The sequence below is a fragment of the Hominimerdicola alba genome, assembly GCF_900109655.1.
Lineage (GTDB): Bacteria > Bacillota > Clostridia > Oscillospirales > Ruminococcaceae > Hominimerdicola > Hominimerdicola alba_B.
This window is the reverse complement of sequence record NZ_FOAT01000002.1, coordinates 26,299-83,969: the sequence shown is the minus strand read 5'-3', so window position 1 is coordinate 83,969 and position 57,671 is coordinate 26,299. Positions and strand designations below refer to the sequence as shown.

Here is a 57,671-nt window from a genome sequence, read left to right as displayed (position 1 = left end):
TCAGAATTCTATATGCTCTGCCCTGAGCTCTGGGCATGATCCTCTTCATGATAGGTCCGGGGCAAACGTAGCACTCAGAAACATAGAGATTGTTCTTATCCATGTTGTGATTGTTCTCTGCGTTTGCAGCTGCGGACTTGAGGAGCTTCTCCAGATATTCACTTGCAGCCTTTGGTGTGTTCTTAACAGTTGCCATTGCGACTTCGTAATCCTTACCTCTGATAAGATCAAGGACGATCTGTACCTTACGAGGAGCAATGCGAGCTGTTCTCAGTATAGCCTTTGCTTCCATGTCTGATCCTCCTTAATTACTTCTTACCGTTGTTCGAGGTCTTGGAGCCTGCGTGGCCCTTGTAGGTCCTTGTGGGAGCGAACTCACCAAGCTTGTGACCTACCATATCCTCGGTAACATATACAGGCACGTGCTTTCTGCCGTCGTGTACTGCGAATGTATGACCTACGAAGTCAGGGAAGATGGTGGAAGCTCTGCTCCATGTCTTGAGGACTTTCTTCTCGCCTGCTTCGTTCATAGCAACTACTCTCTTATAAAGAGCCTCCTGAACGTAAGGACCCTTCTTAACACTTCTGCCCATTTATCATCGTCCTCCTTTCAGGTTACTTGCCGTTTCTGCGCTTTACGATAAACTTATCGGAACGAGCGTGCTTAGCTCTGGTCTTGTAACCCAGAGTAGGCTTACCCCAAGGAGTAACAGGTGAAGGACGACCAACAGGTGACTTACCTTCACCACCACCGTGAGGGTGATCGCAGGGGTTCATTACGGAACCTCTTACGGTAGGTCTCCAGCCCATGTGGCGCTTTCTACCTGCCTTACCGATGTTTACGTTAGAGTGGTCGATGTTACCTACCTGACCGATTGTAGCCATGCAGTTAACAGATATCTTTCTCATTTCGCCTGAAGGAAGTCTTACGAGAGCGTAAGCGCCTTCTCTGCCCATCAGCTGAGCCATGTTGCCGGCGGAACGAACGAGCTGAGCGCCCTTGCCGGGATACAGCTCAATGTTGTGGATGAAAGTACCAACAGGGATATCTGCCAGTGTCAGAGCGTTACCGGGCTTGATATCTGCGCCAGCGCCTGCTCTGATAACATCGCCAACAGCAAGACCGTTAGGTGCGATGATGTATCTCTTCTCACCGTCCTCGTACTGAACGAGTGCGATGAATGCAGATCTGTTAGGATCGTACTCGATAGTCAGAACAGTAGCGTTCATATCGAGCTTGTTTCTCTTAAAATCAATTACACGGTATTTTCTTCTAACTCCGCCGCCTCTGTGACGAACAGTGATTCTACCGTAGCTGTTTCTTCCCGAATTCTTCTTCAGAGGTTCGAGAAGGGACTTGCAAGGCTCAACCTTAGACAGACCGGAATAGTCGATGACAGTCATGCCTCTTCTACCGGGAGTCGTGGGCTTGTAAGTCTTTATTGCCATTATAATTCACTCCTTAATATGGTTTTGCGAAAAGGTCAAAGCTTTATAGCCAAGCACCCTTCCATACCTACGCTTTGCGGTGGTATCAAAAGCGGTCCTCGCCGCCTCGCAAAGCCTTTCCGCGTTATCCTCGGTGTTTACGGAGTCCCGCGGGAACTCTTGAATATGAGCTTTTCCGAAGTCTCCCGACAGGTTCTCACCTGCCGTTCGTTTCAGGGGAAATTAGTACATACCGTCGAAGAATTCGATGGTCTTTTCGCCCTCAAGAGTAACGATAGCCTTTTTCCAGTCAGGGCGGAAACCTGTGTATCTGCCCATTCTCTTCTCTTTGCCCTTAACGCTGATGGTGTTTACCTTAGCAACCTTAACATCAAAGATCTCTTCGATAGCCTTAGCGATCTCGATCTTGTTAGCGTCCTTAGCAACCTGGAAGGTGTACTTGTTATCAGCGAGTCTGTCCATAGAGTCCTCGGTGATGATAGGCTTTATGATAATATCGTGAGCATTTTTCATTAAGCGTATACCTCCTCGATCTTCTTTACAGCCTCCGAAGATACGATGAACTTATCGTAGTTCAGGATATCGTAAACGTTCAGTGTGTTTACGGTAGCTGTCTTGACACCGGGAATGTTTGCAGCGCTCTTAACTACCTTTGCATCAACATCAGCAGTTACGATGAGAGCCTTGCCCTCAGCGCCGATAGCCTTGAGCATATCGACCATAACCTTGGTCTTATACTCCTTGGTCTCGATCTCGTTAACAACGATGAGGTTGTTGTCGATGACCTTAGTGGAGAAAGCAGACTTCATAGCAAGTCTTCTCTCCTTTTTATTCAGCGAATAGCTGTAATCTCTGGGCTTAGGACCAAGAGCGATACCGCCGTGTACCCACTGAGGAGCTCTGATGGAGCCCTGTCTTGCGTGACCGGTACCCTTCTGTCTCCAAGGCTTTCTACCGCCGCCCTGTACCTCAGTTCTGGTGAGGGTGGACTGTGTGCCCTGTCTCTGGTTAGCCAGGTAATTCACTACCATTGCGTGCATAAGTGCCTTGTTAGGCTCGATGCCGAATATAGCATCCTTCAGCTCAGTGTCAGCTACCTTGTTGCCTGTCATATCAACTACTGCGATTTTTGACATATTAACTCCTCCTTCCACTAAGCCTTCTTCTTAACGCTGTCGCAGATGGTCACTGTTCCGTTCTTAGGACCGGGGATAGCGCCCTTGATAGCGATAAGATTATTTTCTGCGTCAACCTTGACAACTGTCAGATTCTGAACAGTTACCTTTACGTTACCGTACTGACCAGGCATCTTCTTGCCCTTGTAGATCCTTGAAGGATCGGAGCAAGCGCCGTAGGAACCTGCGTGTCTGTGTACAGGACCTGTACCGTGAGTTTCCTTAAGTCTGTGGCCGTTGTGACGCTTGATAGTGCCGCTGAAACCGTGACCCTTGCTGGTGCCGCTGACATCAACAACGTCACCCTCAGCGAAAACGTCTGCTTTTACGATGTCGCCAACGTTGATAGCTGAGATATCAGCCAGTCTGAACTCCTTAAGAGTTCTCTTCATTGCAACGTCAGCCTTCTTGAAGTGACCCTGGAGAGGCTTGTTTACTCTCTTGGCTCTGATCTCGCCATAACCCAGCTGTACAGCCTCGTAACCGTCATTCTCAACGGTCTTCTTCTGAACAACTACGCAGGGACCTGCTTCAACAACTGTTACAGGAACGATCTTTCCTGCTTCATCGAAGATCTGTGTCATACCGATCTTCTTACCGATGATTCCCTTCTGCATGATTTTTCCTCCTTATGGTTATTGGTCGGTATCTACCGACATGACCTGCTAAAACCTCGTTTTTTGAGACCCATATGGGTCGGTCTCATTTGGAGATTACTTGACCTCCATAACGATGTTTACGCCGGCGGGAAGCTCAAGGTTCTCAAGAGTAGATATCGTCTCCTTGGTGGGTCTGATAACATCTATGAGTCTCTTGTGAGTTCTCAGCTCGAACTGCTCACGGCTGTCCTTGTACTTATGAACAGCTCTCAGGATCGTTACTACCTCTTTGTTGGTAGGCAGCGGGATAGGTCCGGAAACCTGTGCGCCTGAACGCTTAACCGCCTCAACGATCTTTGCAGCTGCGCTGTCAACTACAGCGTGCTCATAGCCCTTGATCTTGATCCTCATCTTTTCATTGACTGCCACTTAAATCGCCTCCTTACAGCAATATAAAAATTGTTTTAGGGGCAAGTCTTTGACCAAGCCTCAGTCAATTGCACAAACGATCGACTTTTCATTTTGTCAAATGCTCAATCACTTGTGCAATTGACAGGCTTGTAAGACTATCCGTAGTACCTGTGAGATATTTTTCTCAATCTACACTCTACCGTGTGTTCCCTGCTTATCTTATAAAAAATCCCGAGACCTGCAAGCAGGCTCCCGGACCGAAAAACAGGCACAAGGTCATGCATTAAGCTAAAAGAGCGCAGGATATCCCACAGCTCCCTCGCAAGAAGCATAACACATACAGTGCTCGGTATTACAGCCGCCCGGTTTAAAATCGGACATACTCCACGGAAATTACCTGACCTACTGTCAGCAACCTTCCGTTTCATCGCATATCATTTGTGTATCCATTTTAGATACACTGTGCAGTCACGCAAGTATTATTATACACTACGTTTCCCTATTTTGCAAGGGTTTTGACGAAATTTATGCGCTTTTTGTGTGTAGAAATTTTGCTCCGCAAATCACAGTTTTTTATACATTTCTTACAATCATTCAAAACACCGTTTCTCTCACTAATCTGATGCACTATTATAATAGTATACTTCCTCGGAATGTATTTTTTTTACATCAAAAATGAATTTTATATTCACCCTTGACATATCCGCCACGATACTATATCATATACTTAGAAAAAAACTCTGTCAAACACTTTTGACGCCCGATTTTACGCGGTGTCAAGCGGTTTTGGTAGAAATTAGCACCTGCATCTGTTATGATAAGTACACACCAAAGGAAAGGAGGGCATCCGAATTGAACTCAGCAAAACTATAAAAAGACTGCGCACAGAAAAGGGCTGGTCACAGGAAACTCTCGCCGAGAAAGCCTATGTCAGCCGACAGACGATCTCGAATTGGGAGACCGAAAAGAATTACCCCGATGTTCACAGTCTGCTTATCCTCAGCGACCTCTTCGGCGTGTCCCTCGATGAACTTATAAAAGGAGATGTTGAAACTATGAAAAACACTATCCAGAACAAAGATGCCGCCACATACAAACGTGCCCAGTGGTGCGGCGTCATCGGTCTGATCCTGCTGATGGCTGTTGTTACTCCAATTTACGAAAACTTCGGTACTGTCGGCATGGTGTTTGGCAGCCTGCTGGCAGGAGCTCTTTCAGTGTTCACTTTTATGTCATTCCATAAAATGGAAGCTATCAAATCCGAACACGATATCCAGACCCAGCGTGAGATACTCGCATTCATAAACGGCGAAACTCTCGACGACATCGAAAAAGCAAAAGAGCTAGAGATACGCAAATCAAACCGCCGCGGAATGATAGTCGCACTCGTGATATCCTGCATCAGCATCATCGTGACCGCTATCCATCTTATCAAAATGCTCATCTGACAGGCTATGCATTGCTATAAACGATAATTTATCCTACGAACTGCGGAACTTATTGAGGAAGGCCCTTTTAAAAAAGGGTCCTCCTCAAACTCCTCCCCGAAAACTTTTAACTCTTTTTGGCAGGGGGCAGATATTTCTTGAAAGTGCAGTTAGTGACCGTACTAGGTGAACTTTTTAAAGATAGCTGCCCCCTGCCAAAAAGAAATAGAAGTCTTTGGAAAGGGGTCTGGGGAATAACCTTTCTTCAGAAAGGTTTTCCCCAGTAAAATCCGCAGTCCATATGGTAAATTATTATTTGCAGCAATACACAGCCCGATCTTGATACAGCAAAAACCGCCGCACCCAATACGGAGTGCGGCGGTAATTATTTACTTATGAAAATTACTTTTCATCAGCGGTGTTGTAGAGCTTAGCATATCTCATCAGATAGTCATATCTATCCTTAGCATTCTGCTCAGCCTTAGCGAACAGCTTCTCAGCTCTCTCAGGGTTCTGTCTAGCGAGTGCGTTGTAACGAACTTCGCCCATGATGAACTCTCTGTAATCAGCAGAAGGAGCCTTGGAATCCAAGATGAAAGGATTCTTGCCTTCAGCCTTCAGACGAGGATCATATCTGTACAGATGCCAGTAACCAGCCTGAACAGCCTTCTTCTCCTCGGTCTGAGCAATCTTCATGCCGCCCTTGATACCGTGGTTGATACAAGGAGCATAACCGATGATGATGGAAGGACCATGATAGCTCTCAGCCTCGTGGATAGCCTTCAGGCACTGGTTCATGTCAGCACCCATAGCGATGTGTGCAACATAAACGTAACCGTAAGACATAGCTATACCAGCCAGATCCTTCTTCTTAACTTCCTTACCAGCTGCAGCGAACTGTGCGATAGCACCGGTAGGAGTGGACTTGGAGGACTGTCCGCCTGTGTTGGAGTAAACCTCGGTATCGAATACGAAGATGTTTACGTCCTCACCGGAAGCCAGAACGTGGTCAACACCGGAGAAACCGATATCGTATGCCCAACCGTCGCCGCCGAAGATCCACAGGGACTTCTTAGCCAGGTAATCAGCATCCTTCAGGATCTCGTCAGCAGCCTTGGTCTTAGCCTTCTTCAGAGCAGCAACCAGGTTTGCAGTAGCAGCCTTGTTAGCAGCGCCGTCATCAACAGTGCTCAGGTAAGCCTCAGCAGCTTCCTTTACAGCAGCAGCCTTGGTTGTCTTTGAGAGCTCCAGAACCTTAGCGATAGTTCTGTTTCTGATGGTGGACTGAGCCAGGAACATACCGTAACCGTACTCAGCATTATCCTCGAACAGGGAGTTAGCCCAAGCAGGACCCTTGCCTTCCTTGTTGGTGGTGTAAGGAGTCGAAGGAGCGGAACCACCCCAGATGGAGGAGCATCCTGTTGCGTTAGCGATGTACATTCTGTCACCGAAGAGCTGTGTGATGAGCTTAGCGTAAGGAGTCTCACCGCAGCCTGCGCAAGCGCCGGAGAATTCAAGCAGAGGCTGCTTGAACTGTGAGCCCTTAACTGTGGTCTCCTTGAACTTCTCGAATACCTCGGGCTTATCAGCAAGTGTCAGAGCATAGTTGAATACTTCCTGCTCAGCCAGCTGGCTCTCCAGAGGCATCATGTTCAGAGCCTTGTTGCCCTTCTTGCCGGGACATACGTTTACGCAAGAACCGCAGCCTGTGCAGTCCAGAGCAGACATAGTCATTACGAAGTTGTATCCGGGCATACCTGTTACGGGAACAGCCTTATCCTGTGCCAGCTTAGGAGCCTTCTTCAGCTCGTCATCTGTCATGATGCAGGGTCTGATTACTGCATGAGGACATACATATGAGCAGAAGTTACACTGGATACAATTTGCACCATCCCAAGCGGGAACGTCAACAGCGATGCCTCTCTTCTCGAAGGCAGCAGAACCCTGAGGGAATACACCGTCAGCCATGTCAACGAATGTGGAAACAGGCAGCTTGTCGCCTTCCTGAGCGTTGCAGGGGATCTGGATGTTGTTTACGAAATCCTGGAGGGTCTTGTTAGCGCACTTAACAGCCTTAACGCCCATAGCGGTATCCTTAGCCTTCTTCCAAGCTGCAGGAACCTTGACCTCAACTACCTGCTGGCAGCCTGCGTCGATAGCGTCGTGGTTCATCTTAACGATAGCTTCACCCTTCTTGGAGTAAGAAGCGGTAGCAGCGTCCTTCATGTACTTGATAGCGTCTTCCATAGGAATGATGCCGGAAAGCTTGAAGAATGCAGACTGGAGTACAGTGTTGATCCTGTTGCCCAGACCGATCTCCTTACCGATCTTAACGCCGTTGATGATGTAGAACTTGATGTTGTTCTCAGCGATGTATCTCTTAACCTGACCGGGGAGGTGCTTGTCGAGATCCTTCTCGTCCCACTGGCAGTTCAGCAGGAATGTTCCGCCGGGCTTGATGTCCTGAACCATGTTGTACTTGGTGATGTAGGACTCATTGTGGCAAGCTACGAAATCAGCCTGGTTGATGAGGTAAGTAGACTTGATAGGAGTCTTACCGAATCTCAGGTGAGATACTGTAACACCGCCGGACTTCTTGGAGTCATATGCGAAGTAAGCCTGTGCGAACAGGTCAGTGTGGTCACCTATGATCTTGATGGAGTTCTTGTTAGCACCAACAGTACCGTCAGCGCCCAGACCCCAGAACTTACAAGCTGTTGTGCCTGCAGGAGCGGAATCCAGCTTGCCCTCGCTCTCGAGAGAGAGATTAGTAACGTCATCATTGATACCCAGTGTGAATCTAGGCTTGAATGTGTCTTTCCAGTGAGCGTTCCAGTAAACAGCCTTGATCTGGTCAGGAGTTGTATCCTTTGAACCCAGACCGTATCTGCCGCTTGCAACGGGTACAGAGTGGAACTGTGTGCCCTTCAGTGCAGCAACAACGTCCAGATACAGAGGCTCACCCAGAGAACCGGGCTCCTTGGTTCTGTCGAGAACAGAGATCTGCTCAACAGTAGAAGGCAGAGCAGCAACCAGTCTGTCAGCTGCGAAAGGTCTGTAAAGTCTAACCTTAACAAGACCCAGCTTTGTGCCCTCGTTAGCGTTCAGGTAATCGATTGTCTCTTCGATGGTATCACATACAGAACCCATAGCAACGATTACGTGAGTTGCATCGGGAGCACCGTAGTAGTTGAAGAGCTTGTAATCTGTACCGATCTTAGCATTTACCTTAGCCATATAATCCTCAACGATACCGGGAACAGCATCATAGTAAGGATTGCAAGCTTCTCTTGCCTGGAAGAAGATATCAGGGTTCTGTGCAGTACCCTTGAGGATAGGATGCTCAGGATTCAGAGCATTCTTTCTGAATTCCTCGATCTTCTCGAAGTTGGTCATCTCTCTTACATCTTCGATATCCCATGTTTCGATCTTCTGTATCTCGTGAGAGGTACGGAAACCGTCGAAGAAGTGCAGGAAAGGAACTCTGCTCTCGATTGTAGAGAGGTGAGCAACTGTACCCAGATCCATAACCTCCTGTACGTTGGAGGAGCACAGCATAGCGAAACCTGTCTGACGGCACGCATATACGTCGGAGTGGTCACCGAAGATGTTCAGAGCGTGGGAAGCTACGCATCTTGCGGAAACGTGGATAACGCAGGGAAGAAGCTCGCCGGCGATCTTGTACATATTGGGGATCATCAGCAGCAGACCCTGAGAAGCGGTGTAGGTGGTAGTAAGAGCACCTGCACTCAGTGAACCGTGTACAGTACCGGAAGCACCTGCCTCGGACTGCATCTCAGCAACCTTTACGGGAGTACCGAACAGGTTCTTCTGACCCTTAGCAGACCACTGGTCTGTAACCTCAGCCATAACAGAGGAGGGAGTGATGGGGTAGATAGCAGCAACTTCTGTAAAGGGATAGGAAGCCCAAGCAGCAGCGTTGTTACCGTCCATGGTTTTCATTTTTCTTGCCATTTAAACGATCATCCTTTCTACGGGCGGACAGCCCGATATGATTTGAGAAAAAGTACGTTCTCTCAAAGGTCAGCGTATAGATTCTGGCATAACTAACAAAACGTATACGCGTTAACTCTTATAGTATAACACGTTTTTTACTGTTTGTAAAGACCTTTTTCCGTTTTTTTGCCCCATGCGTGAAAATTTTAACAGGTAAGATTTGTGCAATTTGGTTAGTATACTCTAACCGCGCTTGACCCACAGACATTCTCCTGTAATTATCTGATATGCCCCTTACTATATAAAAGGAGGACAGCCCCGAAGCTGTCCTCCCGTCAGATACTATTTAATTAAGCTCGGATTCTTTCACCGCGATACCAAATGGCAGGGGCTTCATGGCTATCTTCTTAGCCAGCTCAGCAGACCTCTCCTCATCATAATCTCCCGAGATCTGACATTTGCCGTCCATGATAGACTCAATTACCGTCGGTGCCGCTAACAGCTCATCGTCCAGCCATATTGAGATGGTATTTTTATTTTCTGACAGTTCCATTGTCGCATCTGCAAATATCTGCGTGCCCTCTTCATCAAATTCCATAGCGATCACCCAGTATGTACTGTCATCACTATAATCCATGTACTGCCTATTTTCACAGCTTTTGATGTTATTATTAGTGAGCACGACTTCGCCTGATTTTTCCTTGCCCTTTATGAATTCCACCTTGTTTTCAAGAGGCGATAACTTAACGAAGTCTTCCATACCATCAGTATTATCGAACTCCAGCTTTATCTCCTTGTTTGCATAGTCCTTTTCGATATAGTGCTCCTGCTCGCTAAACATCGAATCAAAGCGTTTGTCGAGAACATCGGCTATCGTATCCAGCTGGGCATCATCAGCCGCATTTTCGCAGGTATAAGTGATACTGCTGTTATACTCGACCTTTTCTGCCTCTTCTACAGCTGATTCTTCTTCCGCTGCCTCATTCTTAACAGAAGCCGCAGTTGTTTCAGCAGAACTTTCACTGCTTTCTTTTTTGCTTTCAGTTTTGCCGTTAGCACAACCCGTCAGGATAAGTGCAAGGCTTGCCAGTAATATCAGTTTTTTCATTTTGTTACTCTCCGTTTTTCTCATATTATTCGGAACAATAATATCGTTCCGAATATAATTATATCACCGTAAACAATTGTTGTCAATAATCAAATTCATACAAAAAAAATCCCCCGCTCACCCGAGCGGGGGATCCTCATTTAAAAACTGTCAAATCAAACCGAAGAATGGCTCTTTACATAGTCAACAACATCATCAACAGTTGTGAATGCCATGCTTACGCAGGTATCAGCGCAGCCGTAGTAGATAGCTATCCTGCCTGTGTCAGCATCAACGAGGGTAGCGCATGGGAATGTAACGTTCTGAACGTCGCCTACGCACTCGTATATCTTCTGGGGGCTCAGCAGATACTCAGCGCATCTGTACTTCACCTTCCAGGGCTCGTCCTTGTCAAGTATACAAGCCGAGAAGCTGTAAACAAAGCCGTTGCAGCTCTCCAGTACACCGTGATAGAAGCACAGCCAGCCCTCACTGGTCTCTATCGGGATAGGACCTGCGCCGATCTTCTTGGATTCCCAAGCCTTCAGGGGTCCCATAACGTGTCTGTGCTCGCCCCAGTACTTCATATCAGGAGACTGTGAAATATACATATCGCCGAAAGGTGTGTGACCGCTGTCAGAGGGTCTGGAGAACATAACGTACTTGCCGTTGATCTTTCTGGGGAACAGAACGCCGTTTCTGTTAAAAGGCAGGAAAGCGTTCTCGCACTGATAGAATGTCTTGAAATCGTAGGTGTAAGCCACACCGATAGTAGGCTTCCAGCCGTAAGCGTTGCACCAGGTAACCCAGAATCTGTCCTCGATGAAGCATACTCTGGGGTCGTAGCCGTAGCCCCACTGGTTAGCTTCCTCGGTAGACTTGTCAGCCTGCTCGAAAACTATTCTGTCAGGCTCGATATCCCAGTGGATACCGTCCTTGGAGAATCCTGCGTGAAGCTCCATGTTTCTAGCCTTGTCGTCCACACGGAAAACGCCTGCGAACTTACCTCTCTCGCTCTCAAAGGGAACGACAGCGCTGTTGAATATCGAGTTAGAAGTAGGCAGCTGATCTCTGGGGATAATGGGGTTAGCGTCATATCTCCAAATAACGTCCTTGCAATCTGCGGGCTTATCCTGCCAGGGGATGTTGGGAAGTGATACACCGTTGATAATCTGTGTCTTCATAATAATTTCCGCCTTTCATTTTCAGTCTGAATATACTCTTGCCGATACAGCTTGTTGTCATTTAAACACTTGTGTCAGCTGTTTGAAAACATTATACACAATTGCCGCAGATTTTGCAACCCCCCCGACCCTGTTGGGAAACGATTACCTCTGAATGAAAACGTATACTTCCGAAAAGTTAATAGAATGTTTACAAATGTGCCTGCGGATACTGCCAAAGAGGAGAGCTTTTGGTCAAGCTTGACCAAAAGCTCTCTTCCTTGGCAGTTCTCGCAGGTTTTGTTTGCCTTATACTCCGTGATGCTCCTTACCCGCTGTCAGTGTATTCTTCATCAGCATAGCTATGGTCATAGGTCCAACACCGCCGGGGACAGGTGTGATGTATCCTGCCTTCTCCTTGCAGTCCTCAAAATCAACATCTCCGCACAGCTTGCCGTTCTCGTCACGGTTCATGCCAACATCGATAACTACTGCGCCCTCTTTGATATAGTCAGCAGTTACCATCTTAGCCCTGCCCACAGCCGCAACAAGTATGTCAGCCCTTGCGCATACTTCTTTGAGGTTCTTGGTCTTCGAGTGTGTTATGGTAACTGTGCCGTTCTCGTGCAGCAGCAGCATAGCCTGGGGTTTGCCCACGATATTGCTTCTGCCGATAACAACGCACTCCTTGCCTGCAACTTCTGTACCTGTTGACTTTATCAGCTCCATAACGCCCGCTGGTGTGCAGGGCAGGAAGCTGTAATCGCCTATCATTATCTTGCCCACATTTACAGGGTGGAAAGCGTCAACGTCCTTATCGGGACGGATATTGTTTATGATGATCTTGTCGTCAAGGTGCTTGGGCAGAGGAAGCTGTACAAGTATACCATCGACTTTGTCGTCCTTGTTGAGCTTGTCAACCAGTGCCAGCAGTTCTTCCTCAGTGGTCTCCGCGGGAAGTGCATACTTGAATGAGTTGAATCCCACTGCCTCGCAGGCCTTCTCCTTGTTCTTTACATATACCTGAGATGCAGGGTCATCGCCGACGATAACTACCGCCAGACCTATCTCAACGCCCTTGGCTTTCAGTCCCTCGACCTCCTGCCTTATCTCTTCCTTTACCCTTGCGGATACTGCCTTGCCGTCAATAATGTTTGCCATTTGCTTTTCCTCCTGTAAATAGTATTTCTCTAAACTTTGTATCAAGCATAAGCACCGTTCACGCAGGTTTCTCATGCTCAATATTTTATAGAAATCATTCCGTTCCCGGATCTGCCTCTTTCATATCAGTAAATGACAGATAGTCCGTAACCTGCTTTCCGCATACCGTCACATCAGCCTTGCAGTTATTTATGATATTGCTCTGGTCATCACCTATCATCGTGCCAACATCCATGTAACCATCCGTCTCTCCCTGAACACTGCAGTCAGCAAAGAAGCAGTTTCTAGGATATCCCGCCAGTATTCCAACATCTCTTCCGCTGACGTACGCATTTTCAAAGTTCAACGCACCTACCGTGCAGTCTGTGGCATAGCCTATAAATCCCACATGATATCCGTCACTGATATGCATATTTTTAATAGTATGTCCGCCGCCGTAGATAATGCCCGTAAAGTCGAAATCAATACCCGCTGTGTACCAGCCCATCGGTGCCCACTCATAGCCATCAAGGTCTATATCATTCAATATATTTATAGAGATGCTATCTGGTCGCGGGTCAGCGCAGTTGTTTACGAAAACCGCACTTGCAAGCTCTTCTGGGGTAGATACGAAGAACTCATATGCGTACCCATCTTCCTTGCGGGACTTAGCTATGTAATCATCATCTTTCAGTTTAAGGATATCCCCGGTATTTTCATTCATTTCCCATACCTCTGAGGATATCGGTCCCGAAGTAGGGTCATACCCGCTCGCCAATCCGTTATCATCAAGCTTAGCGCCCCATGCGTTATACCACTGGTATTTGTTCACCAGCAGATAAACTCCGGGCTTGTCGATGTTTATAGACATGGAGCAGTTGTCAGTATTCAGCACGCCGTCCTCAAGCTCAACATAGTTGTCGTTATCCTCATCGTACCACATGAACATCAGCGCATCGGGACGAACACCTTTCAGCTCATTCGGGTCATACACAAACACCAGCTGACCGCCCTTGACTTCCGCTGTATCAAAGTTCACCTCAACAGGCGCACCCACAAGACCAACAACGCCTGTATGAAGTACGTGTCTGCCGTACATATCGGCGAAATCGACTTTACGCGATATATCTATCTCCTCATGGGGTATCAGCAGAACATCGGTAACAGCCTTAGCACCGTTAGCGCCTATCTCGGCATGGGCAGGCTTTTTCTTCCTGCTGCCATTTTCTGCCTTGCTCTCAGCTAAACTTTCAGCTTCGCTGTCAGACCCGCTCTCCGCAAAGTTTTCCACAGTACTGCTTTCGTTCTTTTCCTTTGCCGAGCTTTCTTTACCGCCGCTTATTTTTCCGCAGCCCGTAGCACTTATAACCAGTGCCAGCAACGCTACCCATATGACAGTTCTTTTCATTGATATCTCCTTGTATCAGCCGTATCAATCCTCGCTGCTGTCCTTCTTTTCCTCTTCATCGTCATCAGCAAGTATGGACTTGTAACCATCGTCGGGAACTTCTGTCTTATCCTTTTCGGCAGCATCTTTAAGCGCCTGCTTCTGAGCTTTCAGCGCGTCCTTGCCGAACTTTTTCTCGTATTCCTTTTCAAGCTCCACAAAGCTCTCGCCCTTGTGCTTAGCCTCAGCTATCTTCTTTTTCAGCTCTTTCTTCTCTTTCTGCATATCCTCATAGGTTGAATATTCATGCAGCTGAGCCTTTGAAACCTCAGTCTCGTAGAAGAACTTGTAATTGCCGGAACGCTTTGTGATGCTTCTGAAAACTATCCAAAGTATTATAGAAGCTATAACGCATGTGCCAGCCACCAGCTGAGAAACTCTGATATGTCCCAGATACAGCGAATCGGTACGCAGACCCTCTATGAAGAATCTTCCCAGACCATACCAGCCTGCATACATTATAAATATCTCGCCGTCGAACTTACGGTGCTTGAAGTACAGATGCAGCAGTATGAATCCGACCAGACACCACAGGCTCTCATACAGAAAACAGGGATGTACGGGTGCAAATGCGTCAGCATCGGGGAGAGAGTCTAAATGGTCTGAAAGGAAACGTGCAGTACTCCATGAAAGCATACCCCAGGGCTTGTCGGTGTTCACACCGAAGCACTCCTGATTAAAGAAATTGCCCCATCTGCCTACGCACTGCCCTATCAGGAAACATGGCGCTGTAACGTCCAGCATAGCCGAAAGCCTTATCTTTTTGATCTTGATGATGCTTCCGCCCACAAGTATCGCACCAATAAGACCGCCGTATATTCCCAGACCGCCGTCACGGAAATTAAAGAAATCCTTTAAGGTTATACCCTCGGTGTTGAATATTACATAGTAAAGTCTGAGACCGACAAGTGCGCCGATAACGCCGCCGATAACACCGTCTGTGGCTCTATCGGGGTCAATGCCGCAGGGGCGCATCTTCTTGTAGCCGTATATCATCGCGAGAAGTATGCCCACACCTATCAGCAGACCGTACCAGTACACCGTAAAATTCAGACCGGGTACAGTAAATGCTGCCCTGTCGATGGATATGCCCTCTCTTAATATATTGTTCGTGTTTCCGAATTTCGGAAAGTATACCTTGTCGGGATTCGCCTTGAGTTTTTCCCTGACCGCTGCAGTGTCCTCTGCAAGGGTGCAAAGTGCAGTCATAACATTCATGTTCATTTCAAATTACTCCTTTATCGGTTCAATTATAGATATAGCGGAATTTTCCTCATCAAACAGCTCATCAAGGGCTGCCCTGCAATCCTCTGCAGTAATATCCGCCAGAAGCTCAGCTTCATCAAAAACGGTCGTTCCATTGAAGTAGCTTACCGTCATAGCATCTGTAAGCCCCTCAACACTGCCGAACATTCTCACTATCGAACCGTACCTAGATTTTCTTACCACGTTGAAGCTTTCTTCGTCAAAGCCCTCTTTTTTAACACGCTCTATCTCCGCAAGAAGTCTTCTGTATACCTCGTCGGGGTCTCTCGATTCACCCGATACCATGCACACAAAGAAACTGCCGCTGCATGAGAACGCACTGTAACCGAACTGCGAATTCAGCAGACCCTCATCAAAAAGCTGCTGGTATAATGGTGAAGAAGAACCTATCAGCATTTTCAGTGCCATACGCGCTACCGATATTTTCCGCTCAAACTCCATACCGTCGCAGGCAGCGCACTTGAATCCGATATCGAACAAAGGCAATCCCACAGGGAAACTTGCAGTCACGCGCTTCTTTGCAACGCCGCGTCCCTCTTCGGGGAATTTGCATTCCAGTTCAAGGTCTTTAGCAGGCTTCAACACCCTGTCGCATATCTCGATGACCTTGTCTTCGTCCACGTTACCCGCAATTGAAAGCACCATGTTGTGCAGATTATAAAAGGTATTGTAGCAGTCATACAGCAGTTCGGGAGTTATCTGCGCTATGGATTCCACCGTACCCGCGATATCTATCTTTACAGGGTGCTCCTTGTATATAGCTTTCAGCATATTGTAAAAGCAGGCATTGGACGGCGAATCCTCGTACATTTTTATCTCCTGCGCGATTATGCCCCTTTCCTTTTCCACATTCTCTTTCGTGAAATAAGGCTTCTGCACATAATCCAGAAGGATCTCCAGCGACCTCTCCCAGTTTTTCGAGGTGCTGAAAGTATAAGCAGTCTCGTCAAAGAAAGTGAAAGCATTAGCACTTGCACCTGTCTGAGCGTAAAGCTCAAATACAGGGATATCCTCGCTCTCAAAAAGCTTGTGCTCCAGATAGTGGGCTATACCCTCGGGAACTTCAATAAAATCCCCTGTCTCCGCAGTTTTGAAGCAGGTGTTTATGGAACCGTACCTTGTAGCGAAAGCCGCCTCGGTGGTGGAATAATTCTCCATCTTCCATATCAGTATATCAAGCCCCGATGGGTGGTGTATCACCGAATACTGCTCCCCGAATCTCTTGCTCCTAATGATCTCCTTATTCATCGGCAGTATCCTCCTTTGCTTTCAGCACGAACACCGTGTCCTCCTTGAAGCTCTTTGCGCACTCAGTCACCTGCTCTGCAGTTATGCGGTCGATGATGTCACATACCTCCTCGGGAGTATAAGCCGTACCGCGGGAATCCTGAGCCCTGTACCAGGCAGCCATATCCCACTCAGAATCGTAATTCGCCATAAAGTTGCTCTTTATGAACATCTTTGTGTTCTCCAGCTCTTCTTCGGTAAATCCGCCCTCCTGAAGAGTCTTTACCTGCTCACGGATAGCTTCCTGCGCCTTTTCGATATTCACAGCGTCCACACCGCTCTCTATCAGCATAACGCCTTTCAGCTCGCTGTAATAGCTATCACAGCCATAGCAGAGTGAAAGCTTCTCCCTGACATTGAGGAACAGCTTAGAAAACGCCGAACCGCCCAGCAGACAGGACATCAGCTTGCACACATAAATATCCTCGCAGCTCGATTTGTAAGCCATGAACATCTTGCACTGCTTAACGTCCATGAATTCCTCTTTCACGCATACTTCAGGCTTCAAAGCCGATAAGGTGCGGTAATTGACCTTTACCACATTCTTCCTCTCCAGCTTTGAAAAAGCATCTTTCAGCATCTTAACAGCGCCGTCTATCTCACCGCCGCCGCATACCGTAACATCGATAACAGCACTTTCCAGAAGATATTTGTACTGCGCCATCAGCTCTTCCTGAGTGATGCTCTCTGCCCTCTCAGCAGTACCGAAGTCTGTGTAAGCCGCAGGCTCGCCCTCGTAAATAACTTCCTTAGCCTTGATGAAAGCATAAGTCCTCTTGTCATTCACCGAAGCCGCAATATTATCAAGAAGCTCCTGCTTTCTCAGCTTGAAGTAATTCTCGTTGAACTTACCATCAGTGATATCAGGGCTGAAAACGCATAAAAGCAGCTGCCTTACAGCTTCCTCGGATATCACCTCACCGCCGATGGTGTACTTGTCCATTATCATGTTCATGGAAATCCCCATAGCCTGATAATCGCTGACATTTCCCGATATCGAGCCGATGGAAGTACCGTAAAGACCCATGAACTTCGATGAAAGCTCACTGCGCGACTTCACCTCGGAGTTTGAAGTCACCAGCAGGGACATCAGCAGGGAATTTGCACCTGTGTTATCAGGGTCAACAGGCACAACGAACCTGACCCTGACGATATTAGTTTTGTATTTCGGGTCAATTATCTGAGTAAGGGTCATACCCTCCCCGATCACCGATCTGTCATATCTGATCGCCATTTACATTCTCCATTCTGTATTCTGTCCTTAAAACGGCAGAAAATATACCAAATTATATTATAACACAAACACATCAGAATTTCCACCCATTTCACAATATTTTCATCTGATTGAGTAAAAACACAGCAATCTTGCGTCGAATGCCAAAGATGAAAGCTTTGGCAGCTTATCTATGAATACTCCCCCACCCTAAAAAATAAACTATACTATTGACACTTCGTTAAATTTCTGATATAATCATCCTAGGTGTTTATAGCCATTTAAGAGAATAAAACCGGATATTGGAGGTAATATATAATGTGTGGTATAGTTGGTTTTACAGGTGACCATCAGGCTGCTCCCGTGCTGCTTGACGGACTTTCCAAGCTTGAATACAGAGGCTACGATTCAGCAGGTATAGCTGTACGCGACGGCGAGAGAGATACCGAGATAATTAAGGAAAAAGGCAAGCTGGAAGTCCTTGTTAATATGACAGACGGCGGCAAGGCAGTTAAAGGCTGCTGCGGTATAGGTCATACCAGATGGGCTACCCACGGCGAACCCTCCGCACTTAATGCCCACCCCCATGCTACCGATGATGAAAATGTCATCGCTGTGCATAACGGCATCATCGAGAATTATCAGGAACTCCGCGACAAGCTGGTAAAGGCAGGCTATACATTCAAGTCTGCTACCGATACCGAAGTAGCTGTTAAACTTATCGACTATTACTACCGCAAGTACGGCGAGGGTCCTGTTGATTCCATCGCAAGAGCTATGATACGTATCCGCGGAAGCTATGCTCTCTGCGTTATGTTCAAGGATTATCCTCAGGAGATATATACCGCACGTAAGGACAGCCCCATGATCATAGGTATCGCTAACGGCGAGACCTATGTGGCTTCTGACGTTCCCGCTATACTGAAATATACAAGAAACGTATACTATATCGGCAACCACGAGATCGCAAAGCTTGAAAAGGGTAATGTTACTTTCTTCAATATCGAGCGCGAGGAGATCTCCAAGGAGATCACCGAGATAAAGTGGAATGCCGAAGCAGCCGAAAAAGGCGGCTATGAGCACTTCATGCTCAAAGAGATACACGAGCAGCCCAAGGTAATAAAGGATACTATCAACTCCGTTGTTAAGGACGGCGATATCGTGCTTTCCGAATTCGGTCTTACCGATGAGGAAGTTCAGGCGCTTAGCCAGATATACATCGTTGCCTGCGGCTCTGCTTACCACGTAGGCGTTGCGGCTCAGTACGTCATCGAGGAACTTACCTCTATCCCCGTGAGAGTTGAGCTCGCCAGCGAGTTCAGATACAGAAAAACTCCTTTCAACAAGAACAGTCTTGTTATTATCATAAGCCAGTCGGGCGAAACTGCCGACAGCCGTGCCGCACTTACTCTTGCTAAGGAAAACGGCATCAAGACACTGGGTATCGTTAATGTTGTGGGCTCGAACATCGCTCGTGAAGCCGACAGCGTGTTCTACACCCTTGCAGGTCCCGAGATATCAGTTGCCACAACCAAGGCATACAGCACTCAGCTTATCGCAACTTATCTGCTGGCTATGAAGTTTGCTAAAGTACGCGGCGAGATATCCGACGAAAGACTTGCTGAACTTCTTGAAGAGATACAGACTATCCCCGATAAGGTGGCTAAGATACTTGAAGATAAGGAAAGGATACAGTGGTTCGCTTCCAAGTTTGCAAATATCCGTGATGCTTTCTTCATCGGCAGAGGTATCGACTACGCAGTAAGCCTTGAAGGTTCGCTGAAAATGAAGGAGATAAGCTATATCCACTCGGAGGCTTACGCAGCAGGCGAGCTGAAGCATGGTCCTATCAGCCTTATCGAAAACGGCACTCTCGTTATCAGCGTGCTCTCTCAGCAGGCGCTGTTTGAAAAGACCGTTTCAAACATGGTGGAATGCAAGTCCAGAGGTGCCTATATCATGGGTCTGACTTCCTACGGCAATTACAGCGTTGAGGATACAGCTGATTTCACAGCTTACGTCCCCAAGACTGACCCCCTCTTCGCGGCAAGCCTTGCAGTTGTCCCCCTCCAGCTTCTCGGATACTATATCTCAGTTGCTAAGGGTCTCGACGTAGATAAGCCCAGAAACCTTGCTAAGAGCGTTACAGTTGAATAATTCCAATGGCGGACAGATACACATTCTGTCCGCTGTTTTTGTATACTATAAAAAACGAGGACGGCATGAACACCGTCCTCAAATTTTTACCATACCTTATAATTTCCGCTGAGTGCGAGGAAAGCGAACAGATACAAACAGTTATCGTAATAGCGCCTGTCGCCTTTGCGGAGAGGTTCGTTCCAGAAACGTTCTACCCATTCTGCGGCAAGGCGAACCGACTTGTCCTCTGCATCGAAAGAAAGCGGTTCACTTATCGCCAGAGATGCCTGTGCAGTTGTCGCAAGCAGACCTACCGGGTGCCTTGCGGGTTCATCAAGGGGAGTACCATCCACCTCATAGGTCATAAAAGGCGACTTCTTGTTAGTTACACCCAGGGTGTACTGCAAACGCTTCACCGCATCCACCAGACGTTCATCTCTTCCGCCCCATGACCTGTCAAGCCCGATATTAGCGGCGGTTCGGTAAGCATCGCTGTAGAACCAGTCATGTCTTTCCTTAGCCCACGGCAGGGGGCGCGACATGGGAGAACCGTCAAACTCGCCGTACTCGGGGTTCATGCCTGTAACAGGGTGGCAGGACTTCGCAATATAATCACGGCTTGCCTCAGCCGCCTGTGCGAAGAACTCTCTGTCTTCCTCGTAAGCCCACTTTGCAAAAAGCTCGTAAAAATGGGGCAGATGATATGAAGCGTCAGAAAAATCAGAACCGGGAATAAAGAGTATCAGCTTGTTATCCCTGTTCCACATGGGCGCACCTGCCCTGCCGTTTTCACCCTTGTGAACACAGGCACGGAGAATCTCTTTTGCCTCATGAGAATAGTTGAATATCCCCTCGCCGTCACCCCATCTGTGGGAAGCGAAAAACAGCGCCATTGCGTAGAATTCCTCACCATCGGGGGCAGGACCTTCAGCAAAACTTCTGCCGTCCACACCGCAGGACCACCTGAAATAGCCCTCATTCTCACCCTCAGTCAGGTACATATACTTCTTCGACCATTTCCATATCTTATCAAAAATATCCTTTTTATCCAGCTGAACAGCCATCATCATGCCGTAGGACATTCCTTCTGTCCTTGCATCGTGATTTCCCGTGTCTTCAAAGTAACCTGTATCGCCGTTCTCGTGATAAAAGCTGTCCTCACCGTAGAAAAATTCCTGTACAATACTCTCCAGCCTAGCCGATATCTCAGCATCTGTCTTGCCTATCTCCGCAAAAGCGTTGCGGTATTTCCTGTTTTCCATCATGTACCTCCGAGTTGATATTCTTTACTTTCGGTTGATTTTCATCACTATGATTTTATCATGCTGTACCGCCAAAGTCTACCCAAAAATTGCTCCCGACTTCCCATTTTTGGCAAAAAAATACAGCCGCCGAAGCAGCTGTAAGATCCAAAATGTCCATTTATCTATTCATTCCGCGGCAGTGTTTCCGTACTCCAGCCATACTGCACCGCAATATCGGAAAGCTCTCCCTCGATATCGTATAAAGCACTGTTCAGGGTCGTGCAGCCGTGGCGCTTCACGATCATGTTGTTGACCCCCGCATCTTCAAAACAGCCCCGCATATCCTTGAACAGCGCCCTCAGTTCTTCTTCCTTGTCGAAATCGCCCTCGTACAGAACATCGATAAGCTCGGCATTTGAGGATACCTCACCGTTCTTGTATACCAGATATGCAAACAGCTCCATTGTCAGCTTGTGCTCAAATGCGAACTCGCTGTCATTCAGCATAACTGTGAATCTCTCTCCGCAGGATATCTTCAAAGGCTTCTTCACAGCCTGTTCGATGGGATATCTCAGATTTCTCAAAGCTTCGCGGATATCGTCCTCGTCAAATGGCTTCTCAATGAACCCGCTGGGGTATACTTTCAGCGCGTCAAGGGCGTACTCAGGGTGTCCCGTCACGAATATTATATTCAGCTTAGGGTATGAAGCTTCAAGATAATGCGCCCCGATTATACCGTTGATACCCGGCATCTCAATATCAAGGAACAGCACATCTGCCTCATGTTCCTCCATCAGAGCCATCGCATCTGTCACCGACCCAGCCGAAAGATGGGTGCCCTCGGGGTCTATCTTTTTCAGAAAAAGATCCATCATTACCAGAGCAGCACCGCTGTCATCAGCAAATATAGTAGTCATATCTTTTCGCTCCCTTCTTCATACTCCACATCAATGAGGGTCACACGGGCGCATATGCCGTTTTCTTCGGGTATCAGTTCAAGCATACCCTTGCCGTCCACCGCAAGCCTTGCACGGACGTTACGCACACCGATACCGCGGCGCTTCTCCTGCTTGTCGGTAAGGTTGAGCTCTCCCTTGCCGATATCATGCACTTCTATAATAACGCCGAATTCCTCATCGCGCTGTATTATCCTTACCGTGCCGCCGAATTCCCTCGCCGCGATAGCATGACGCACCGCGTTTTCCACCAAAGGCTCCACCGTCAGTGACGGCAAAAGAAAATCCTCAGATTCTATGTCATATTCAACTTCCAGCCTGTCCCCAAAATTCATCTTTTCCAGCGCAAGATACGCCTTGATGTTTTTAAGCTCCTGCTCAAAAGTTATAGGCTTCGGGTTGCCTATCTGGTCGAAATGGGATCTCAGGTACCGCGAGAAGTTTTTAAGGCTCTCATATATCTCGGGGTATTCTATGCACCGCGCCTGTATCGCCATCAGCGAATTATTTATAAAATGGGGCTGGATCTGCGCCATCAGCAACTCGTTGTTTCGGTGCATGAGCTCCAGCTTTGAGTCATTCAGGTTCTGCTGAACTTCGCCGTGGTATATCGCCGAAAGATAATAATAGTATATGATAATATCAAATGCAGCCACTTCGTTCACGTGACCCACTATCTTTCCGGAGTATTCCAGATATACCGTGATACTGGTAGATATCACCATGAATATCACGATTATGGATTTTGAAAGATCGCCCTTAGCCATGATCCCTATCGAATACAGACCCAGCATAGCGATATAGAATATCACCGTCACCGCAGGCAGAAAATGCAGGCTTCCCGATACGAATCCGTAGTCTTCGTTATAGGAGCATATCAGCCCATGGTGGAACAGATTTGCGAATACCGCAATAAAATCAACAGTATATGGCACCAGCACCAGGGCGTGGAGCCACTTCCGCTTTATTGGCGCCACCAGATGAAGCTCCATTATCACCAGCAAAGGGTGTATCCAGTATTCCAGCGTAGCTTTAAGGTAGAGTATCCACAGGGGCTTTTCGTACTCAACACACCAGGGCTCCAGAAAGTCGCATACCGTCAGAAAAAGCACCAGCAAAAGCATAGCCCCCGCAGTCTGCGTCCCTTCTATCTTCGTCTTGCGGTTGACAACGAGTATGATGAACAGTCCCGTCAGCAGCATCAGCGTCATGTAGCTGCTTTGGAGATATTCAAGGATCATATCTGTTCTCCACCCCCAATTATTGATTTTCTCTATTATAGCATATTAACAGTTTATTTTCAAGTATTATTTTTCCATTATGTTACACAATGATTAAGCAGTTGTGTCAGGAGCACTGTGATATATGCACTATCTTTCCATGGTGTATTTGTAGCTTTCGCCTATCTCTTTTTATACATAAAAACAGAGACTGCCGCATATGCAACAGTCTCTGTTTTGTAATTGGGGAAATTTATCATTCTTTACAAAGGGGTCAATGTTATAGTATACAAAGTCCTTTGCTGATCACTCGTAGCGGAGTGCATCGATAGGATTGAGATTTGCAGCCTTGATGCTGGGTATAAGTCCGAAGACTATACCAACTACCATCGAGAATGCAACGGATACGACTATCGCAGGTGTCGAAATAGATACAGGCACTTCCGCAATGTTCGCAATTACCTTTGATAAGCCTATGCCTATAAGTACGCCCAGTATACCGCCTATGGTGGTAAGTACCGAAGCTTCTGTAAGGAACTGCGCGAGTATACGCTTCTTTCTTGCTCCAAGAGCCTTTTTAAGACCTATCTCACGGGTACGCTCTGTAACGGATACCAGCATTATGTTCATAACGCCGATACCGCCGACCAGCAGCGATATGCCCGCTATCCAGATAAGCATCTGGTTTGTGGATTTTGAAAGATCCTGAAGCTTCTTAGCCTGCTCCAGCAGACTCTCGCTCTTGTATTCAATCGCAGTTGCAACACCCTCAGATGATTTCTGATCAGAACCCGCAGACTGCTTCTGGATATTCTCGTTGAGGATATCCGCTGTCTTCTTGCCCGCACCTGTCATACTGTCAGTATCCTTAGCGCGTACAACACAGTTCTGGGGCTCGTCATAGCGGAAAATTATACCCCAGTCGTTGGTAGGTATGAATATCAGTCCGCTGGAAGAACTGTTGTAGGTGAAGTAGTCGTCAACACTGTTGATAACAGGCTCAAAACCTGTACGCTTGCAGGCAACGCCTATTATTCTGAAAGGTTCACCGTTGATATCAAGTATCTTGCCGATGGGGTTCTCACCCTCGAATATGCCTCTCTGCATATTCGTGTCGATTATAGCTACCTTGGAGAAATCTGTGTACTGCTTCTCAGAAAAGCCCATACCCTCAGCTATCTCGTAGCCCATAGTTGAAAAATAATCACTGTCGATACCGTAGATAATAGATGAATCTATCTTCTTGTTGAGATAGAACAGGTTCTCGATAGTCTCTCTTGTGCGGTAAAGAGTACAGCTCTCCACCTCTTTAAGGTCAACTATCCTCTTCTTGCTCTCCTCGGATACCACCCTGATATTATCAGGTACACCGGACCAGGTGAAATCTGCTTCAGCATCACCCTGCATCAGCGCTATCTTTACAGTATTGTTTCCCGCACCGATAAGGTTGTTCTTTATCTGTTCGTTCGTGCCCTCGATGGTCGATACTATGGCAATAATAGCCGCAATACCGATGATGATACCCAGCATAGTCAGGAACGAACGTATCTTGTGGCTCAGTATTCCCTGAAGGGAGAGCCTAACATTTTCTATCATAGCTTACCTCCTCAGAAGAAATCCATATTATCGGGCGTAAGTATCTCGGTGCTCTCACGGGTCTTTGTGCCCTCCTTGACCTCTTTGCCGTAAGGGAAGCATATCTTGTCCTTATAGCTGAGACCGCCCTTTATCTCTATAAAATAGCCGTACATTATCTGTCCGACCTTAACGTACTGCTTTTTCAGCTTACCGTCCTCATCGGCTTTCATTATATAATAATCGCCGCCCTCCTGCCTTACATAGTGTATCGGCAGGTATACCGAGTTTGAAGATTTCTCGCTGTCAGATTCCGTTTTATCCGCAGCCAGTTCTACCCAGTCACCGTAAGAGAATACATCTTCACCCTCGGTTATCTTTGCGTGTATCTGATAAGAAGAATTGTTCGGATTCTCACCCCAGCTATAGGAATTATAACTTACAGGCTCATCGTCTATCTTGGTTATCTCAGCCACGCCTGTACCGTCCGTGTTCCAGGAAGTTATTGTAAAGGTATCGCCTATGCTGTATTTCGAAAGATTCAGCTCGCTTACCTCACATACTACCTCGGTACCGCCGTCGCCCTGAATAACTGCAAATGCGCGGTCATCGGCATCGGGCTCCTCGTAGATGTCTTCCTTTTCTTCCTCTTCATTAACTTCCTCATCGCTCGAAGCTTTTCCTATCTTCTTAACGATGCCGTCCAGCTCGGCATAAAGCTTGCCGTCAACCTTGCGCTTCTTGGATGCCTGAAGTTCAAAGTTCGCCTGTTTTAGGTCGATCTCCAACTGCTTTATATCGTCCTCCTTTTCGGATATCATATGCTTGATCTCATCGCGGGAGTATACATAATCCGTGCCCTCGGGATCGATATAAAAATCATTGGGCTCATAGCTGTCATAATAATCATCAGGCTCTTCCTCTGAGAGCTCTGGCATGGAGCTGTCGTCCTCGGGCAGCGATGAATCGTCCTTCTTCTGAGTTGTCGGGTGAGTAAAGCTCAGCTTGCCGTAGTGCTTTACATCGGTATCTATCGAAGCACTGCCGTCCTCGTCGATGGTTATGCCTTCGGAAACCTTCCAGCTTGCAAGCTCCTCGGGAGTAACACCTTCCGCAGGCACTATTATCCATTTGTAAAGATATCTGTAGCTTTCGTCATATACACATATCTCAGCGCACTTTTTCTCGCTTGCAATTCTTATCATGAACTCCCTGGAGACCTCAGCCTCCTGTGTGCAGTTGATTATGAAAGGCATCTCCGCAGTACCCACACCCTCAGCAGGTATGAATGCAGGCTTTACTACATCGGTGACAAGCTGATCGGGAGGTCCGTCGGGAACATCGGGATCGATATCATCGGGAATGCTGTCGTCAGGGATACTGTCATCGGGTATATCATCGGGGTAATCGGGATAATCAGGCTCAACAGGCTGAGGTGCGTCCTCGGAGGGCTTGTAGTTACGTATCTTTTCAAGCTCCTTTTTAGCCATCTTGATATCCTGCTCTACTATCTTTACAGCGTTTTCCTTCTGAGCAAGTTCAAGTTCGACAACGGTCATATCGTATTCAAGTATGGCATCGCCCTTTTTAACGCTCTGACCTTCCTCAACGTATACCTTTTTTACCAGCTTCTCGGTGTCGATATACACTCTCTGGGTATTGGAAGACTGTACACGTCCGTCCAGTCCGCCGTAGTAGTAAGAAAAATAATCACTGTCCTGCATCATAAGGCTTACAGGCACAACGTCAACGACAACCTTTTCCTGCTTGCTGTCCTTGTACTTTTTCATGCCGAAATATCCGCCGCCGCCCAGTACTGCCACACAGAGAAGAAATATTATAAGTTTTTTCATTCGCTCTCCTCCTCTTTCTTTACACGGCTGTTGAATGCGCCGCTGTGCAGTTCGCCGTCACGTATGTACATAACACGCTTGGCATGGTCTGCTATCTCGGGTTCGTGTGTTATCATAACTATGGTCACGCCGTCCTTGTTAAGCTCTTCAAAAAGCTCCATTACGTCATCGCCTGACTTCGTATCCAGCGCACCTGTAGGTTCGTCCGCCAGCAGAAGCTTGGGCTTGTTTACTATCGCCCTTGCTATGGCAACTCTCTGCTTCTGTCCGCCCGAAAGCTGTGTGGGGTTGAAGTTCATTCTGTCCTCCAGACCTACCTTGCGGAGTGCTTCCTTAGCCAGCTCGCGGCGCTTTTTTCTTGAAAGTCCCGCATACAGCAGAGGCAGCTCAACGTTTTCCAGCGCCGACTGTCTCGGCAGAAGATTGAAGTTCTGGAAAACAAAGCCTATCTTGGTATTGCGTATATCCGAAAGCTGCTTGTCGCTGCATTTCATTATATCCGAACCATCGAATATGAAGCTGCCCTTTGTCTGCTTGTCAAGGCAGCCGATAATGTTCATCAGGGTGGATTTGCCCGAACCCGAGGGTCCCATTATCGCAACATACTCGCCGTCGTCAACGCTCAGCGATATGTCTTTCAGCACGGGGACGGGTTCTTTGCCCTGCATATAATCCTTGAAGATATTGTTCAGTTCAAATACCATGTTGTCCGCCTTTCTCAGCTGTAATGCTTCTTAAGGAACTCGTCCTTTTCATCGGTGGACATAGCGTTGAACTCGGCTTCAGATATACCGTAAAGGTCTTCAAAGGTAACATCGGGTTCTTCGCTCTCAGCTGCTTCAGCAGTTTCACCTGCCTTGCCCTTCTCGGCATCAACAGCAGCTTCGGCCTTATCAGCAGAAGCTTCGCCGGAATAATCGAAGGTGTAATTGCCCTCATCATCTATACTGCCGCGTATGAAGTTGCCCTCACTGTCTACCTCTACAACACCGCCGTCAGGTGAAGTTATAGTACCGGAGCCGTCAGCAGCGACTTCTATGGTATTTCCATTCTCATCTACTGTGGAGTAGCTTCCGTCGTCATTCATAACGAAGTCTTCAGGCATACCGCCCATGTCGCCTTCGTCCATCATGCCTTCATCCATCATATCGCCGTCCATCATTTCTCCGTCTTTACCGCCAAGTTCATTCTCGGGGATATCCTTGTCGGAGGAATTGGTAGTCGTAGCAAGACCTTCCTGGATGTAGTCAGCAGGATAAGCTATGTAATCATCAGTGGAAAGACCCTCAAGTATCTCGCAGTCGCCGTACTCTGTGTCTTCCTTGCCTATCTTTACGTATCTCTTCTCGATTATATCCTTGTCAGACTTCTTTGCCCATACATAGGACTTGTTTCCGTCTTTCAGGATAAAGTTGGTATAAAGCCAGATGCCTGTCTTCTCAACATCGCCGCCTCTGTCAGTGTCGATGAGGATATGCTGTCCCAGCTTGAAGCCTTCCAGTGATTCTGGCTCAACATAGAAAGCATACTTTGAAGAAGTCGACTGTTCATCGTCACCGCCATAGCCGTACATATCGTTGTTGTTGTCCTGGGGTGATGTGTCTATCTCAGATACGACACCATTGACGCTGGTATCATCTGTCCTGCTGCGGAGTATCACCTCAGCATCCTTGTAGATGGCTTTGCTGTTCTGCTCGTTGAATACGCCCTTTACGCGGTAATCGCCCTCAGCGGTGAGCTTCATTATAGCGTCACCGCTGTCCGAACCGTAACGGCCGTAACTGTAATCGTCATCTCCGCCGCTTGATGAGGGGTCTTTCAGATCCTTTACAGTGCCGTCTATTGGTGCAATGACATAAGCGTTCTTCTTGGAGTTTTCCAGCTTGGTTATCTCCACATTCTTCGCCTTGATGTCGTATTCTTTTCTTGCGTTGTCGCTCTGCAGCTGGAGTATCTGGTTCGTGTAGGATACTACCTGATCCTCACTCGCCTTCTTCTTTTCTTCCTCGTACTGCTTTATCTGCTGATTGTTGGTCTCTATCTCGTTCTGAGATCTCTCCACTTCCAGCTTTGCAGTATCGATCTCGATCTGTATCGCCTCAGTATCGTAGGTAAGCAGCTTATCGCCCTTCTTCACGGCATCGCCCTCAGCCACAAGTATATCCTTGATGGTCTTGGTGGTGTCGTATTTCACGTCTACCGATTTCTGTGCCACTACCACGCCGGGGAAACTGTTTGCAAACAGATCCGAACCCGTGACAGTGTTCACATTCGATACTTTTTGTACGTACACTTTGTCGCTGCTGTTAGCCGCGGGGCTGCCGTAATTCTTATACAGCTTCCACCCGCCGAAGCCTACTCCGCCGATTATCAGCAGAGTCACAACAGCTTTTCCGACAGAACTTGCTTTTGACATATCCATATCCTCCTGTTGATAAGTCTGTAAGACAAAAAAAGTCTGCACAAGCACACTGCTCACATATCGGTGCGGGCAGGATATCGCTATATACAGACGTACAATATACTTATTGGTCATCTGTTGTCTTTTTTGTCTACAATGGTTTTATAATTTTTCTATCTGCAAATATTATAGTACAAAAAGAAACTTCTGTCAATGAAAGTAAGGTGAAATTAAGAAAATCTTTCGATAATTAACAGGTTATATAAATATTTAAGTTAACTTGCTTTAAACTTCATTGATTTTTCCGTATACCGCCATAAAATCCCCATATTACATAGTATATCAGTCATTCCGTTCAGTAAATACGTTAATTATATCTTTTAGTAAAACATCACCTAAAAAATTACAACATCTTTTAATTTATTGAATATATTATTTATAAAAATATTGACAAAAGTAAGATGGTGTGGTATACTTTGTTATATACACTTTGACCTATGTCATTGCTGTACGGGTATTACTATTTAATAATACGAGTTTCAGAGGGTGAATAATAATGACCGAGCTAGAAAAGATGGAGTTGGCGGAATGCTACATAAACAGATACTTCGAAATTGCTGACGGCGTTGAGATAAGCAAGGAGAACAAGGAGTATCTGAAAATATATATAAGAGATGTTTCAGAGGCAGAAAGGGAATTTGATTTTAACGGAAAGCGCAATAAATCAATGTTATACGTTCTCGGCGGTGCGCTGGTATTTGCACTGCTGCTGCTGATAGCCTTCCATTCGGGATTATATTTTATAGTTCCAGTACTCGGATTCCTTACAATAGCTGTTTCAGGCTATATGATCATCAATAAGTACTACACCCAGAGACTTGTGGAAGTCAGGGATCACCAGAAAGAAGTAAATGAGGGTATTACCGAGCAGATAGAGATACTTCAGGGAAGGATCAGGCAGCTTGAAAAGCAGCGCGATGATTATCTTACCGCCCTGAGAAAGAAGATAGACTTCATGGAGCTTGATATGGACTACATGAACAACATCGGTCAGATAAAGGAATTCATGGTGAACGGCGAAGCAGAGACCTGTGAAGAAGCTGTTCAGATATTTGAATCCAACCTGCTGATGCAGCAGATGTCAGGCATCATGTCCGCAAGCGTACATGACAAGACCATGGATATCGAAAAGAACAAGGAGCGCTTCGGCGACCCGACCAAGGATTTCGGAAAGAAACCCGCCAAAAAAAGTCTGTTCGGTAAAAAATAATAACGATTACATTGACACTTCCGGCAGAGACCGTCGGAGGTGTTTTTCTATAACCAAGGAGGATAATTATGTATACAGTCGGAGATATTTACACATTCATCGAGGAGACAGCACCTTTCCGTTTGCAGGAAAGCTACGATAACAGCGGGCTGTGCGTCGGCAATAAAGGCAGGAGCGCAAATAAGATACTTCTGTCCCTTGACTGCACCATCGACGTTGCAAAAGAAGCCGCAGAGGTGGGCGCTGACCTTATCGTCACACACCACCCAGTGATATTCCGCGGCATAAAAAGGCTCGACCCCGACAGCGTGGTAGGTGTGCTTGCAAGGAACGATATCAGCGTTATCTCAGCCCACACAAATTTCGACAGCGCTGTAATGAACGATATCCTCTGCAAAAAGCTGGGACTTGACCCTGTTGACTGCATCGCCGAGGAAAACGGCGCAAAAATGGGCTGTATCTGCGAGCACGAGGGCATCACCGCCGAAGCCCTTGCAGATATCTGCAAAAAAAATCTGGGCTGTCCCGTGGTGAGATTTGATAAAGCAAATGACGGTCTGCTGAAAAGGATAGCGGTATGTTCGGGCAGCGGCGGAAGCTTTCTGGGCGAAGTACTCGCCAAGGGCTGTGACGGCTATATCACGGGAGATGTCAAGCACGATATCTTCGTTGATGCCTACAACGCAGGGCTTGTGGTGTTCGATGCAGGACATTTCTACACCGAGGACATTTTCTGCGAACATATGCAGGGTCTGCTGAAAGAGAGATTCCCCGAAGCAGATATAAGCATCGCAAAAAATTCGGGCGATGTGGTGGTGTGGCATAAGTGAAAAAGAAGAAACATATAAGCGGCAGTGAAGCATTCCTGAAAAAGCAAAAGCAGAAGAACAAACCCGACAGGCTGAAAATCGGGCTGATAATTTTCACCTTTGTATTGTCGGCAGTGTTTGCTGTGGCGTCAGGTCTGTTTATGAAAGATCATATCCACAGGAAAAACCACTGCACAGCCGAGATAGTCGGCGAGGTGACGAATGCCAAAATATGGGGCAGGCACCATCACTATCATGGCAAAGCCGATGTAGTTGTAAAGAGCGACGGCGTTTTCCCCTCACAGACGTTACATACCACATCTTTATATCTTGCAAAACAGAAAAACGCGAAGATATTCTACGATCCCGAAAATACCAAAGAATATTATTTTGAAAGCAATATTGAAGACTCCCGCTCTCTGTCGATAATTTGCGCAGTACTATCGGTGATAGAACTGCTGTTTGGCATCGCAATAACCAAGGCATATTTAAGGTCAAAACAGCGCAAAAAGCGCTGAACGATACAGGATAAACGGAGGATATGAAAATGGAATTCAGGGTAACGGAAGGCAAAAAACTCATCACCCCCACCGACAAGCTGACCTACATGGGCAGGATAGACTACAGCGAGCCCAATGCGCCCGTATTCATCTGGGCGGGTTCAAATGTCCGCATGAGATTCCGCGGCACAAGCGTGGGTGCAGTGATATTCAACAGACGTTTTTTCAACAAAATGTCCATCGGCTATGTTATGGACGGCAAGGTGTGCCGTGCCGATTTCGGCGATGAAAAGGATTGGGAGAAGGAGTACTATATCCCACTAGCCGAGGGTCTTGAAGACACCGACCACGAGATAATTCTTTTCAAGCGTCAGGATGCGTCACACTACTTCAAGTTTTTGGGCTTTGTCATCGATGGCGAAGTCCTTGAGGCCCCTGCACTTCCCGCCAGAAAGATAGAAGTTTTCGGCGATTCAGTATCAGCGGGCGCGGTAGTTGAAGCCCGTGATCACGAGGGAAAGAGCGACCCCGACGGACACGAGGGCATCTACGACAATGCTTGGTACAGCTACGCCGCTATAACTGCGAGAAATCTGGGTGCACAGCTGAACTGCACCGCACAGGGGGGTATTTCGATCTTTGACAATACAGGCTGGTTCCACGCCCCTGATTTCATCGGCATGGAGACCGCCTACGACAAGCTTTGCTATTATCCCGAGGGCGAAAAGGGCTACACCCCGTGGGATTTCAGCCGCTACGTCCCGAATGTAGTATTTTTCGCTGTGGGACAGAACGATCATCACAACGAAGCTGACGGCGACCCCGACATAACAGACGAAGCATTCCGCACCCGCTGGAAAGAGGGTTACAAGGGCATAATCAAGGATCTCCGTGCAAAATACCCCAACGCATATTTTGTTCTTCTCCTGACGGTACTCTGTCACGACCCCGAATGGGACAAAGCCGTTTCCGAGATAGCCTCCGAGCTTTCCGACAGCAGGATAAAGCATTTCATGTTCACAAGGACAGGCAAGGCGACCCCCGGTCACCCCAGAATTTCCGAGCAATACGAGATGGCAGAGGAGCTTACTGCTTATCTATCGGGTCTTGGGGAGGATATTTGGAAATAGGTTTTTTGTTGGATTTTTATCCATAGTAGTGCGGTATCAGGTCGCCCCTTGTTCCTCGGGGGGAGTCATCGGATTTACACAGATAGTTTGCGTAGGGACATTTGTCGCCCCTTGCGGGGCGAGCCGTCAAATAACAGCGACTGCGTCGGCTGTGGCTATCGCTGTTTGACGGCGGGCGCGGCAATATCTCACGCATATAGAAAGAGCGTGGACTGTTCGATTTGTCCACGCTCGTATTTTTGTAACGGTAACTGCGTCGACCGCGTGCCGCGCCTTTTTGACAGGTCGGAAGTTTGCTTTACTCTTATTGTTCGCTGTGCATTTTGGTTTCGTGCCTTGGTGATTGAGGGCTCTGCCAACAGTCAGCTTTGCTGACTGTGCAAACATACCGCAAGCTTTTCGCGAAAAGCTTGACCAAAAGCTCTCTTTTGGCTATTCTCCGCTTGTTTGCTGTTGCTACGAGTTATATATCAGACTCTCTCCCGCATCATCAAACAGCTCTGCCAGGTCTTCACCTCTGAACACTGCTGTATACCCATACGGCAGACACATGAAGTCCAGCAATTCGGGTCTTTTCAACATAAGCTTATACACGAATACAGGCTCGAACACTGTTGCATCGTCTATCTCCGCTTTGCCTTTTTCGTCATAGGAATAGCTGTTTACCTGCCAGCCCGATGAACCCATCTCTTTGAAGCGGGTCATCACAAGGTTATCTTTTTCAAGTGCGCCTTTCGCCACTGCCATCTTATCGTAGAAATGCACAGCGTCACCCATAACGCCCAGTTTTTTCAGCAGAAGAACCTGTCTGTACTGAATTTCAAGGGCTGTTGTAAGGTCGGTATTGAGTGCGGTGAGGGGGTCATCGGTGAAATCAGGGGCGGCTATATCGAAGCCGCCGTTATGTTCACTCAACAGGAATGTGGAGAATCCTGCCCTTATCCTGAAACCGTCCTTTATTCTTTCTGCGGGGATATGTTCTATCGCTTCAAGCAGAGGTTCAACAAAGGGGCGAAGTGCTATTTCCGATGAAAATCTGAATTTTATTCCGTGTATCTCTTCTGTGTAATTTACTACCATCGTTATCTCCCTATAAAAACAGGCGGGAACTATAGTATATCAGCCCGCCTTATCGTTCATAAATTGATTTACAGTGTTTTCAACAGTACCAACACTGTTTTTTTCGGTTATATCGACCCTGTACGCATAGGTCTGTTCTTTGCCGTCAGTTTCGGATGTGGTGGTCTCGGTGAAGTATTCAAGCTTACCGTCGTTATCGAAATAATACTCTGCCGTGAACCCCGTGACCTCGCCGTCTTCGACTTTTGCGCCTATCTTCTGCGGATCGTAAACGTGGGTGACTTTTATACCGCCGTCGATAGTTTCCTCTTTTGCCGAGGTTATATTCTTGGGGGTATATATCAGCAGACCCTCGTCCGCCTGAGGGTGGGGCATTTTTCTTGTATACCTGACGAAATCCGCATCGCCGTTTACCGAATATTTCACCTCGCCGTTTTCGTAGGTGAAACATTCCAGCCCGTTATTGAACTGTGCGTACTCGCTGTTATCGCTTTTGCCGTAATAGGAATATACCAGTGTATCCTTTTCATCGTATTTAAAGGTGAAGCACTGTTCTTCCTCGCCGGAATCTATATTTGTCATTATGACCTTGGCACTGTTTAGAGAAGCATAATCCTCCCGCGCCTGCTTTACCAGCAGACCACCTGCCTTATCCTCGGTTTCACCGCAGCTGCCCAGCATGACAGCGGCTGAAAGTCCTGCAAGCAGGGCTCTGAAGAATTTTCTCATAAGTTTTTGCCGATCTTAGAGAAGAGTACGAGCGCCAGCGATATAGTCACCATCTGTGAAAGTGTAGCGCGTATCATAAATCCGATATGGAATCTGATAACATACAGATCAACATTCCAGTTCTCAATACCTATATCCTTGCCCCATGACATCCAGTTGAAATAGGGTATATTCTGGCATACCTCAGCGAGAAAGCCTCCGAGGATTATGCCTGATATCACAAAGAACAAAAATGCAAAGGTCTTTTTGAATTTATCCATAGCCTGACTCCGTAATTACTTTCTGCGAGAGGGTGAACGTCTCTTGTTATCGGTGATCTTTTTGAGATCGGAGAACTTCTCGTCGCTGGACGCTTTGAACTTACTGAGCATATCTTCAAAATCCGCATTGCCGGATTTCTGGTTGGGGTCGTATATTGGGGGCGGGTTCTTGCTGAAGTCCTGAGGAGGTCTGTCATCTCGGCGGGGTCTGAAACCGCCCTGAGGTCTGCCCTGACTGCCGCGGTTATTATTTCCGCCCTGAGGTCTGCCGCCCTTATCGCCCATTTTCTTCGGGGGAGCGGGCTGTGCCTTCTTTATGGACAGAGATATCTTGCCGTCCTCGCCCATGCTCAGCACCTTTACCTTGACAGACTGACCCTCCTGCAGATGGTCCTTAATCTCGCTTACGAAGGTGTTAGCCACCTCGGAGATATGTACCATGCCGGTGGTATCCTTGTCAAGCTCAACAAAAGCGCCGAACTTTGTGATACCGGTTACTTTTCCTTCATAGATCTTTCCTACTTCAAGCTGCATCTGGATTTTACTTCCTCACTTTATTTTTATTTATTTGTACAAACGGCATATTTTCGTACCCAACGGATACCGTACCATACCATTTGCAATATTTCGTATCTTTTATTCTGACTTGTTCACTATGTAGTAGCGTCTTTCATTGGGGTAAGAGTAACCCAGCTGTTCAACAGCCACTCTCTCCATGAACTCGTCTTCCTCCGCTTCAAGCAGAGCGGTATACTCGTCGTTCTTCTGCTTTGTTTCTTCTATCTTGCCGGTCATCATGACAGTTTCCTGCCGCAGCTGTTCTATCTCATTCTGCTGAGACATCATATCCACCGCTGCTATGACACAGAAGCACACGATTATAGCAAACAGCACAGGTCTGAACACACTTCGCTTGCTCTTGGGCGCAGCACTCTCTCCGATATCATCTTCATCATCGGGCAGAGGTTCATCATCGTCTGTTTCGGGCACATTTTCGATATAGACATCGTCCGCATACTCTTCGGCATATTCCTCATCCGACTTGGTATACTCGTTATCATCTTCGGTATCGTCAGTAACATTCAGTTCAGCCGCCTTTACAAGCTCAGCAGCGTCCCCGAGATCATTGTCATTTTCTGTATTTTCGTCATGGATATCAAGCTCGTCGTCCCGTTTCATCGTCTGCTCCTTTCCGACTTCACATACATTATTATAAAACAGAAGTCTACTCCCAAGTATTATACAACATTTTCGCCCAAAGTTTCAAGGGCTTTTCACAACTTTTTCTATTTTAAGACAAATTTAGGCGTTTTTAACAATAATATAAACCTGCTGTACTCTGTTTTTGTGAAATCAATATCGGCAGTTACTAAGCATTTATTGAAAGCCACAGTCTTCGGGACTTGACAAAACCTATAATAAATGATACACTATAAGTTGATAAATTTTGGGCGGAAGCCCCAGGTGAGGAGTAATAGATATGATAGATATCAAGCTTATAAGAACTAACCCCGATCTCGTCAAGGAGAACATCAAGAAGAAGTTCCAGGACGAAAAGCTCGTTATGGTAGATGAGGTCGCTGAATTTGATAAGGAATACAGAGCTGCACGTACCAAGGCAGACGAACTGAGAAACCAGAGAAACGTCAAGAGCAAGCAGATAGGCGCTCTGATGGGCAAGGGTCAGAAGGAGGAGGCTGAGGCTGTTAAGGCTGAGGTCAACGCTATGGCTAAGGAACTGGCTGATCTGGAAGTCAAGGAAGAAGAGCTGGAAGCTAAGATCCGCGAGAGAATGCTGGTCATCCCCAACATCATCGATGACAGCGTGCCCATAGGCAAGGACGACAGCGAGAATGTTGAGATAGAAAAGTTCGGTGAGCCTGTTGTTCCCGATTTTGAAGTTCCCTACCATGTTGATATCATGGAGTCATTCGACGGCATCGACCTTGACGCTGCAAGAGAGACATCGGGCAACGGTTTCTACTACCTCAAGGGCGATATCGCAAGACTTCACTCTGCTATACTCTCCTATGCAAGAGATTTCATGATCGACAGGGGATTTACTTACTATGTACCTCCTTTCATGATAAGATCCAGCGTTGTTACAGGCGTTATGAGCTTCGCTGAGATGGAGAACATGATGTACAAGATCGAGGGCGAGGATCTGTACCTGATAGGTACTTCCGAGCACTCCATGATAGGCAAGTTCATCAAGACAACTCTGCCTGAGGCTACCCTGCCCCAGACCCTCACCAGCTATTCTCCCTGCTTCCGTAAAGAGGTAGGCGCTCACGGCATCGAGGAGAGAGGTGTGTACCGTATACACCAGTTCGAAAAGCAGGAAATGATCGTTGTCTGCAAGCCTGAAGACAGCAAGACCTGGTATGACAAGCTGTGGCAGAACTCTGTTGACTTCTTCCGTTCACTGGATATCCCTGTACGTACTCTCGAGTGCTGCTCGGGTGACCTGGCTGACCTGAAGGTAAAGAGCTGTGACGTTGAAGCTTGGAGCCCCAGACAGAAGAAGTACTTCGAGGTAGGTTCCTGCTCGAATCTGGGCGATGCTCAGGCAAGAAGACTCCAGATAAGAGTAAAGGGCGAGGACGGCAGCAAGTACTTTGCACACACCCTGAACAATACCGTTGTTGCTCCTCCCAGAATGCTGATAGCTTTCCTTGAGAATAACCTCAACGGCGACGGCACAGTATCTATCCCCGAACCCCTGAGAATGTACATGGGCGGCAAGGACAAGCTGGTTCCCACAAAGTAATAATAATTATGCGCACTTTCTCCGTCCTCAGGGCGGGGAGAGGCGTTTGCTGTACCATCTCCGACAATGATATTTATAGGAGAATGAAAGCATGAGCGAATTTAAAAATGTTGATACAGACGCTTTCGGAAAAGTAAATACCCCGAAAGAACGCAGTGAGATAATGTGCGAAAATTACGGCAGGATGTGCCTTGAATACGCAGGCATCTGCCGCAGATACCGCTCTATGCTCGATAATAAGGACAAAGATATTTTTCGGCTGAGAGAAGAAGTGATAAGCTATCAGAATACCCTGTTTTCCAAAGAACGGCAGATAAAGGACTTGCAAAAAAAGATAGCAAAGCTGAATAAAAAACTGCTGAAAGCTCAGCACGATTAGGGTAATGTATACACGGAAGAACCGTATCTTCGCCGCACCTTTATGTGGTGCGGCGAGTTTTTTGAGAAGGAGCAGACCGTATGGAAAATTTTGATATCATAGTTATTGGCGCAGGTCATGCGGGCTGTGAGGCTGCGCTGGCAGGGGCAAGACTTGGTCTTAAAACTGCATTGTTCACCATAACGCTGGACGCTGTTGCCAATATGCCCTGCAATCCGTCGATAGGCGGTACTGCAAAGGGTCATCTTGTGCGCGAGATAGACGCTCTAGGCGGCGAGATGGGCAAGGCGGCGGACAAGACCCTTATACAGAGCCGTATGCTGAACCGCGGCAAAGGCCCTGCGGTACACAGCCTGCGTGCGCAGATAGACCGTGTGGCTTATCACAGGCTTATGAAAAAGACCATCGAGGACACCGAGGGGCTTTTCCTGAAACAGGCTGAGATAACAGATGTACTGTTTGAAGATGACGGCAGGACCGTCCGCGGTGTGCGCACACATCTGGGTGTTGAATACGGCTGTAAAGCTGTCATCATCGCCAGCGGCACTTACCTTAACGGCGAGATACACGTAGGTACTACCACCTATCCCAGCGGCCCTGATTCGGTACTTCCTGCAAGAAAGCTCTCCGACAGCCTGAAAGCTGCGGGCATGACTTTACGCCGCTTCAAAACAGGCACTCCCGCCAGAGTACATAAGCGTTCCATCGATTTTTCAAAGCTTGAAGTCCAGCACGGCGATGATGATATCACACCTTTCTCATTCACCAATAACGGCGATATCGAAAACAAGGTTGACTGCTATGTGGGCTACACCAACGCTGAAACTCACAAGGTCATAACCGATAATATCCATCTTTCGCCTATATATTCGGGCAGGATACACGCTATCGGTCCAAGGTACTGTCCTTCCATCGAGGACAAGATAATGCGATTTTCGGACAAGCCCAGACATCAGCTTTTTATCGAGCCTATGGGTCTTGATACGGAAGAATACTATCTCCAGGGCATGAGTTCTTCTCTGCCTGTTGATGTTCAGCTGAAATTCCTGAGGACTATCGAGGGTCTTGAAAACGTGGAGATAATGCGTAACGCTTATGCTATCGAATACGACTGCTGTGACCCCAACGATCTTCTGCCCACCCTTGAATTCAAGGAATTCCACGGGATATACGGTGCAGGACAGTTCAACGGCACATCGGGTTATGAGGAAGCGGCGGCACAGGGTCTTGTAGCGGGTATAAACGCCGCACTGAAACTTAAAGGCGAAGAACCCATGGTACTGGACAGAGCCAGCAGTTACATCGGCACACTGGTGGACGACCTTTGCACCAAGGGCGTATCCGACCCTTACCGTATGCTTACCAGCCGAAGCGAATACAGACTTCTGCTGAGGCAGGACAACGCCGACCTGAGACTTACCGAGACAGGTCACAGTGTAGGTCTTATCGATGATGAGAGGTATGCGGCTTTCCTGAAAAAGAAAGAGCAGATAGAAGCTGAGATAAAGCGTATCTCGGCGATAAACACTGCGCCCTCCGAAAAGCTGAACGAATATCTGGTATCACAGGGCACAGACCCAATAAACAACGGCATAAAGCTGGCACAGCTTATTCGTCGTCCTCAGCTGACATACAAGGGTCTTGCATTTATCGACCCTGAGCGCCCCGAGCTGCCAGACGATGTATGCGAGCAGGTGGAGCTGATGATAAAGTACGAGGGATATATCAAGATACAGCTGGAGCAGGTAGCGGCTATGCGAAAGCTTGAAAACAAAAAGATACCCGAGGATATCGACTATTCAAAGGTAGGCTCACTGCGCCTTGAAGCCGCTGAAAAGCTGGCGAAGATACGTCCTCTCTCCGTAGGACAGGCAAGCCGTATCAGCGGTGTGAATCCTGCGGATATAAATGTTCTGCTGGTATATCTTGAGACTATAAAGTAGCCCGCACCCAATAGGAACGATTTCAAAGGAGTGACAAGATGTCAACTGTATGTGCTATATCTACCCCCCTTGCAGAGGGCGGTATATCTGTTATAAGGATAAGCGGCGAGGGCGCTTTTGAGTGCGCGGCTAAAGTTTTCAAACCTTTCACCTGTGAGAGTGTTGAAAAAATGCAGGGCTACACCTGCGCCTACGGTCAGATACATGACGGCGAAAAGACCGTGGATGACGGCGTGCTGACGGTTTTCCGTGCGCCACATTCCTACACGGGTGAAGATGTCTGCGAGATATCATGCCACGGCGGTATCTATGTTACCAAAAAGGTGCTCAGACTTTGTCTTGAAAACGGCTGTGAGCCTGCACAGGCGGGTGAATTCACAAAGCGCGCTATGCTCAACGGTAAGCTTTCACTTACACAGGCTGAGGCTGTAATGGATACCATAGCGGCACAGGGCGAATATGCTCTGGCTTCCGCGAACCTCACAAGGCAGGGCAGCCTTTTCGGGCAGATACACAAAGTCACAGGCGAGCTGGTAAAGCTTCTGGGCGAGCTGGCGGCATGGGTGGATTATCCCGAGGAAGACCTCCCAGCAGTAGAGGAAACAGCTCTCCGCGAAAGCATAAAAAATGCCCTGGCTGTCACAGGCAAGCTTATCGCCGACCATGACAACGGTATGCTGATAAAGCAGGGAATAGATACTGTAATTGCGGGCAAGCCGAATGTTGGCAAATCGACCCTGATGAATCTTCTGCTGGGCTATGACCGTTCTATCGTAACCGATGTTGCGGGCACTACCCGTGATGTTATCGAAGAAAGCGCAAGACTGGGCGAACTGGTATTCAAACTTTCTGATACAGCGGGCATACGCGACACCGAAGACAAGGTAGAGAAGATAGGTGTCGAAATGGCTGAAAAGCGTCTTGATGAGTGTATGTTCGTTATCGAGGTTTTTGATACCTCGGTGAAACCCGATGACGACGACATCGCCCTGCTTGAAAAGGTAAAGTCATCACGCAAGAGAAGCCTTATCGTGCTGAACAAATCCGACCTTGAAAGCGCCGTTGATGAAAGCTTTTTCAGGGGATACAGCGAAAACATCGTGTGCATATCCGCAAAGAATCTCGATGACAGGTCGCAGATACAGGCGGCTGTGGAAAAGATATTCACACCCGAAAATTACGATGTGAACAGCACGATATTCGCCAACGAAAGACAGAAAAGCTGTCTTGACAAAGCGCACGAAAATCTCAGCGCGGCGCTTGAAGCCCTGGATATGGGCGAAACTCTCGATGCTGTAACAGTGATGATAGACTTCGCCGCAGATTCTCTGCTTGAACTTACAGGCGAAAAAGCCACCGAAGCCGTTGTCGCCGAAGTATTCTCAAAATTCTGCGTTGGTAAGTAGGAATACCCCAATTCGGCTGTATATTGCTATAAACGATAATTTATCGCACGGACTGCGGATTCTACTGGGGAAAACCTTTCTGAAGAAAGGTTATTCCCCAGACCCCTTTCCAAAGACTTCTCTCTCTTTTTGGCAGGGGGCAGATATCTTTATAAAGTTCACTTAGTACGGTAACTAACTGCACTTTATAGAAATAGCTGCCCCCTGCCAAAAAGAAATAAAAGTTTTCGGGGATGGAGTCAACATCAGCAAAGCTGACGTTTGAGGAGGACCCTTTTTCAAAAGGGTCTTCCTCAATAAAGCCCGCAGTCCATATGATAAATTATTATTTGCAGTAATACACAGCCGGATCGGGATATTCTTTTTTTCTAAAAAAATTTTTTATCTGCTGCAAGGATATTGTGTTTTCAAACGTATTATATACAGAAAACCAAAAAGACCCGCTGCCGACCCCCTCGGCGGCGGATCACAAGGGGGTGGTTGACTGTGGAAACAGCTTGTTTCGAGATAAGCGGTTTTGATGCCGTTTATGATGAATATTTTGACATGGTGTACAGGATATGCTTTGTATATTTTCACGGCCATACTGCCGATGCTGAAGACGCGGCGCAGACTGTATTCATGCGTTACCTTGAAGCGGACAATGCTCCTGCTGTGGGTGAACACACAAAAGCGTGGCTGATAGTAACGGCACAGAATGTCTGCAAAACGATGCTGAGAAGACATCACCGCAAGGACAAGGAGCTTGATTCAGCGGCGGAAAAAGGCGCGGGTTTTGAATACAGGGAAGTCATGGATGCAGTTATGCGTCTGCCCGAAAATGAGCGCATGGCTGTCTACCTAAACCTTTATGAGGGATATACAGCCGCCGAGACCGCGAAGCTGATGGGATGTCGTGAAAATACGGTATATTCATACATACACCGTGCAAGAAAAAAGCTGAAAAAAGAATTGGGAGGGTGAGACTATGACAGACAAAGAGCTTGATAACAAGCTTGCAGCTGCTTTCGATAATGTTCGAGCTGACAGTTCTGTCAAAGCTCGCATTCGGAAAGGCTTAACAGGTGATGTTATGGAGAACAATAAGATAATCGTCAGCAGCACGGCAAAGGAAAACAGCAGTACGGATAAGATAAAAGTAAAGCGCCGCGGCAGGATCGCCGCAGCAGTCATCGCAGGCGTTTTAGCAGTGGGCGGAGGTTCATACCTGCTGAAAGGCGGGTTTGACTGGGTCACACCACACAGGGATTCATCAGCGGCATATACCGACTTTATTGAATCCGCTTTGTATGAAAAATTCGGCTACTATTCAGATATATGGAAACTTCCGAACGGAAGATTCCTTATCAAACAGAGCTATGATGATTACGGTGAAATCAAAATTCCCAATGACTATGAATGGTGTGAAAATCATTATTTTATTTTTGACCCTGTAACGGAATCAGTGATTGGCGATGAGATAGTATCTCATTTTTGCAGTGTAGAAATATACGAAAACTGTATAGGTATATGGTATGTCGAACAGCCTCAGGACCCGGATACTCCCATTAAAATAAAAGGTTCGCTTTTCGATTTCGACCTTAATCCGATAAAGGAAAACATCAGATTTGACCTCAACGACAGCCAAATACCGTGTATGCCTATGGTATCCGACAATAACGATATATATATTGCGGGCTTAAACTATGAGACCGATAAGGAAAAACTGTCGGTATATGATATTGACGGCAATACTATATATGAAAGTGACGTGGTCTACCACATAGACAGCTGTACCCTTGCCAAGTGTGGCAAATACTTCTATTACACTATTCAGGATGAGGATGATGAAGCTGAAATTATTAAAGGCATAGCCATCAGCGATGGTTATACCGATTGTGAACATACCGACAGCATATATAACAGCGATTCTGTAACTGACGAATATGAACCGCTGTATTTTGACATCGGAAAGTATCTGTACACCGTTTACTACACTGAAAGCGGCAAGCAGATGATAAGACGCATAGATATGACAGGCAAAGAAGAACTTTATTTCGGCGAACCTGAAGATGTTATCAACTATATCGGATTCATGCCTGAATATTACTATGTTTCAAATGACGGAAGATATCTGTTCACTTGCTCTTTGGAAAATCTGGAATCGTCCATATCATACGTCAATGTTTACGATATAGAGAACAATTTCAAAAAGGTATATGAAAAAACGATGTATGAAGCAGGCAGATGTTTCACCCGTGATGGCTGTAATTTGCTTTTCAATGAAGCCTCAGGCAATGTGTGCTTAGGCGATATTCATGAAAAAGGTGTTAATACACCGCGGCTTGAATCGACTTTATGCTTCAATATTTTCGGAAAAGAGTATCCGGAATTCGACATAAAAAATATCGAAAAGAACGACACAACAGATACAACAGACACAACAAATACATCAGATACATCAGATGCTGCACATTATTTCAACGGCGAAGCTGTCGATGAACTGCCTGTATCGAATGAAGAACTGGGATTTGATCCCGATGCTGAACAGATAAGAGACAAGTTCGATTCAAATTCGTATATATGGAGATTGTCAAACGGCGATCTGCTGGTAGGAAGGGATTTTAACAGACGCGCAGATGAAATTGGTATCACAGAAGATTCAGATTTCTATGTTTATATTTACGAGCCTGATACAAACTCGGTCAAGAGCATATTGACAACTAATTCCAAGGATTCGATATTGGTTCAGGTAGAGGAAAACTGCATAGTTTTTGTCAAACGCAAAGAAAATGCCAAGACTGATACCGAATATAACTACGAATTTTATGATCTTGATCTTGCACCCATCGAAAACAGTACATTCAGTTTCGATGCAGGACGTTCTGAACCTAAGCTCCTGATAACACCCGATAATAAATCGTATATATTTGGTTCGGACTCCTGTATTTACGACAGCAACGGCAGCGTTATCCATAAAATCGAAAATTCCGGTTATTTTTTTCAAAATATAAAAATATCGAAAAACGGCAAGTGCATCTATTACGCTTCAGCTAAAGACAATACCATAACTTTGCACACTGTTTCACTTGATGACGGATATGCTTATGCCGAATATACCTACGAAACATACAAAGATTGGGAACTTCCGTTATATTTTGACAGCGGAAAATATCTGTATCTCGTTTTCGGTGATAAAGACGGTAAACAGCAGTTCAGACGTATAGACATGACGGGCGATGAAGAACCTGTATACGGAACGCCCGAAGATGAGCTGGTATTTGATGAAATGGCGGGAGATAATAATGGAGATCAGTGCAATACTTTTGTAACAAAAGACGGTAAATATCTGTTTTTAAGTAACACTGGTGAATACAGCGGCGAACTTCGCATTTATGACATAGAGAACGAATTTAAGAAAGTTTACGAAACAAATATCGATAGCCGTATTATTCGCAGAGACGGTATGAATATACTTTACGATGAGACTACAGGTGATGTATGCCTGAACAGCAGTCATAATAACTGCTTCAACCTTTTCGGAAACGAGTATTCAAACTTAGGTTTGTCCTGATCTGTATTTCTGTATTACGACCCACCATAACAAAAAAATTTCCGCCCGCGCTGAGATTATAGCAAACGACATGAATTTTAACACTTATACCAGCCACAATTGCAAAAAGTAAAGCATCTGCGGTTGGTATAAGTGAAAATTTATATGTCGTTTACTATAACACTCGGCGCGGGCGCATTTTTTGCTGTGATTTTTACTAAAAAGACAAAAAAAGTTCTTTACAAATGTGGATAAATGTGTTATAATATTTTTTGTATATATCGAACAGAAAGGAGATATCTATGGCAGGCATGATATTCGACTCACATTGTCATTACGATGACAGAGCTTTTGACGAAGACAGATTTGAACTGCTGGACAAGCTGCTGGTGAGTGAGGGTCATGTTGTTGACAAGATGCTCCATGCGGCGGTAGATGAAAAGTCCTCGCTGTTTGGTATAGAAACGGCTGAAAGATACGTGAATTACTATACATCCATAGGCTTTCATCCAGAGTATGCCGACGATGTTCCCGATAATTATATGGAGATACTTAATGCGCTGTATGAAAAAGCGTCCGGTACAGGTAAACTCCGTGCAGTGGGCGAGATCGGTCTTGACCACCACTATGAGGGATACAACGCCGAAAAGCAGAAGACTCTTTTTACAGATCAGGTGAGATTTGCAAAGGAGAAGGAACTCCCCGTTATAATCCACTGCCGCGATGCGACGGAGGAATGTATGGGCGTTCTCAGTGAACTTCGACCTGCGGGCGTTATGCACTGTTTTTCGGGCTCGGCTGAAACGGCTGAGGAAGTCGTGGGACTGGGTATGTATATAGGATTCACGGGGGCGCTGGCTTTCAAGAACAACAAGAAAGCGAAACGCGCCTGCGAGGCAGTGCCGCTTGAACGGCTGCTGCTTGAAACGGATTGTCCCTACATGGCACCGCCGCCTTACAGAGGTGAGCGAAGCGACAGTTCGATGATAGCCGAGACTGCTAAGGTCATGGCGGAGATAAAAGGAGTTTCCGCGGAAGAGGTGCTTCGGGCAACTAACGAAAATGCCTGCAGGCTCTTCGGGATACGCTGACCGAAGCGATACTATAAATTTTGGAGATGAATGAATTGGCGGAGACACTGTATTTGGTGATACCATGTTATAACGAGGAGGAGATGCTGCCCATAACCGCAAAGGCTCTGATGAAAAAGATGGACGGGCTTATTGCTGAGGGCAAGGTGAGCAGTGAAAGCAAAGTAATGTTCGTGGACGACGGTTCAAAGGACAATACCTGGGAAGTTATACAGAAGCTTCACGATATGCCCCAGACAAACCTGTTTACGGGTATAAAGCTTTCAAGAAACAAGGGTCACCAGAATGCACTGCTGGCAGGACTTATGACTGCCAGACAATATGCGGACATACTGATATCTATGGACGCAGACTTACAGGACGATATCAATGCTATAGACGGTATGCTTGAAAAGCGTGCCGAGGGCTGTGAGATAGTATACGGTGTAAGGTCTTCAAGAGAGACCGATACGGCGTTCAAGAGGAACACAGCCAGAAGCTATTATAAAATGCTGGAATTCATGGGCGTTGAGATAACCTACGACCATGCTGATTACAGGCTGATGAGCAAGAGGGCTGTCGATGCACTTGCAGAGTTCAAGGAGGTAAACCTGTTCCTCAGAGGAATGGTACCTATGGTGGGCTTCAAGAGCGACATCGTTAAGTACGAAAGAAACGAGCGTGTAGCAGGCGAATCAAAGTATCCCCTGAAAAAGATGCTGGCTTTCGCAGTGGAAGGTATAACTTCACTTTCGGTAAAGCCCATAAGATTTATCACAGCACTTGGCGTTGTGATATTCCTCGTTTCCATCATCATGCTGATATATTTCCTGATAGCAAAGGCAGTAGGCGATACTGTCAGGGGCTGGGCTTCAACGATAGTATCCGTATGGGCTATAGGCGGATTACAGATGCTGGCGATAGGAGTCATCGGCGAATATATCGGCAAGATATATCTTGAAACAAAGGCAAGACCTAAGTTTATAGTTGATATAAACTTAGAAGAAACACAGGCGTGAAAACAAACCTAAATTGATTTAAAAAGGAGTAAAAGAAAATGGCTGAGAATTTACACATATCGGGAACAGTAACCAAGGAAAAGATAGACAATACCGCACTGGTAGAAGCTATCAATGATATGAGAAAGGCATTCAGTGCAGATACTCAGAACAAGGTAATTAATACCGCACTGAGATCTACATTCCTTGTACCCGCTATCATCGAAAAGGGTCAGGAGCTGGTTGCTGACCAGAACAACCACGTACAGTTCAAGGACAAGCAGGAAGCTAAGTTCATGCTGGTAAACAAGCCTATCCGCGATGAGCAGGGCAACCAGACAGGTTCTGTATCTTTCTTCCCCGTATTCACCGATGCTGAGGAGCTGAAGAAGCTGAACACAGACCAGCTGTACAGACCTTTCGCTATGAAGTTCAGCGATATCGCTTACCTGACAGAGAGCACTCCCAACGTTGAAGGCTTTGTTATCAATCCCTTCACCAAGGAGCACAACCTGCCTTTCACCAAGCCTATGCTGGAATCCATCAAGCAGACCCTTATCAACTTCAAGAAGACCAAGGACGCTGCTATGGCTGCCGCTGCTGAAGCTGAGGCTCAGGAGGCTGCTGAGGGCGAAAAGCCTGACATCACTGTATCTTCTTCCGAAGAGCAGTAAGGCTTAGATACCACGATCATTACGGTCGGGACGGCGGTGCAGCAAAGGGTATCCGATGATATCCTTTGCCTGCGAACTGTTCCGACCATTTTTGCGGAGGGAACAACATGAGATACATATACTGTCCGCAGTGCGGAAGAAAACTGGTGGAAAGACCTGCGGGCGATGAGGGTCTTGTGCCCTACTGCGAGGGCTGTGAAAAACTGTGGTTCGATACTTTCCCAAGCTGTTCCATAGTTCTGGTCGCTAACGAGTTCGATGAGATAGCGCTGCTGAGACAAAATTATATGTCGGACAGATATACTACATTTGTTTCGGGCTATATAACTCCCGGTGAGAACGCCGAACAGACAGCAGTAAGGGAAGTCGCCGAAGAGATAGGCATTAATGTTGAAAACCTCGATTACGCAGGTACTTACTGGTTTGAAAAACAGGGACTTCTTATGCACGGCTTCATCACAAGGGTTAAAAAACAGCCCCTGGTACTGTCATCAGAGGTGGACTGGGCTGACTGGGTGCCCGCTGAAAAAGTGATAGAGACTATATTCCCCGACTCCCCAGGAAATGCAGCTTTTGCAATCTATAAAAAATTCATGGGCGAGTATTTCGGTAAAAAATGACCCCCGCATCGGAAAGGACGATTAACAATGGCTCTTGACGGAGTATTTCTGAGTGAGATAAAAAAGGAACTCATGCCGCTTATCGGCGGAAGAGTGGATAAGATACATCAGCCCTCAAAAGGCGAGCTGCTTTTTGCACTGCGCACCTATGACGGTCTTAAAAAACTGCTGATAAATACGGTGGCAGGCACAGCAAGACTTCACCTGACAAATGCGGATATCGAAAACCCGAAACAGCCCCCCATGTTCTGTATGCTGATGAGAAAGCACCTTTCGGGTGCAAAACTCGTGGGCATAAGACAGCCCGATTTCGAGCGTGTTATCATGATGGATTTCGATGCTACCAACGAACTGGGCGATATGGTAAGGCTGACGGTGACCGTTGAACTCATGGGCAGAAGAGCGAATCTCCTGCTTACAGATGAGAACGGAAAAGTTATAGACAGCATCAAGCGCGTGTCTACCGAAGTTTCCGAGACCCCGGTGCTTCCCGGAGTTGTCTATACCCTCCCCGAAAGCGACGGCAGACTTTCCCTGACGGAATGTTCAAGGGAAGAGTTTGAAGAAAAACTGGCAGAGTCCTCAAAACAGGAACTCTCAAAGGGCATAATGAAGACCCTGCAGGGCATCTCCCCCGTATTCGCAAGAGAATGTGCTTTCTTTACCTCACATTCAGCCGAAGTGACCGTGGGCGAAATGACCCCTGACCATAAGGACAGACTGTGGTTCTATATCAAAAAGATCAGAGAACAGATCGACAATAGCGATAATAAATTCACCGTGATAAAGACCACAAGCGGCGAACTGAAAGATTTCTGTTTCTGCAATATAGATCAGTACGGCGGACTTATGGTGACAAAGCAGTTTGAAAGCCCCTCCGCCCTGCTGGATTATTTCTATTCCGAAAGAGATAGCCTTTCCCGTACAAGACAAAAGGCTCAGGACCTTTTCAGACTTCTGGCGAATACCATCGACAGAACGGAATCAAGGGTAAAAAATCAACAGCTTGAACTGAAAGACTGCGCTAAAAGAGAACAGCTGAAACAGTACGGCGACCTCATTACCGCAAACCTCTATACCCTCGAAAAAGGCATGACAGAGGCTAAACTCATAAACTTCTATGACCCCGAACAGGTCGAAGTCACAGTAAAACTCGATAAGCGCCTGACCCCTGTCCAGAACGCCCAGAAGTATTTTAAAGAATACCGCAAACTGGATACCGCGGAGAAAGTCCTGCAAAAACTGATAGCCCAAGGCGAAGAGGAAGCAAAATACCTCGATACCGTCCTCGATGCCCTCACCCGTGCAAGAACGGAGGGCGATATTGCCGCACTCCGACAGGAACTTACCGAACAGGGATATATCAGCCGAAGCAGACAGAAAGGCAAACCGCCGAAAGCACTTCCGCCGATGAAATTCAAGTCCAGCGAGGGATATGAGATCCGCGTGGGAAGAAATAATGCCCAGAACGACAGACTGACTTGTAAAGATTCCAAAAAGACCGATGTGTGGCTCCATGCAAAAGATATCACAGGCTGTCACGTAATAATCAGCTGTCCCGACAGAGGAGAAGCCGCAAAGTTCACCCCAGATGAACTTCCACCCGACCGTACCATAGAAGAAGCAGCGATGATAGCGGCATACTATTCAAAAGCGAAGAATTCATCGAGATGTGATGTGGACTATACCTTTGTAAAATTCGTAAAGAAACCAGCGGGATCGAAACCGGGCATGGTTATATTCACACATAACTATACGATAACGGTAAAGCCGGATGAAGAGATAGTGCAGGGATTGGAAAATCAATAAGCGCGGTAACAAACCTGCGCACTAAACAAACTATGCCGCGAATCAAAGCGCGCGGTCAAGCCTCGCGCTAGCAGGCTTGCGGAGAGCTCGAGAGGCAGAGCCTCTCGGTCAAGGCACAAAAGCGAAGCGGCAACTAAGCAATAAATAAAACAGCTACCTTCCGACTAAATAGGGCGCGGCAATAAAAAAATCGAGCGTGGACAAATCAACCGTCCACGCTCTTTCTATTTGCGGATATTATTGCCGCGCCCGTCATCGGACAGCGAAGCGTCTCCGATGACTCGACCCGCCAGGGGCGACAAGTCCCCGCACAAACCCGAGAAATGAGGTGCGACACCCCCACACACAAACTGTCCGCATAAATATGACATTATGCACCATCAAACGCTGCTATCTTCCGCATAACAATTCACCCCAACAAACAAAAATATGTTCATTTTGTTTCCGCAGAACCCCACAAAATCAAAAAAAGTCAAGTACCAGGGACGTTATGCACAAACAACTCGGGTTAAATTTGTTTAACAATATCTTTACAATTGCGAAAAAATATGTTATAATATATATACCCGAAACGAAAACTTTCGCATTAAAATGATCTTTGCAGGGCAGGATTATGTTAAACGACATAAATTTTCTTACTTATCCCAACCACAGCTACAAAAAGCATAGCATCTGCGGTCGGTCTAAGTGAAAATTTATATGTCGTTTACCATATAAATACCAACCCTGTTATCTAAAAGGAGGAATATTCACAATGGAAGAGCGTTTGCAGACTATACAGTCGGTCAAGAATAAAAAGGTGCAGATAGGAGTTATCCCGGGGCATTTTGCTACGAACCACTCCCACGTAAATTATTATGTTGACATGACATCAATAAAGACCAGCCTGAAGATGGCAAAGGAAGCCGCTCAGGAGCTTGGCAGCACTTATGCCAACACCAATATCGAAACGATAATCTGTCTTGAAGGTACAGAGATTCTCGGCGGTTTTCTGGCTGAATATCTTTCTCAGGCGGGCATAAACAAAGGCGAGGATATCAACCTCATCACCCCCGAACTCAACGCCGTTAATCAGATGATCTTCCGCGACAACACGCAGAAGAAGGTATGGGGCAAGCAGATACTCCTTCTGATATCCAGCGCTTCGACAGGTAAGAGTATCAGGCGTGCTGTTGATTGTCTGCAGTACTACAACGGCAAGCTTGCAGCTGTTGGCGCGATATTCTCGGCTATCGAAAAGTTTGACGATATCCCGATACACGCGCTGTTCACCGACAAGGATCTTCCCAACTATCAGACTTTCCCCGCTAATGTGTGCCCCATGTGCAAAAACAGCCAGAAAGTCGATGCTCTGATAAACAGTTTCGGTTATTCCAAACTTTGATGATTTTTCACGGATGCGGTTGTTTTTCAACAGCATCCGTGTTTTTTTGTTGAAAACTTTTCCGCGATTGCGGAGAAATAAATCGTCCCTTGATGTTGCATGATCTTATATTTATGCGGATAGTTTGTAGCGGTGACTTCGTCGACCGCGTGACGCGCCTTTTGACAGGGCGGAAGTTCACTATTATTTAAACACAAAGATATTTTCTATCGGCGCATTTTTTTCATCCCATTCCTCATCAATATCATTATCCTGTAATCCAAAACTAATACCGGGAAGATCTTTTATTATATATACCATCTCGATGATCTGCCCGCTTTCTACAGGTTTCCCAATGTACTTTTCAACATCCCTCAGATAAGAACCAATACCGACCTTTCCATTTACTTTACCTTTGAAATCATTGCGTACCATTATCTGTATCAGTTCTCCATTTTCAAACCAGAAAATAATATCAGCTGTGATTATTTTTTTCACATAGTTATTATCAGCTGTTTTATATGGTATGTTTTCAATACGAAGGAGTTCAATAATACCATCATAACCTGCACCTATATCGTATCTGCCCACACTTTTACCGGGAATTATTTCATATGGATCCATTTTTAACCCTCCTGAAATTAATTATAATGCCCTAATAGCAAAACAAATTACTTACTACCTGTAATTCGCAGTATAAGTATATCATGTTGGGTATAGATTGTCAATAATCAGCACTCGGTTCAGGCATAAAACAGCTTAGTTTATTTAGTACGCAGGTTAATTACCGCGCCTTATAACCTTGTCAACCCCTAACAAAAACTTCTATGTTTTACACAACCCCATTTTAATTTTTTTGTTTACTCCACTATACAAACTCTTTAATCTGCATCCGTAAAACCCCTATGATTCGGGAAATTTTCGTATCTGTTACAGTTTTTTGTTACTATTTGCCCGCGTTAAGTAACAAACGGTTAAAAAACGGTAACAAGAACTTTTTTGGACAGTTGAAACTCAACATCCCCATTTTCAAAATTGTTGAAAACTCTGTTGAAACTGTTGAAAAGAGGGTGTATAAACTGCTATAACCCCATTTTATTGTTGAAAACTTTTCCCGTTTCAACAATCGTCCTTTTTTTCTCCCATTAGTGTTACCAAGTTGTAATCAAAGAGTTACACAGCCTGTCCCAAAAGACGTACTTCAAACACCCATCGTCAATTTGACATCCGTATTCAACTGTAATAAAACAGTAATAAAAATGACATTCCGATAACGCGGAAAAATCCATTTTTGGGCGTTTTCGCGACGCTTTACAAAAAATTCACAATATAAAATCTATCTTAAATCGATTACAGCTGTTGAAAATTCTGCCGTTTTCTGGTACAATTGTGGAAACACCTGAATTTTATCCTACGGAGGTACCATCATGAGTATAACCTACAACGAAAAAGAACGTTCATTCAAACTTCGCGCCAATAACACCGACTATATGTTCAAGGTGATAAACGGCGAATATCTCGGCCATGTTTACTACGGCAAAAAAGTCCCCGATGAGGATATGGACTGGCTGCTGCGCTTTGACGAAAGCCCTTTCACCCCCGAGAAAAACAACCGTGACAGAGCTGTTTATCTCGATACCACACCCTTTGAATATCCATGCTTCGGTATCGGCGATTACCGTGAAAGCACATTGAAGATACTTGACAGCGATGGTATGTCCACCTGTGACCTCAGATATGTGAGCCACAGGATTTTCGACGGCAAGCCCGCTCTTGAGGGTATGCCCGCAACTTTCGCCACCGAAAAAAGTCCCGCCCAGACCCTTGAAGTCACCATGAAAGATGCCCACACAGGTCTTGAAGCTGTGCTGGTATATTCGGTATTTGAAAAACTCGATGTCATCACAAGGTCGGTGAGGTTCAAAAATACTTCTGATAAGCCAATCAAGCTGACCCGCGCCCTTTCAGCCTGTGTTGAATTCGATACCGATAAATTTGATATGATAACTCTGAACGGCTCATGGGCTAGAGAACGCCATATCGAGCGCGCTCCCCTTCACCACGGCAAACAGAGCATCGATTCCTGCCGCGGTGAATCCTCCCACCAGAACAACCCCTTCGCCGCTCTATGCGAACATAACTCCGATGAAGACAGGGGCGAGGTGTTCGGTTTCAACTTTGTCTACTCGGGAAATTTCATCGCTCAGGCAGAAGTCACACAGCACAAAAAGACCCGCTTTGTTATGGGCATAAATCCCCTTGATTTTGAATGGCTCCTTGAATCGGGCGAAACTTTCACCGCCCCCGAAGTTGTTATGGTACACTCCGATGAGGGCATAGGTAAAATGTCCAGAATTTTCCATGACCTCTACCGCGAGAACCTTATCCGCGGCGAGTACAAAAACAAACGCCGCCCCATACTTATCAACAACTGGGAAGCTACCTACTTTGATTTCAACACCGATAAGATACTCTCCATCGCAAAGGAAGCTTCAAAGCTGGGTATTGAAATGCTTGTGCTTGATGACGGCTGGTTCGGTCACAGGGATTCCGATAATTCCTCTCTCGGCGACTGGTTCGTATACGAGAAGAAACTCCAGGGCGGCTTGAAGCACCTCGTTGATGAAGTAAACAAGCTGGGCATGAAGTTCGGTCTCTGGTTTGAACCCGAAATGGTCTCCCCCGATTCCGACCTCTACCGCGCCCACCCCGACTGGGCTATACAGATACAGGGCAGAGATATGACCCTCTGCCGCGAGCAGTACGTTCTGGATTACTCCCGCAAGGAAGTCCGCGACTACGTATACTCCATGATGAAGAATATCCTTGATAATGCCAACATCGAATACATCAAATGGGATATGAACCGCCAGCTCACCGAAGTTGGCTCAGCTGCTCTCCCCCCTGAAAGACAGCGGGAACTCTGGCACAGATACGTCCTAGGTGTATACGACCTCATGGGCAGGCTCACCACCGATTATCCCCATATCCTGCTGGAAAACTGCTCGGGCGGCGGCGCAAGGTTTGACCCAGGTATGCTCTATTTCTCCCCGCAGATATGGTGCTCCGACGATACCGACGCCATCGAGCGCCTTAAAATACAGCACGGCACTTCCATATGCTACCCCTGTTCGACGATGGGCGCACACGTTTCCGACTGCCCCAACCATACCGTCGGCAGAAACACTCCTTTCAGAACAAGGGGGCACGTTGCCATGGTGGGAACTTTCGGCTACGAACTCGATGTCACCCGTATCCCGCAGGAAGACAGGGATATGATACCCGCCCAGATAGATGAATTCAAAAAGTATAACCCCCTTGTACGCACAGGCGACCACTACCGCATAGGCAATATGTTTGAAGACAACACCTGGGACGCATGGATGTTCGTGGCAAAGGACAAGAGCGAAGCCCTGTTTGAATTCGTGCAGGTAATGGCAAGACCCAACTACCGCTCCCGCAGGATAAAGCTCAAAGGTCTCGACCCCGATGCTTACTACTATGAGGAAAGCGAGCCCGACAAGCTGATATCGGGTGCGGCACTTATGAACGCAGGTATCAACTGCGCAAAGATATGGGGTGTTGACGGCATAAGCGGCGACTACTCCTCTAAGATACTCCATTTTGTAAGGAAGTGACCCCATGGTACAAGGTTACAACTGCATGATAGTCCTCTCCCCCGAGGGCGACCGGTGGCTGATGTGCAAACGCCGCAAAGACCCCTACAAGGGGCTGTATAATCTGGTGGGCGGAAAGATAGAGCAGGGCGAAGAGGGCGAACACGCCGCCTACCGCGAACTCTTTGAGGAAACTTCCATAACCCGAGAACAGATACATCTTGAACGCCTTATGACTTTCGATTACCCCATGGACGGCTGTTATGTTGAAGTCTGGGCAGGTCAGCTGACTCAGCCCACCGAAGTCAGCGGCGATGAAAACGACCTTGAATGGCTGCCCCTCACCGAAGATTTCTTCGATATGAAAAAGTACGCAGGCGAGGGCAACATCGGTCATATGTTCGAGATACTGAAACTCCACCCCGAGCGATACTATATCAAATAATCTGACTACCCCTTTACCACACCACTTAATACGCCGGTATAATAATGATCACTAACTACGAAAGGAACTACCCATGACCTACCCCAACATCATCAAAGCCGAATTTCTCTCCCGCACCAACCGCTTTGTAGCCGAAGTCATTGTGGGCGGTCAGCAGGAAACAGTCCACGTAAAAAACACAGGTCGGTGCAAGGAACTCCTGATACCCGGCTGTGAAGTCTGGCTCACCGAGCCGAAAACCGAGGGCAGAAAGACCCGCTATGATCTGGTGGCTGTGAAAAAAAGCACGGGAGTACTTTTCAACATCGACAGTCAGGCGCCCAATAAGGTCATGCGTGAATGGCTGGATACTCGGGGCTTCGACAAAGTCACCCCCGAGTTCACCTACGGCGATTCCAGAATAGATTTTTATATGGAGCGTGGAAACGAAAAATATCTGCTGGAGATCAAAGGCTGTACCCTTGAATTCGACGGCATTGGGTACTTCCCCGATGCCCCCACCGAGCGTGGCGTAAAGCATATCCGCGAGCTGATAAAAGCTAAATCCAATGGCTTCAATGCCGCCATCGGATTTGTGATACAGATGGACGGAGTAACGGAAGTCCGCCCCAACACTGCCACCCACCCCGAATTCGGAACAGCCATGGAAGAAGCAAAAGCCGCAGGTGTGAAGGTACTGTTCTTCACCTGCCACACCGAACCCGACAAACTGGTCATCACAGGAATGAGAGAAGGCTAAAAAACACCGACAGGAAATTTTCAACCTGTCGGTGTTTTTTATGTTGAAAACTTTGCGTCCGAAATCCGTTCGTATACTATATTAATATACGGCACGAAAACAGTTGCCCCACCAAGAGTACCGCCGACAAAAATCACCCCGAATTTTTCAACACTAAATCCGGGTTTTCAACATTTCCTCTTGCTCACCACTATACTATTATAATACAGCGCCGCCGATCTCGCTGACCTCAATCCGTGGTATTCCTGATCGTTATGGTATACTCTATGCAGTCCCCCTTGTCGATGCGCTTCGCGGTAGCATCCACCCCCGCAAGCTTCATGACCTCCAACGCCTTGTTGACGGAGTTGAGATCACCCCGATCTTTTCAACACTAAGCTTAAGTTTTCAACATATCCGCCAGCCCACACCGATACTATTATAATATACCGCCGCTGATCTCGTGGACCTCAATCCGTGGTATTCCTGATAGTGATGGTATACTCTATGCAGTCCCCCTTGTCGATGCGCTTCGCGGTGGCATCCACGCCAGCCAGCTTCATGACTTCCAGTGCCTTGTTGACGGAGTTGAAAAACAGCCTGACATCTTTCAGCATGACAGCGCGTTTCTCGTAGCTGGACTTTTTCAGCTCTTCCCTTTCCAGTCGGGCTATGTACTTTTCCAGCGCGTCCACCGTCCAGCCGCCCCCTATGGTCTTCGCCAGTATCTCTTTTCGCAGACCGTCGTCCGTAATTTTCAGCAAAGCCCGCGCATGGCGCTCGCTCAGACCGTGCTCGATTATCAGCTGCTGCTCCTCTCGGCTCAGTTTCAGCAGACGAAGTTTGTTTGCTATGGTGGACTGCGCCATGCCCAGCTTGATGGAGACCTCCTCCCGCGTGACTTCCCTGCCGTCTATCAGCGCACTTATGGCGATGGCTTCTTCAAAACAGTTCAGATCACTTCGCTGGATATTTTCAAGCAAAGCCAGCACCGCCGATCGTCCGCGGTCAGCCTTGATGATAATGCACGGCACTGTCTTCAGCCCCGCCAGCTTCGCGGCACGCAGTCGCCTTTCGCCAGATATCAGCTCGATATCGTCTTCAACTCGCCTAACCGTCAGCGGCTGGATAATGCCGTTGGCGGTTATGCTTTTCGCCAGCGAGGTCAGTTCTTCGGCTGAAAAATGTTTCCGCGGCTGAGACGGGTTCGGGTGAATGTCCCCCACCCCTATGTCAACTACTCTGCCGAGTTCACGCAGTTCTTCCTCGGGACGTTCCTGCACCTCCACAAATGCCTTGGTTATAAAGTCGGTTATCCTGTTCATTCTCCTGCCTCCTTTTCGTTAAGATGATTTTACCACAGCCGCCGCAGATTTTCCATACACCTATGTCCAGAATATTTCGCCTTTTGCCGACACCCTTTTGCGACTCTCCTTTCGTTGCGACAGCACTCCCTGTTTTCAGCGGAAGATTTGTCGGTTGAAAAGATTTCTGGTCGGCGGCAAAATGTTCCACGTGGAACAATCCCACTCCAAAATCA

51 protein-coding genes and 1 pseudogene (1 of these 52 running past the window's edge) are annotated in these 57,671 nt (G+C 46.9%); 22 read left to right on the top strand and 30 right to left on the bottom strand.

The genetic code is table 11. From position 1 onward, the window contains the following. From rplV to rpsJ, 7 genes are all read right to left on the bottom strand, one after another. Positions 1-292, bottom strand: partial view of a 50S ribosomal protein L22 gene (gene rplV / locus BMY75_RS02370; protein WP_074829218.1) — the 5' portion only. 44 nt of this gene lie to the left of the window's left edge; the window shows 292 of its 336 coding nt (coding positions 1-292); its start codon is at positions 290-292; its stop codon lies beyond the left edge, outside the window. 16 nt (positions 293-308) lie between these two features. Next, positions 309-593, bottom strand: a complete 285-nt coding sequence (rpsS, locus tag BMY75_RS02365) for a 30S ribosomal protein S19 (RefSeq protein WP_002847829.1) — start codon at positions 591-593, stop codon at positions 309-311. Positions 594-615: 22 nt separating this feature from the next. Further along, complete coding sequence (gene rplB, locus BMY75_RS02360; protein ID WP_074829216.1) at positions 616-1,449, bottom strand: 50S ribosomal protein L2; 834 nt, start codon at positions 1,447-1,449, stop codon at positions 616-618. Between the two features lie 222 nt (positions 1,450-1,671). Next, on the bottom strand, positions 1,672-1,962 hold the full coding sequence (gene rplW / locus BMY75_RS02355; RefSeq protein WP_024858068.1) for a 50S ribosomal protein L23: 291 nt from the start codon (positions 1,960-1,962) through the stop codon (positions 1,672-1,674). Further along, on the bottom strand, positions 1,962-2,585 hold the full coding sequence (rplD, locus tag BMY75_RS02350; protein WP_074829214.1) for a 50S ribosomal protein L4: 624 nt from the start codon (positions 2,583-2,585) through the stop codon (positions 1,962-1,964). The genes rplW and rplD overlap by 1 nt, the downstream gene beginning before the upstream one ends. A gap of 17 nt (positions 2,586-2,602) precedes the next feature. After that, on the bottom strand, positions 2,603-3,241 hold the full coding sequence (gene rplC / locus BMY75_RS02345) for a 50S ribosomal protein L3 (protein WP_074829213.1): 639 nt from the start codon (positions 3,239-3,241) through the stop codon (positions 2,603-2,605). A 96-nt stretch (positions 3,242-3,337) separates the two neighbouring features. Further along, positions 3,338-3,652 (bottom strand): 30S ribosomal protein S10, encoded by a 315-nt coding sequence (rpsJ, locus tag BMY75_RS02340; RefSeq protein ID WP_013496799.1) that lies wholly within the window; start codon positions 3,650-3,652, stop codon positions 3,338-3,340. An 827-nt stretch (positions 3,653-4,479) separates the two neighbouring features. Between rpsJ and BMY75_RS18690 the strand changes: the two are divergent. Both BMY75_RS18690 and BMY75_RS02335 read left to right on the top strand, forming a co-directional pair. Then, positions 4,480-4,665: pseudogene (locus BMY75_RS18690) on the top strand (helix-turn-helix transcriptional regulator); the annotation flags it as partial. A 24-nt stretch (positions 4,666-4,689) separates the two neighbouring features. Continuing rightward, entirely contained in the window at positions 4,690-5,082 is a 393-nt protein-coding gene (locus BMY75_RS02335) for a hypothetical protein (protein ID WP_242940148.1), read from the top strand. A 381-nt stretch (positions 5,083-5,463) separates the two neighbouring features. Here BMY75_RS02335 and nifJ read toward each other — a convergent pair whose 3' ends face one another. The 8 genes from nifJ to yfmF form a co-directional block, all read right to left on the bottom strand. Beyond that, the gene (gene nifJ, locus BMY75_RS02330) at positions 5,464-9,036 is read right to left on the bottom strand and encodes a pyruvate:ferredoxin (flavodoxin) oxidoreductase (protein WP_074829211.1); all 3,573 of its coding nucleotides are present in this window, start codon (positions 9,034-9,036) and stop codon (positions 5,464-5,466) included. Positions 9,037-9,364: 328 nt separating this feature from the next. Beyond that, a complete protein-coding gene (locus BMY75_RS02325; RefSeq protein WP_074829210.1) occupies positions 9,365-10,126 on the bottom strand; it encodes a SecDF P1 head subdomain-containing protein in 762 nt (253 codons plus the stop codon). Between the two features lie 155 nt (positions 10,127-10,281). Continuing rightward, a complete protein-coding gene (locus tag BMY75_RS02320) occupies positions 10,282-11,289 on the bottom strand; it encodes a glycoside hydrolase family 130 protein (protein WP_074829207.1) in 1,008 nt (335 codons plus the stop codon). A gap of 288 nt (positions 11,290-11,577) precedes the next feature. Next, entirely contained in the window at positions 11,578-12,429 is an 852-nt protein-coding gene (folD, locus tag BMY75_RS02315; RefSeq protein ID WP_074829206.1) for a bifunctional methylenetetrahydrofolate dehydrogenase/methenyltetrahydrofolate cyclohydrolase FolD, read from the bottom strand. 94 nt (positions 12,430-12,523) lie between these two features. Then, positions 12,524-13,816: a hypothetical protein gene (locus tag BMY75_RS02310; protein ID WP_074829205.1), complete on the bottom strand. Its 1,293-nt coding sequence runs from the start codon at positions 13,814-13,816 to the stop codon at positions 12,524-12,526. 24 nt (positions 13,817-13,840) lie between these two features. After that, entirely contained in the window at positions 13,841-15,079 is a 1,239-nt protein-coding gene (gene lgt / locus BMY75_RS02305; protein WP_074829198.1) for a prolipoprotein diacylglyceryl transferase, read from the bottom strand. 6 nt (positions 15,080-15,085) lie between these two features. Next, a complete protein-coding gene (gene yfmH, locus BMY75_RS02300) occupies positions 15,086-16,369 on the bottom strand; it encodes an EF-P 5-aminopentanol modification-associated protein YfmH (RefSeq protein WP_074829196.1) in 1,284 nt (427 codons plus the stop codon). After that, positions 16,362-17,642 carry an EF-P 5-aminopentanol modification-associated protein YfmF gene (yfmF, locus tag BMY75_RS02295; RefSeq protein ID WP_074829193.1) on the bottom strand — a complete coding sequence of 427 codons (1,281 nt, stop codon included), beginning with the start codon at positions 17,640-17,642 and terminating at the stop codon, positions 16,362-16,364. Before yfmF ends, yfmH begins: the two co-directional genes overlap by 8 nt. Positions 17,643-17,939: 297 nt before the next feature. Between yfmF and glmS the strand changes: the two genes are divergently transcribed. Continuing rightward, positions 17,940-19,778, top strand: a complete 1,839-nt coding sequence (gene glmS / locus BMY75_RS02290) for a glutamine--fructose-6-phosphate transaminase (isomerizing) (RefSeq protein ID WP_074829187.1) — start codon at positions 17,940-17,942, stop codon at positions 19,776-19,778. Between the two features lie 86 nt (positions 19,779-19,864). On the opposite strand, the gene BMY75_RS02285 is transcribed toward glmS, so the two are convergent. The 7 genes from BMY75_RS02285 to BMY75_RS02255 all read right to left on the bottom strand — a co-directional run bounded on the left by BMY75_RS02285 (position 19,865) and on the right by BMY75_RS02255 (position 29,024). Then, positions 19,865-21,022, bottom strand: a complete 1,158-nt coding sequence (locus BMY75_RS02285) for a family 8 glycosyl hydrolase (RefSeq protein WP_074829184.1) — start codon at positions 21,020-21,022, stop codon at positions 19,865-19,867. Between the two features lie 164 nt (positions 21,023-21,186). Then, the gene (locus BMY75_RS02280) at positions 21,187-21,921 is read right to left on the bottom strand and encodes a LytR/AlgR family response regulator transcription factor (protein ID WP_074829175.1); all 735 of its coding nucleotides are present in this window, start codon (positions 21,919-21,921) and stop codon (positions 21,187-21,189) included. Next, positions 21,918-23,201, bottom strand: a complete 1,284-nt coding sequence (locus BMY75_RS02275; protein ID WP_074829173.1) for a sensor histidine kinase — start codon at positions 23,199-23,201, stop codon at positions 21,918-21,920. Before BMY75_RS02275 ends, BMY75_RS02280 begins: the two co-directional genes overlap by 4 nt. A gap of 285 nt (positions 23,202-23,486) precedes the next feature. Continuing rightward, on the bottom strand, positions 23,487-24,776 hold the full coding sequence (locus BMY75_RS02270; protein WP_074829169.1) for an ABC transporter permease: 1,290 nt from the start codon (positions 24,774-24,776) through the stop codon (positions 23,487-23,489). Positions 24,777-24,787: 11 nt separating this feature from the next. Next, the gene (locus tag BMY75_RS02265; RefSeq protein ID WP_074829167.1) at positions 24,788-26,608 is read right to left on the bottom strand and encodes a biotin/lipoyl-binding protein; all 1,821 of its coding nucleotides are present in this window, start codon (positions 26,606-26,608) and stop codon (positions 24,788-24,790) included. Beyond that, the gene (locus BMY75_RS02260; protein ID WP_074829163.1) at positions 26,605-27,312 is read right to left on the bottom strand and encodes an ABC transporter ATP-binding protein; all 708 of its coding nucleotides are present in this window, start codon (positions 27,310-27,312) and stop codon (positions 26,605-26,607) included. The genes BMY75_RS02265 and BMY75_RS02260 overlap by 4 nt, the downstream gene beginning before the upstream one ends. A 14-nt stretch (positions 27,313-27,326) precedes the next feature. Next, on the bottom strand, positions 27,327-29,024 hold the full coding sequence (locus tag BMY75_RS02255; RefSeq protein WP_074829159.1) for an efflux RND transporter periplasmic adaptor subunit: 1,698 nt from the start codon (positions 29,022-29,024) through the stop codon (positions 27,327-27,329). Between the two features lie 541 nt (positions 29,025-29,565). Between BMY75_RS02255 and BMY75_RS02250 the strand changes: the two genes are divergently transcribed. The 4 genes from BMY75_RS02250 to BMY75_RS02235 all read left to right on the top strand — a co-directional run bounded on the left by BMY75_RS02250 (position 29,566) and on the right by BMY75_RS02235 (position 32,718). Next, positions 29,566-30,279, top strand: a complete 714-nt coding sequence (locus BMY75_RS02250) for a hypothetical protein (protein WP_074829155.1) — start codon at positions 29,566-29,568, stop codon at positions 30,277-30,279. A 68-nt stretch (positions 30,280-30,347) separates the two neighbouring features. Further along, a complete protein-coding gene (locus tag BMY75_RS02245) occupies positions 30,348-31,109 on the top strand; it encodes a Nif3-like dinuclear metal center hexameric protein (protein WP_074829153.1) in 762 nt (253 codons plus the stop codon). Continuing rightward, a complete protein-coding gene (locus BMY75_RS02240; RefSeq protein ID WP_074829150.1) occupies positions 31,106-31,606 on the top strand; it encodes a hypothetical protein in 501 nt (166 codons plus the stop codon). The genes BMY75_RS02245 and BMY75_RS02240 overlap by 4 nt, the downstream gene beginning before the upstream one ends. A gap of 29 nt (positions 31,607-31,635) precedes the next feature. Further along, a complete protein-coding gene (locus BMY75_RS02235; protein WP_074829146.1) occupies positions 31,636-32,718 on the top strand; it encodes an SGNH/GDSL hydrolase family protein in 1,083 nt (360 codons plus the stop codon). Positions 32,719-33,174: 456 nt separating this feature from the next. On the opposite strand, the gene BMY75_RS02230 is transcribed toward BMY75_RS02235, so the two are convergent. The 5 genes from BMY75_RS02230 to BMY75_RS02210 all read right to left on the bottom strand — a co-directional run bounded on the left by BMY75_RS02230 (position 33,175) and on the right by BMY75_RS02210 (position 35,966). Then, positions 33,175-33,798: an immunity protein Imm33 domain-containing protein gene (locus BMY75_RS02230; RefSeq protein WP_074829143.1), complete on the bottom strand. Its 624-nt coding sequence runs from the start codon at positions 33,796-33,798 to the stop codon at positions 33,175-33,177. Between the two features lie 39 nt (positions 33,799-33,837). Continuing rightward, positions 33,838-34,527 carry a hypothetical protein gene (locus tag BMY75_RS02225; protein ID WP_074829140.1) on the bottom strand — a complete coding sequence of 230 codons (690 nt, stop codon included), beginning with the start codon at positions 34,525-34,527 and terminating at the stop codon, positions 33,838-33,840. Then, positions 34,524-34,787 (bottom strand): DUF4321 domain-containing protein, encoded by a 264-nt coding sequence (locus tag BMY75_RS02220; protein WP_074829137.1) that lies wholly within the window; start codon positions 34,785-34,787, stop codon positions 34,524-34,526. The genes BMY75_RS02225 and BMY75_RS02220 overlap by 4 nt, the downstream gene beginning before the upstream one ends. Positions 34,788-34,802: 15 nt before the next feature. After that, on the bottom strand, positions 34,803-35,321 hold the full coding sequence (locus BMY75_RS02215) for a S1 RNA-binding domain-containing protein (RefSeq protein ID WP_074829134.1): 519 nt from the start codon (positions 35,319-35,321) through the stop codon (positions 34,803-34,805). 102 nt (positions 35,322-35,423) lie between these two features. After that, positions 35,424-35,966, bottom strand: a complete 543-nt coding sequence (locus BMY75_RS02210) for an FtsB family cell division protein (protein WP_074829133.1) — start codon at positions 35,964-35,966, stop codon at positions 35,424-35,426. 301 nt (positions 35,967-36,267) lie between these two features. Between BMY75_RS02210 and serS the strand changes: the two genes are divergently transcribed. The 12 genes from serS (at position 36,268) to BMY75_RS02150 (ending at position 51,372) form a co-directional block, all read left to right on the top strand. Then, the gene (gene serS / locus BMY75_RS02205; RefSeq protein ID WP_074829130.1) at positions 36,268-37,557 is read left to right on the top strand and encodes a serine--tRNA ligase; all 1,290 of its coding nucleotides are present in this window, start codon (positions 36,268-36,270) and stop codon (positions 37,555-37,557) included. 91 nt (positions 37,558-37,648) lie between these two features. Continuing rightward, positions 37,649-37,936 (top strand): hypothetical protein, encoded by a 288-nt coding sequence (locus tag BMY75_RS02200; protein ID WP_074829128.1) that lies wholly within the window; start codon positions 37,649-37,651, stop codon positions 37,934-37,936. 80 nt (positions 37,937-38,016) lie between these two features. Further along, the gene (gene mnmG / locus BMY75_RS02195; protein WP_074829125.1) at positions 38,017-39,879 is read left to right on the top strand and encodes a tRNA uridine-5-carboxymethylaminomethyl(34) synthesis enzyme MnmG; all 1,863 of its coding nucleotides are present in this window, start codon (positions 38,017-38,019) and stop codon (positions 39,877-39,879) included. A 38-nt stretch (positions 39,880-39,917) separates the two neighbouring features. Continuing rightward, positions 39,918-41,285, top strand: a complete 1,368-nt coding sequence (gene mnmE, locus BMY75_RS02190) for a tRNA uridine-5-carboxymethylaminomethyl(34) synthesis GTPase MnmE (protein ID WP_074829122.1) — start codon at positions 39,918-39,920, stop codon at positions 41,283-41,285. Between the two features lie 486 nt (positions 41,286-41,771). After that, positions 41,772-42,248: an RNA polymerase sigma factor gene (locus BMY75_RS02185; protein ID WP_074829119.1), complete on the top strand. Its 477-nt coding sequence runs from the start codon at positions 41,772-41,774 to the stop codon at positions 42,246-42,248. 4 nt (positions 42,249-42,252) lie between these two features. Further along, a complete protein-coding gene (locus BMY75_RS02180) occupies positions 42,253-44,838 on the top strand; it encodes a TolB-like translocation protein (protein ID WP_074829115.1) in 2,586 nt (861 codons plus the stop codon). A 281-nt stretch (positions 44,839-45,119) separates the two neighbouring features. Next, positions 45,120-45,908, top strand: a complete 789-nt coding sequence (locus BMY75_RS02175; protein WP_074829112.1) for a TatD family hydrolase — start codon at positions 45,120-45,122, stop codon at positions 45,906-45,908. Positions 45,909-45,943: 35 nt separating this feature from the next. Further along, positions 45,944-46,906, top strand: coding sequence for a glycosyltransferase family 2 protein (locus BMY75_RS02170; RefSeq protein ID WP_074829109.1), 963 nt, complete (start codon positions 45,944-45,946; stop codon positions 46,904-46,906). 38 nt (positions 46,907-46,944) lie between these two features. Then, positions 46,945-47,559, top strand: a complete 615-nt coding sequence (locus tag BMY75_RS02165) for an SseB family protein (protein ID WP_074829106.1) — start codon at positions 46,945-46,947, stop codon at positions 47,557-47,559. Between the two features lie 107 nt (positions 47,560-47,666). Continuing rightward, on the top strand, positions 47,667-48,179 hold the full coding sequence (locus tag BMY75_RS02160; RefSeq protein WP_074829102.1) for an NAD(+) diphosphatase: 513 nt from the start codon (positions 47,667-47,669) through the stop codon (positions 48,177-48,179). A 27-nt stretch (positions 48,180-48,206) separates the two neighbouring features. Next, the gene (locus BMY75_RS02155) at positions 48,207-49,988 is read left to right on the top strand and encodes an Rqc2 family fibronectin-binding protein (RefSeq protein WP_074829096.1); all 1,782 of its coding nucleotides are present in this window, start codon (positions 48,207-48,209) and stop codon (positions 49,986-49,988) included. A 754-nt stretch (positions 49,989-50,742) separates the two neighbouring features. Beyond that, positions 50,743-51,372 carry a type I phosphoribosyltransferase gene (locus BMY75_RS02150; protein WP_074829092.1) on the top strand — a complete coding sequence of 210 codons (630 nt, stop codon included), beginning with the start codon at positions 50,743-50,745 and terminating at the stop codon, positions 51,370-51,372. Positions 51,373-51,555: 183 nt separating this feature from the next. Here BMY75_RS02150 and BMY75_RS02145 read toward each other — a convergent pair whose 3' ends face one another. Continuing rightward, positions 51,556-51,975 carry a hypothetical protein gene (locus tag BMY75_RS02145; protein WP_074829089.1) on the bottom strand — a complete coding sequence of 140 codons (420 nt, stop codon included), beginning with the start codon at positions 51,973-51,975 and terminating at the stop codon, positions 51,556-51,558. Positions 51,976-52,778: 803 nt separating this feature from the next. Here BMY75_RS02145 and BMY75_RS02140 point away from each other — a divergent pair. The 3 genes from BMY75_RS02140 to sfsA all read left to right on the top strand — a co-directional run bounded on the left by BMY75_RS02140 (position 52,779) and on the right by sfsA (position 56,152). Further along, positions 52,779-54,989 carry an alpha-galactosidase gene (locus BMY75_RS02140; RefSeq protein WP_074829086.1) on the top strand — a complete coding sequence of 737 codons (2,211 nt, stop codon included), beginning with the start codon at positions 52,779-52,781 and terminating at the stop codon, positions 54,987-54,989. 4 nt (positions 54,990-54,993) lie between these two features. Beyond that, the gene (locus tag BMY75_RS02135; RefSeq protein ID WP_074829083.1) at positions 54,994-55,413 is read left to right on the top strand and encodes an NUDIX hydrolase; all 420 of its coding nucleotides are present in this window, start codon (positions 54,994-54,996) and stop codon (positions 55,411-55,413) included. 73 nt (positions 55,414-55,486) lie between these two features. Further along, positions 55,487-56,152: a DNA/RNA nuclease SfsA gene (sfsA, locus tag BMY75_RS02130; protein ID WP_074829080.1), complete on the top strand. Its 666-nt coding sequence runs from the start codon at positions 55,487-55,489 to the stop codon at positions 56,150-56,152. 449 nt (positions 56,153-56,601) lie between these two features. Here sfsA and BMY75_RS02125 read toward each other — a convergent pair whose 3' ends face one another. Next, complete coding sequence (locus BMY75_RS02125) at positions 56,602-57,456, bottom strand: ParB/RepB/Spo0J family partition protein (RefSeq protein ID WP_074829075.1); 855 nt, start codon at positions 57,454-57,456, stop codon at positions 56,602-56,604. Continuing rightward, a partial coding sequence (locus tag BMY75_RS18210) for a hypothetical protein (protein WP_207646252.1) occupies positions 57,383-57,671 on the bottom strand: 289 nt, incomplete at its 5' end. The genes BMY75_RS18210 and BMY75_RS02125, both read right to left, overlap by 74 nt.

Bases quoted from the DNA above. Each gene is read 5' to 3' on its own strand.
- BMY75_RS02275 (WP_074829173.1), bottom strand. From the start codon at position 23,201: ATGATCCTTGAATATCTCCAAAGCAGCTACATGACGCTGATGCTGCTG.
- rpsS (WP_002847829.1), bottom strand. From the start codon at position 593: ATGGGCAGAAGTGTTAAGAAGGGTCCTTACGTTCAGGAGGCTCTTTAT.
- BMY75_RS02285 (WP_074829184.1), bottom strand. From the start codon at position 21,022: ATGGAAAACAGGAAATACCGCAACGCTTTTGCGGAGATAGGCAAGACA.
- BMY75_RS02320 (WP_074829207.1), bottom strand. From the start codon at position 11,289: ATGAAGACACAGATTATCAACGGTGTATCACTTCCCAACATCCCCTGG.
- BMY75_RS02180 (WP_074829115.1), top strand. From the start codon at position 42,253: ATGACAGACAAAGAGCTTGATAACAAGCTTGCAGCTGCTTTCGATAAT.
- BMY75_RS02255 (WP_074829159.1), bottom strand. From the start codon at position 29,024: ATGTCAAAAGCAAGTTCTGTCGGAAAAGCTGTTGTGACTCTGCTGATA.
- folD (WP_074829206.1), bottom strand. From the start codon at position 12,429: ATGGCAAACATTATTGACGGCAAGGCAGTATCCGCAAGGGTAAAGGAA.
- sfsA (WP_074829080.1), top strand. From the start codon at position 55,487: ATGACCTACCCCAACATCATCAAAGCCGAATTTCTCTCCCGCACCAAC.
- rplD (WP_074829214.1), bottom strand. From the start codon at position 2,585: ATGTCAAAAATCGCAGTAGTTGATATGACAGGCAACAAGGTAGCTGAC.
- BMY75_RS02175 (WP_074829112.1), top strand. From the start codon at position 45,120: ATGGCAGGCATGATATTCGACTCACATTGTCATTACGATGACAGAGCT.
- lgt (WP_074829198.1), bottom strand. From the start codon at position 15,079: ATGAACATGAATGTTATGACTGCACTTTGCACCCTTGCAGAGGACACT.
- BMY75_RS02145 (WP_074829089.1), bottom strand. From the start codon at position 51,975: ATGGATCCATATGAAATAATTCCCGGTAAAAGTGTGGGCAGATACGAT.
- BMY75_RS02125 (WP_074829075.1), bottom strand. From the start codon at position 57,456: ATGAACAGGATAACCGACTTTATAACCAAGGCATTTGTGGAGGTGCAG.
- BMY75_RS02260 (WP_074829163.1), bottom strand. From the start codon at position 27,312: ATGGTATTTGAACTGAACAATATCTTCAAGGATTATATGCAGGGCAAA.
- BMY75_RS02225 (WP_074829140.1), bottom strand. From the start codon at position 34,527: ATGAGAAAATTCTTCAGAGCCCTGCTTGCAGGACTTTCAGCCGCTGTC.
- BMY75_RS02325 (WP_074829210.1), bottom strand. From the start codon at position 10,126: ATGAAAAAACTGATATTACTGGCAAGCCTTGCACTTATCCTGACGGGT.
- BMY75_RS02310 (WP_074829205.1), bottom strand. From the start codon at position 13,816: ATGAAAAGAACTGTCATATGGGTAGCGTTGCTGGCACTGGTTATAAGT.
- BMY75_RS02220 (WP_074829137.1), bottom strand. From the start codon at position 34,787: ATGGATAAATTCAAAAAGACCTTTGCATTTTTGTTCTTTGTGATATCA.
- BMY75_RS02140 (WP_074829086.1), top strand. From the start codon at position 52,779: ATGAGTATAACCTACAACGAAAAAGAACGTTCATTCAAACTTCGCGCC.
- BMY75_RS02165 (WP_074829106.1), top strand. From the start codon at position 46,945: ATGGCTGAGAATTTACACATATCGGGAACAGTAACCAAGGAAAAGATA.
- serS (WP_074829130.1), top strand. From the start codon at position 36,268: ATGATAGATATCAAGCTTATAAGAACTAACCCCGATCTCGTCAAGGAG.
- BMY75_RS02235 (WP_074829146.1), top strand. From the start codon at position 31,636: ATGGAATTCAGGGTAACGGAAGGCAAAAAACTCATCACCCCCACCGAC.
- mnmE (WP_074829122.1), top strand. From the start codon at position 39,918: ATGTCAACTGTATGTGCTATATCTACCCCCCTTGCAGAGGGCGGTATA.
- BMY75_RS02335 (WP_242940148.1), top strand. From the start codon at position 4,690: ATGAAAAACACTATCCAGAACAAAGATGCCGCCACATACAAACGTGCC.
- yfmF (WP_074829193.1), bottom strand. From the start codon at position 17,642: ATGGCGATCAGATATGACAGATCGGTGATCGGGGAGGGTATGACCCTT.
- rplC (WP_074829213.1), bottom strand. From the start codon at position 3,241: ATGCAGAAGGGAATCATCGGTAAGAAGATCGGTATGACACAGATCTTC.
- BMY75_RS02135 (WP_074829083.1), top strand. From the start codon at position 54,994: ATGGTACAAGGTTACAACTGCATGATAGTCCTCTCCCCCGAGGGCGAC.
- nifJ (WP_074829211.1), bottom strand. From the start codon at position 9,036: ATGGCAAGAAAAATGAAAACCATGGACGGTAACAACGCTGCTGCTTGG.
- BMY75_RS02245 (WP_074829153.1), top strand. From the start codon at position 30,348: ATGTATACAGTCGGAGATATTTACACATTCATCGAGGAGACAGCACCT.
- BMY75_RS02150 (WP_074829092.1), top strand. From the start codon at position 50,743: ATGGAAGAGCGTTTGCAGACTATACAGTCGGTCAAGAATAAAAAGGTG.
- BMY75_RS02200 (WP_074829128.1), top strand. From the start codon at position 37,649: ATGAGCGAATTTAAAAATGTTGATACAGACGCTTTCGGAAAAGTAAAT.
- BMY75_RS02230 (WP_074829143.1), bottom strand. From the start codon at position 33,798: ATGGTAGTAAATTACACAGAAGAGATACACGGAATAAAATTCAGATTT.
- mnmG (WP_074829125.1), top strand. From the start codon at position 38,017: ATGGAAAATTTTGATATCATAGTTATTGGCGCAGGTCATGCGGGCTGT.
- BMY75_RS02265 (WP_074829167.1), bottom strand. From the start codon at position 26,608: ATGAAAAAACTTATAATATTTCTTCTCTGTGTGGCAGTACTGGGCGGC.
- yfmH (WP_074829196.1), bottom strand. From the start codon at position 16,369: ATGAATAAGGAGATCATTAGGAGCAAGAGATTCGGGGAGCAGTATTCG.
- rplW (WP_024858068.1), bottom strand. From the start codon at position 1,962: ATGAAAAATGCTCACGATATTATCATAAAGCCTATCATCACCGAGGAC.
- BMY75_RS02215 (WP_074829134.1), bottom strand. From the start codon at position 35,321: ATGCAGCTTGAAGTAGGAAAGATCTATGAAGGAAAAGTAACCGGTATC.
- rplB (WP_074829216.1), bottom strand. From the start codon at position 1,449: ATGGCAATAAAGACTTACAAGCCCACGACTCCCGGTAGAAGAGGCATG.
- BMY75_RS02270 (WP_074829169.1), bottom strand. From the start codon at position 24,776: ATGATAGAAAATGTTAGGCTCTCCCTTCAGGGAATACTGAGCCACAAG.
- BMY75_RS02250 (WP_074829155.1), top strand. From the start codon at position 29,566: ATGACCGAGCTAGAAAAGATGGAGTTGGCGGAATGCTACATAAACAGA.
- BMY75_RS02210 (WP_074829133.1), bottom strand. From the start codon at position 35,966: ATGAAACGGGACGACGAGCTTGATATCCATGACGAAAATACAGAAAAT.
- BMY75_RS02280 (WP_074829175.1), bottom strand. From the start codon at position 21,921: ATGACTACTATATTTGCTGATGACAGCGGTGCTGCTCTGGTAATGATG.
- BMY75_RS02155 (WP_074829096.1), top strand. From the start codon at position 48,207: ATGGCTCTTGACGGAGTATTTCTGAGTGAGATAAAAAAGGAACTCATG.
- BMY75_RS02160 (WP_074829102.1), top strand. From the start codon at position 47,667: ATGAGATACATATACTGTCCGCAGTGCGGAAGAAAACTGGTGGAAAGA.
- glmS (WP_074829187.1), top strand. From the start codon at position 17,940: ATGTGTGGTATAGTTGGTTTTACAGGTGACCATCAGGCTGCTCCCGTG.